Origin of the sequence: Flavobacterium aquariorum (assembly GCF_003254745.1) — a bacterium.
Taxonomy (GTDB): domain Bacteria; phylum Bacteroidota; class Bacteroidia; order Flavobacteriales; family Flavobacteriaceae; genus Flavobacterium; species Flavobacterium aquariorum.
Genome location: NZ_QKXH01000001.1, coordinates 576,717 through 630,378 on the forward strand (window position 1 = coordinate 576,717; position 53,662 = coordinate 630,378).

The window sequence follows — 53,662 nt, forward strand, 5'->3', positions numbered from 1 at the left end:
TTTTGTTTCTTCAGAGACGTAGGCAGGAGTAGCCGTGTCATAGTTAACTGCTACAGAATCTACGAGAACGCCTGTTGTATCCATGCTAGTTAAATCAGCGTATGGTTCTGTTTCAGTATAATTATTTTTATTGGGTCTGGAAAATGTGGCATTCACCAAAACAGCGAACTTTTCATTCCAAGCCAAATGATGTGTTTTTGAAGTAGCAACGCTGTTGTATGTTCCTTGTTTTTTTACTTTAAGACTGTCTCCGTATTTGGCTTGAACCAATTTTTCGAACAATGCAGGATTATTTAGCGGAAGCAACACAACATAACTCATCACAGAGTCTTTGTTAATGTAATATTGATACTGTTTATTTGTTAAGTCAATACCTGTTTGGCTTAAATCTTTTGGTAAAAATTTTAATTCTTTTTCCAATAACTCCTGCATCCATGGATATTCCTGAATGGTTTTGATTGCTACTTTGTCATTTAGATTTTTGCCGTTAAAACACAAGGCAAAGGGAGCGTCGTTTGGAACTTTGTTGGCTAGATCCTGAGAATGTATTGTTGTGGAAAAACAAATAGCTAGGAGTAGGAAATATTTTTTCATATCTATATTTAGTTGAGTGTGATTGTATTTTCGATTTTTTCGTTTCCGTTAATCACATTTATTACGGAACCGTTAAGTTTGATGGCTTTGTTGCTTTTGGATGTGACCGCATTTTTATTAGAAAAGGACTTGATGGTTGAGTCAAATTTGTATACAGAAGTGTATTTGGCGGTTTGAAAAACTTCCTTGTCAGCTTTTTCCAATTTATCGTATAGGGCTTTTATGGGTATTTTTTGGCTGCGAATAAACTTTTTGTCATTGAAAGTGAAATAGTCCGTGGCAATCGTCGGACTTATTTTTTTGCTGTTTTTTAGTTTTAAAAAAACGGCATTGAGATTGGTGATTTTTTGAAAATCTAAATCAATCGCAAAAATGTAATTTGTTAAGTCGATATTGGTTTTTACATTGGAAATTCCGGCTGTATTCTGTGCAAGTGCTTCCAGTTTGGCGGCTTCATTTTTGATTTCCTCTTTGGAAGGAATGACATAGCCATTGATTTTTTGCATCTTTAAAACCGAATTGATTTTAGTTTTGCTTTGGCTAAAATTAATTACAAAATTAAAATGTCCCGATCCGTCGTCTTTTATTTTAACTTCTTCAATCACTTCAAAGCAACTTTGGAACAAAAAGACAAAACACAATAAGGGTATAAAATAAACTTTTTTCATTGTATGTTTTGTTATACCATTTATCATTATACTTTAATTCAATTGTTTTGGTATAATGCCGTTGTATATTTCTTTTGGTCCAATTTTTATTGGACTAATTTGAAATAACAAACGGTATTACAAGGTTTTTTTAAATCAAGACCTGTAATCAATGGATGTACAAAGGAAAGGATAAAATTTCTCTTTCAGATTTATTTAACACGTTTTTTATCCTATTTATTTGATTTTAATCGATTTTATTGGAGCTTTAAAAGTGAATTTTAGCCACAAAAACCCAAATGTTCCAGATAGGAAAGAGGCAATAAGAATGGCTATTTTTGAATAAGTTATGACTTCTTCACCATCGTTTTTAAAAGCCAATAAGGTTATGAAAATAGACATCGTAAATCCTATTCCTCCAAGCATTCCTGCGCCTAAAATGTTTTTCCATTTTAGATCTCTAGGTAATTTACTAATACCTAAACTCACGGCAAGGAAAGAAAACAGCAAAATCCCTAATGGCTTGCCCACCACAAGCCCCAAAATAATTCCGATTGAATTTTCATGACTCAATCCTTCGTACCAGTCTGTGTTAATGGATATACAGGTATTGGCGATAGCAAATAAAGGAAGCACAATGAAAGCAACTGGTTCATGCAAAAAATGTTGCAATTTATAGGAAGCAGTATTTTTTCCGCCATCTCCAAACGGAATGACAAAGGCCAATAGCACACCGGTAATAGTTGCATGTACACCGGAGTTCAGCATAAAATACCACATAAGAACACCTCCAATTAAGTATGGAGCCAAATGATGCACTTTTCGTCGATTGAAGATGAATAAAATTGCCAAGATGATAAAGGCATAGAGTAAGTTGTCAAAAGCAATAGTTTGAGTGTAAAATATGGCAATAACCAGAATTGCGCCTAAATCATCGATGACCGCAAGAGCTGTCAGGAATATTTTTAACGAGGGTGGAATCCGGTTACCCAATAAGGATAAGACTCCTATTGCAAAAGCAATGTCAGTGGCCATCGGAATTCCGGCTCCGTTTTGTGTTTGCGTTCCGTAATTCAATACCAGAAAAATTCCAGCAGGGACAATCATCCCGCCCAGAGCACCAAAAATGGGAAGAATGGCATTTTTGATATTAGCCAATTCGCCATGATAGATTTCTCGTTCCAATTCTAAACCAATCAATAGAAAGAAAATCGTCATCAACCCATCATTGATCCAATGTGTAATGGAATGATGTCCAATTTCAGTGTTCCAAAAAGCGATATATTCATTTTGAATTAATGAATTAGCCAGTAATAAAGAGACTACGGTTACAAAAAGAAGCAATAGACCACTCGCTTTTTCGCTTTGGAAAAATGCAGTAAATGTTTTGGTTAATTTCATCTTTAAATTTCGCTTTAAAAGTAAATGGCTAATTTAAGCATTGTAGGTTAATTATTCTAGCTTCAAACCATAAACCGTGATTTTTTAGTTAATTTTGAGACTCTAATTTAGCAATCCTTTTATATGGACATCAAAATCCTTCATATTGACAGCAATAACCCCATTCTATGGGAACAATTGGAACAGGCAGGTTTTATCAATCACGCCGATTTTACTTCTTCCAAACAAGAAATCGAAGCCAAAATTCAAGACTACCAAGGAATTGTTATTCGAAGCCGTTTCAAAATTGACAAACAGTTTTTGGACAAAGCCACCAATTTGCAATTCATTGCTCGAGTAGGAGCTGGATTGGAAAGCATTGATTGTGATTATGCAACTTCCAAGAATATTGCACTAATTGCCGCGCCCGAAGGTAACTGTAATGCGGTTGCCGAACATACTTTGGGAATGATATTGTCCTTGTTCAACAAGTTAAACATCGCCGATAGCGAGATTCGGTCAGGTGAATGGAACAGGGAGAAAAATCGTGGGTACGAACTCGACGGTAAAACAGTTGGAATTATAGGATACGGAAATATGGGAAAAGCGTTTGCTAAAAAACTCCGCGGTTTTGATGTGGAAGTATTGTGTTATGACATCAAGGAAAATGTGGGTGATGCCAATGCCAGACAAGTTTCACTACAGGAATTGCAGCAAAAAACAGATGTGCTTAGTTTACACGTTCCTTGGACCCCTGAAACCGATAAGATGGTAAATTTGGATTTTATCAATGCTTTCGCAAAAAACATTTGGATTATCAATACCTCAAGAGGAAAAAATATTATAACTGCCGATTTGGTTACTGCCATGCAGTCCGGAAAAGTCCTTGGAGCAGGATTGGATGTTTTGGAATACGAAAAATTATCTTTCGAAACATTATTTCAAGATAAAAACACACCAGACGCTTTTCAGTATTTATTGGATGGCCGAAAAGTGATATTAACCCCACACATTGCAGGTTGGACCTACGAAAGTCATGAAAGGCTGGCACAGGTAATTGTTGATAAAATTAAAGCCCTGTATGGGAAAAATTAAAGTTGTAAGATTTTTAATTGTTTAAAAAATAGTATTTTATGATATTTTTTATAAATTAGACGACTATTAATTAACAAATTTAATTTTCAACTATGGAGAATTCAAAACAAGAAGATTGGAACAACCCACAGCCCATTCCTCAAGAAAATAAAAAAGTTTTAGCTGGAGTTTTAGCTATTGTGTTGGGAGGATTAGGGATTCACAAATTTATTTTAGGATATACGCAAGAAGGAATAATTCAACTCATTTTAGGTGTTGTTACTTGTGGAATTGGTGGCATAATTGGCCTTGTGGAAGGAATTATTTATTTGACTAAAACGGATGAAGAATTTTATCAAACCTATCAGGTCGGCAAGAAAGGTTGGTTTTAAAAAAATAAGGAAATATGAATCCCGTTTTGTCCTAAAAAGACGAGACGGGATTTTTTGTGCTCTGTGCAAATTATAAAAGCAAAATAAATTATTTTAATGATAAGACATTTCTGTTAATATTTATATATTAGCAGAATTATGGAGTATCCGAAAATCCAAAATAGAGTAGGGAATTAACCAAAAACCAAATTATTATAATGGATTCACAAAAAGTTGACATGTTCATGATGATGAACTCTAAGTATTTTGAAGGGCATCATCTAAATACCATCCGAGAAAAATTAATGAGCTTAGACGAAAGCCAATGGCAAAGATTGCAGTTAACCCAATTTAAAGACCCAACTACCGCATTGTTGATTTCGATTTTTGCAGGAGCTTATGGAATTGATCGTTTTTACATTGGCGATACAGGAATGGGTGTTGGAAAGTTACTTACTTGTGGAGGTTTTATGATTTGGGCAATTGTGGATTGGTTTTTGATTCAAGGAGCCACGAAAGAAAAAAATACAATTGCGTTTAATAATGCATTTCTTTAAAATATGTCAAAGAACAAGCTTTATATACTGATTTTATTTGCTTGTTTTTTGGGTTATAGTTGGTTACTCTTTTTGAAATTAACACCCGTGAAAAATTCAGGTTTGGATTTGACTGTCTGCGTGTTTAAAAGAGTAACCAGTTTACCATGTCCATCATGCGGTACGACAAGAGCGGTTTCCTATTTATTTAATGGGGAAATTGTGAAGTCGTTGTTTCTGAATCCTTTTGGAATAATAGTTGCCGGTATTATGGTTGTTTCTCCAGGCTGGATTATTTGGGATACCGTCGCAAAAAAACAGTCTTTTTACAATTTTTACATTAAGACTGAGAAGTTAATTAGGAAGAAAAAAATTGCCATTCCATTGATTGTATTGGTTATTCTCAATTGGGTTTGGAATATATACAAACACTTATGATCGCAAAACAAAAATTTAATTACAAACCTTACGACAGCGAGTTGGAAAGAGCATCCAACAGTTATTTGATGTCGCTCGTTGTGGTGCTTTGCGGATTACCATTGCCTATAATGAATTTGTTGGCATCCGTTTTCTTTTATTTAGGAAATAGAAAAAGCACACCTTTTGTAAAATGGCACTGTACACAGGCGCTACTGTCTCAATTAGGTATGTTTTTCTTTAATACCGTGGGATTTTGGTGGACTATTTCCATCGTATTTGATGGCGCCGAAGTAACGAACCATTATATTGCTTACATAATTACCATTGTAGGTTTTAATCTGCTTGAATTTATTTTCACGCTTTATTTGGCCACACAAACCAGAAAAGGGAATCATATCGAAATGTATTTCTTTTCGGATATTACTAATTTAATCTGCAAAACCAATTATGAAAGCATTATTTAGAGGATTGTCAATAGTGGTTGTCTTCTTTGGGATTTGGTTTTTGTTGTCTCAAATTGATTATATCACTTTTTTTAAGATTGATAAAGCCAAAAGTGCTACCGAAAAAGGAGTTGGCGATATGATTTGGGATCAAATAAAAACGACAGAAGATATAATAGTAAATGACTCGATTACCAAATCGTTGGACAAATTATTAAAACCATTGTGTAAAGAAAACGGAATAGAGCGTGACAGCTTAAAAGTGCATATTATACAAAAAGATGAGGTTAATGCTTTTGCGTTGCCGGATGGACATTTAGTGGTGTATTCCGGATTGATTGAAGCATCGAAGAACGAACAGGCTTTAATTGGTGTTTTGGGTCACGAAATTGCTCACATAGAGAACAATCATGTGATGAAAAAATTATCAAAAGAAGTTGGTTTTTCTGTACTGATGTCAATTACTACGGGTAATAATAATGGTAAGCTTGTTCGCGAGATTATGCATACTTTATCATCGTCGGCCTATGATCGTTCTCTCGAGAAAGAAGCCGATATCGCCAGCGTTGAATACATGCTAAAGGCTAAAATTGATCCAGCACCATTTGCAGATTTTCTATATGAAATGTCTTTTGACAATAAATTAGAAAGTGCATTGTCATGGGTAAATTCTCATCCAGAATCGGAAGAAAGAGCCAAATACATCCTTGAATATATAAAAGGGAAAAAAGCTAGCCAGAAACATTTGTTAACAAAAACAGAATGGGCCGGTTTTAAAAAAGCCGTTAAAGAATACGAAAATTAAAGGCTATTAGTCTCTAAAAAAAAATCCCATCTCGTCTTAAAAAAGATGAAATGGGATTTTTTTATAATGTGTTATCTTAAATCTGCAATCTAAAATTTACTCTTCTTTATCGTTTAGTTTGCGTTCCAATTCAGCCTGGAATTCTTCCATAACAGGTTTCATAGTGCTTTCTGGAATATCCGCAATTCGAATGTACATTAATCCATCGATAGCGTTGTTGAATAAAGGGTCTACATTAAAAGCAACCAGTTTTGCGTTTTGTTTGATGTATTTTTTTATCAATACAGGAAGTCTTAAAATCCCTGGCTCTAATTCGTCAATAAGTTTGTCGAATTTATTCAAATCAGCTTCCGCTTCATCAAAAATAAAATCCTTGTCGGCATCTTTTAGTTTGACTTTGAATTCTTTTTTAGGATGGATATACTGTGCAATATAAGGGTCATAATAGTGCGATTTCATGAATTCAATCATCAATGATTTCGAAAAATCCGAAAATTGATTACTGATACTTACTCCACCCAATAAATATTTATGCTCCGGATAATGTAAAGTGGTATGAATAATTCCTCTCCACAATAAGAACAACGGCATTGGTTTTTGCTGATATTCCTTGATGATAAAAGCTCTACCCATATCGATAGATTTGCTCATCATGTCGTGCAATTCCGGTTCAAAACGAAAAAGTCCATTCAGATAAAATCCTTCAATACCGTATTTAGGGTAAATGTGAGATCCCAATCCCATTCGGTAAGCTCCCGCGATTTGTTTGGTGTCATCATCCCATAAAAAGAGGTGGCGATAGTATTTGTCGTATTTGTCAATGTCAATAGATTCATTCGTCCCTTCACCAACTTCTCTAAAAGTAATCTCACGCAAACGTCCAATTTCATGAAGAATATTTGGAATCTGTTTGGCCTCGGCAAAAAACACTTCGTAATTTTTACTTTGTAAAAGTCGAAGGTCGGCTACTCTCAAAGCTTCCACTTCGGCAATCATTTTGTCGGTACTGGCCGGAGTCACAATTTTTTTAGGGGCTTTGGAAGGCATTAAATTAGCCGTATTCAAAAAATTGTTCTCTTTTTCAAAAGGATTGGCCAGCATATAGGTTTTCTTTCTCAAGAATTCCGTGTAATCCTCAATCGATTCGTATTCGTTTTGTTCGGCAACAGAAATAGGTTTTCCAACGCGTACCTTAATAATTCTGTCTTTCTGAGTCAATAATTCCGATGGTAATTTGGCCGTTCTTAATGTGTCGTTTATTCTGGACAGAAAATAAAACAAGCGGCTGTTTTTGGCGTGAAAATAAATAGGCACCACAGGAACCTGTGCTTTTCTAATTACTTTTATGGCTCCTTCTTCCCAAGCTTTATCAACTACTAATTTTCCATCTTTATAAGTAGAAACTTCACCGGCAGGGAACATTCCCAATGGTTTACCATCTCTAAGGTGGCGCAATGTTTCCTTAATACCTACCACACTTGACTTAGCGTCTTTGTGATTTTCAAAAGGATTGACCGGCATGATATAGGGTTTCATCGGGTCAATTCGATGCAGTAAAAAATTCGCTATGATTTTAAAATTGGGCTCTCTTTCAAGCATTAATTTCAACAACAAAATACCATCAATTCCTCCAAGAGGATGATTTGAAATGGTAATATAGGCGCCATCTTTTGGTAAACGTTTAAAATCTTCTTCCGGAATCTCAAATTTAATTTGAAACTCGTCCAATATAGCATTCAAGAACGGTAGCTCTTTCAAATGTTTGTTGCGGTCGTATATTTTGTTTAATGTCGAAATCTTTAAAACTTTCATCAACAACCAGCCCGAAAAAGTACCGAAAACGCCGTACTTGTCCGTATTTATTGTCTTTGCAACTTCTTTCGCGGTAACTAAACCCATTTATTTTTTCTTTTTTGAGCAAGAGACAAAGATAGCAAAATACTCCATTTTTTATGGTTTTTTTTGAATCAATCTTTCTACTTTTTACTACTTTTGAATTCCACAGAAAAAATAATCTTCCGGATTTGAGATAAAAAAATGGTTTTAAGAACCAGTTTTCGTCAAAATTTACTTCGGATTAAAAAAAATTTATAGTAATGAAAATTATCTCGTACAACGTAAACGGAATTAGAGCCGCTATCACCAAAGGATTTATAGAATGGTTGCAACATGCCAATCCCGATGTTATTTGCCTGCAGGAAATCAAAGCGACCGAAGAGCAAATTCCCGTTTCCGACATTACCGCTGCGGGCTATCCGTATCAATATTATTACCCAGCGACCAAAAAAGGCTACAGTGGCGTTGCCATTCTTTCCAAAATAAAACCGAATAATGTAGTTTATGGAACTGGTATCCAGCATATGGATTTTGAAGGACGTAATCTTCGCGCCGATTTTGACAACTGCTCTGTAATGAGTTTGTATCTGCCTTCGGGAACCAATGGCGATCGTTTAAGTCACAAGTTTATGTATATGGATGATTTTCAAAACTACATAGATGAACTTAAAAAAGGAATCCCTAATCTAATCATTTGCGGAGATTATAACATTTGCCACGAGGCAATCGATATACACGATCCAATCAGAAACAAAAATGTATCAGGATTTTTACCCGAGGAAAGAGCTTGGTTGGATAAATTCATGAAATCTGGATTCGTAGACAGTTTTCGTCATTTCAACAGCGAACCACATCAATATTCATGGTGGAGTTACCGCGCCGGAGCTCGCGGGAATAACAAAGGTTGGCGCATCGATTACAATTTAGTGAGCGACTCCCTAAAACATAAACTCAAAAGGGCCGTTATATTACCAGACGCCATGCATTCTGATCATTGCCCGGTTTTGGTGGAAATAGAATAGGGACAATTCAATATCAATGGCAATGTCAATTGCAAATAAAAAAGAATGAAAGTTATAAGGAGCTAATCCAGCTATCCGCTGCAATCTTGTTTGCAAAAATCATTTTTTGTAAGCCATTGCAGGAGCTTCCGTTGGTCGCTCTGCACTAGCAACAAAAAAATAGATTTTTCACAAACAAGGATTTCCACTGTTATCTGGGCTAGGGCATTCCGTATTTCAAGAACTTTTGACCTCAAATACCACATATAAATAGTAAAACTTAACAAAATGATTAAAAAAATTTCCATCGGACTTTTAATTATGGCATTGTCCACTTCTTGTGTTTCCAAGAAAATCTACAATGATCTTGAAAACCAATTTGCCAATCTAAAAAAGGAAAATAGAGCCATTTCTGATGAAAATGCCGCTTTATTGGCATCCAAAAAACAATTGGAATCAGAGAAAGCCACTTTGCAATCCAAATTGGATGACACCAACGCCAACTTGGCCAAAGTGCAAGCCGATTATGAGGCTGTCAAAAACAAAATGAAAGTGATGCAGGATTCGTATGCTGCTTTAGAAAAAAACAGCAACGAAGCTTTGGAAGCTAACATGAAAAAGAATCGTGAATTATTGGCGCAGCTGGATGCTAAAGCAAAAGCACTAGCATTGGAACAAGAAAAATTGAATGCAAGCAGCCAACGCTTGAAAGAACTGGAAGATTTAATTGCAGCCAAAGAAGCCAGCATGAAAAAACTAAAAGAAACACTTTCTAAGGCTTTAAATGGTTTTGAAGGCAAAGGTTTGACAGTAGAACAAAAAAACGGAAAAGTTTATGTTTCTATGGAAAACAAACTGCTTTTCAATTCGGGAAGTTGGGCTGTAGGAACCGAAGGTAAAAAAGCGGTTGTTGAAGTAGGGAAAGTATTGGGAGATAATCCTGATATTTCGGTATTGATCGAAGGACATACTGATAATGACCCGTACGAAGGTTCTGGACCAATTGCTGATAACTGGGATCTTTCTACCAAAAGAGCTACGGCTATCGTTACTATTTTGGGAGAAAACAAAAAAGTAAACAAACAAAATCTTACGGCAGCCGGAAGAAGTGAATATTCTCCTTTAGCGCCCAATAACACTGCTGAAGGAAAAGCTAAAAACCGTAGAATCGAAATTATTTTGACTCCAAGATTGGACGAAATTTCAAAAATGTTGAATGAGTTTTAGGAAGAAGAAGCTAAGATTCTAAGTCACGAAGAGACTAAGTTTAAAAAAGGTTCGCGTATAAACGTCGAACCTTTTTTTGTTAATATTAGGCAAAGCCGAACTAAAAACGAATAACTAATTTTTATCTTTGCTTTCAAACAAAATTTAACAACTTAGTTTCTTAGAATCTTAGCGACTTTAAAAAAAATGAAATACACTACTTTACCCAATACTGATATAAAAGTCAGTAAAATATGCCTTGGAACAATGACTTTTGGGCAACAAAATAATGAATCTGAAGGACATGCCCAAATGGATTATGCACTCGAAAAGGGAGTCAATTTCTTTGATACCGCCGAGATGTATTCCATTCCAGGAAAAAAAGAGACGTACGGGAGCACCGAGAAAATAATAGGTTCGTGGTTTAAGAAAACCGGAAAAAGAGAAGAAGTAGTACTAGCCTCAAAGATTGCTGGACCAAGTCCGATTTTTGGTTATATGCGTGAAAAATTGGATTTTTCCCCTGCAAGTCTTCAATATGCTTTGGACAACAGTTTACAACGACTTCAAACGGATTATTTGGATCTTTATCAATTGCATTGGCCGGAGCGCAAAACCAATTTTTTTGGACAAAGAGGTTTCAAAGTTCAAGAGGATGCTTGGGAAGATAATATTCACGCTGTTCTTGAAACATTGGATGGTTTTGTTAAAGCTGGAAAAATAAAACATATCGGAGTTTCCAATGAGAATCCTTGGGGAATGATGCGTTTTCTAGAAGAAAGCAAATACAATAATTTACCAAGAATTAAAACCATTCAAAATCCATATTCGTTATTGAATCGTCTTTTCGAAAATGCTTCTGCCGAAGTTTGTCTTCGTGAGAATGTGGGATTGTTGGCTTATTCACCTTTGGCTTTTGGTGTTCTGTCCGGGAAATTCTTAACTGGTGAATCCCATCCGAATGCAAGACTGAGTTTATTTCCGCAGTATTCGAGATACAGCAGTGCAAAATCCACTGAGGCAACAAAACTTTATCAAGAGATTGCACAGAAACACGGATTGACATTGACGCAACTGGCTCTGGCTTTTGTACAACAACAGCCTTTCTTGACGAGTTCCATTATTGGAGCCACTACAATGGAACAACTCAAAGAAAATATAGATACAATTCAGGTAACACTTTCCGATGATATTTTAAAAGAAATAGATGCTGTTCAGGCCATTATTCCTGATCCGGCTCCTTAATAATCATTAAATGAAATAAATTAAAAAACCTGTCAGTTTTTGAATCTGACAGGTTTTTTGCTGTTTACAAATTATCTATAACCTGATCTTTAGGATAACGAACTTTGTAACTTATCCTGATTTTCCTAGTTTCATTCGACTTCATCTGCAATTGCCAGGTTAGAATACCTGTTTCTGGATTTACTTTGGCATGGTCACTTTGAAGCAATTCAATTTCAATATCTTTATTTGAACTCAATGGATATTGATCTTTCAATATCATTTCAATGGCTTCTTTTTTGTTGTTTCTTAAAGTGATATCAAAGGTGAAAATTTGCTCTTTTTTGGAAGACAAAAACTTGGTACCCGATTGATCCACCACTTTTTCTCGCTTGATGGTAACTTTTTTATCACGGCCCATACTCAAACTTAAAGTGTCACTTGTCTGACTTGGTTCAATTAAAGTTTTACCCACATACATGCCTTCAAAAATAATATTGGCTTCGCCTCTCAATAAGTTGTATTTACTATAATCGATAATTTCGGCGAGTAAAAAGGCATCTTTTTCTGCTTTTGGTACTGCATAAAATTTATACGATGCGGGAAGTTTGATTTCTTTTAACGAAACGCTGTGCACTTTTCCATTCGACAAAATATCATATGGAATATCAATATCAAAGGAGATATTCAGTTGGTTTTCTAGTACTGTGGTGTAGTTTGAAATTGATGATTCTGATTGCATAATCGGTTGTGCATCCATTTCTTCGTTAGCAATTTGAACCCCTGCAACTCTTCCTTGCAATTGGGTTGGAACTCCTTTTTTCTTAGAGCCATAACCCGTCATAACTACTTCGTTTAAATTTGGTCTGTAATTTAAAAACCAAGAATTCAATAATGGTGCTTGATTATTTTGGTTGGGAACACCGCTGGACAATGTTAGTTTTACTTTTTTCCAATCGATTCCTGTGTTTTGAACTACCTGCGCTTTGTACATCATATTGATTGGCGCTGTTACACTTTCGGTACGAAGATCATAGAAAGGTGTCCAAGAAGCATTATTCGACAAATAAGTAATATCTAGTGGAACTGCTCCGGCCAAATTATTCATCACTTGAACAATCAATTTACCGGATGAGGTTTTTTCTTCTTTGCTCGTATCTACTTCGAGTTTGTTGTTTAGTTTTTGAAGAATTTCAGTTAGCTTTTGTTCTTTTTCGGTTAGAGTATTTATCGTATTGGCAATTTCAGTCTGTTTGGCTTTATAATAATCGACCATTTTCATTAGTTCCATCACATTCAAACCCGAATTTACTCCTGAAACTTGTTGATTTTTGTCTAAAAGGCTCAGTGTTTTGGTCTCCGCATTTTTTGCATTGCCTACTTTTAAAATCTCTTTTTGTACCAAAACAATACTGTCTTTTACTCTTTTTAAGGCAGGCGATCTTAAATCTATTTCATATTCTGAAACATAATCGTTGGTAAATTGGACAGAAAGAACAGTTACTGTTGCAGGCGCTCCTATTTGAACCGAATTTTCATTTAAGTCTACCGCTACGTTTTTGATAACAATTTCACTCGTACCCAAAGGCAGATTTAGATTGGTGGTTTGCGAAATTTCGGCAGCATTAAAATACACGGTTGCAGCTTTTACTTTGGCAGTGGTGAAAATTGGTTTTTGTGCCAAAGCAATAGTGGTAACCAATAAAAAGGCAGATAATATCGTTTTTTTGAACATAAGTAGGTATTTTAATTTTTATATGATATTCATTACAAATAACGTCTTTTATAAACAGATAAGTTACGTAAGTAAATTTTAAGATTTAAATTGCTGTGAACTTATATGATTTATAGGTTAGAATGTTTTATTTTTCAACTGTATAGCCTTTTACTTTCGCAAAAGCCACAATAGAAGTACTGATTGCATTTCCTAAATCGTCTTGTGATTTTGTTTTTTTGGCTTCGGTATCTATATATTGTTGGCGTTTTTTGCCCAAATCGCTAATTTCTTTTTGGATTGCTTCTCTCTCTTTGGTTTTTTGGGTAACAATCACCTCCAATTCAGCTTCCGATTTGTTTTGAAGTTCAGTTGGTAATTCCTCTTTTTTAATTTTGGCGATGGCTTTTGGATCTTCTTTTACACGGTCAACAAGATCCCAGCTTTCATTTTTATAAACTGCTTTGGATTTACTTACGGCACGTTCGGCATAATTGGCTGCTGAAACTCCTTGTGCATTTTTGTCTTGCACTTCTTGGTTCATTTTTTTAGAAGAACCCTTTGCTCCGTAGCCAATATAGGTGTTATTGATTTTTACATTGCATTTGGATATTTGATCGTCATAAGGCGTTGATAAATATTTAACTGAGAGATTAGAGTCAATGTTGAAGTATTTTCCTTTGCCATAATCAGCGCCGTCTTTCCAAAAGGTGTTGATGCCTTCCATGCTGCTTCCACAGAAAATAGTGTTCACATAAATATCGTTTTTCATAGCGTCGCTTATGGCTTCTTTGTAGTTGATGCCGCCTTGATTGAAAGCTTCGTTTCCTGCAATGTATATGAGTTTCATATTGTTGTTTGCTGCACCCCATTGCAATTTTTGGGTTGCATCTTGGATTACAGCACCACAATATTCGTTACCACCATTTGTTTTTAAAGCAAATAATTTTTCGGAAATCAAGTCCAAATCGGTGGTTAGGGGCGTAACTTGTCTTATGTAATTGGATTGTTGGGCCAATCCGTCGTTGCCGTATTCGTATAATGCAATTTCGATATCGGGAGTTTTACCTGAATATTTTAGCGTAGTCAATGTGTTTACGATATTCCAAAGCCTTGATTTGGCTTGATCGATTAATCCGTCCATACTGTTGGAAGTGTCCAATAAAAGCGCCACTTGAATTTTGGTGTTTTCAGTTGCTTTTGGTTTTTCGTTTATGTCATTTTTGATTGGTTTTGCATTCGAAGAATTGCAGCTTGCAAAAGAAATTGTGGTTGCCAAAAGCGCGGAGATAAATAGAGTCGATTTCATGATTTTTCGTTTTTAAAGGTTGATTACAGACCAAACTTAAAAACTAATAACACTCGTTTTTTGGACAAATGGTGAAACGGCCTTTTGACTTGGTGAAACGAGTTGTAAAAGGAGTTTAAAATACTTTACTTTACACAGTGGAATTTTTTGAAAGTGGCTAAGTTTCTAAGAAGCTAAGATTCTAAGTAACTTGAAAAAACAAAATATTGTCTCTTAGCCCCGATTGCAGTGGAAATCCTTATAAGCCGGGGTTCGGCTTATAAGATTGAAACGGAAAGCGGGACTAGTGCTGATGAAAATGCTAAATCTTTCTGCTCCAAACTATTATTAATTTACTTAGTAACTTAGAGTCTTAGAAACTCAGAAACTTAATAAAATGCGTTTACTAACTATATATATCATATTCCTTCTTATGCTGTTGCTTCCTATAGGAACAATGGCTCAGGATTCTTTGTATAAGAGCAAATCGATGCCAGCTTCTAAGATGAGTAGGGTAAGTAATGATTTAAAAAAGTCTTTGGAGGTAAATGACGAAGCTCAAATTGCTAAAAATTATGAACGGCTGGCAAATGAGTTTTTCAATAAAAGTGACAATACCAAAGCTGAAGAATATTTTAAAAAAGCGATCACAAGTTACACCAAATTAAAGCTTACGGATGATGTAACCCGCGTAACTAGGAGCCTCGCCAAAGTGCAGGAATCACAGAAAGATTATAAATCGGCGATTAAGAGTTACGAAGTCGCAGGGGATATATCTGAGGATAAAAGTCTTGAAAAAATCAATGCCAATGATGCCAATCGCTTGCGTTCTGTGGCGAGCCCGGTGGTTCAGGAAGGATACGTAAATTCGAATATAGAGCTGCTCAAAAAAGAAAACAAGGAAGAAGAAGTATCGGCGGCGTATGTCCAAAAAGCTGAGAATTCTTTGAAACAAAAAAACAAGGAAGTTGCGATAGAAAGTTACAATCAGGCGCTCGCTTACGCAAAAGGAAAACCGGCAGCCATCATCAAAATCAACAATGAGATTGCTAAGGTTTACGCTTCAGATAACCAGTTTGACAAGGCGATTGGGATCAATGAAAAGCTTTTGGCGGATGCCAAAACTAAACAGGATTTCAGTACTCAAATTAAGCAATTGCAGTCATTATCGGTTCTTTATTTCAAAAAAGAGGATCCGAATAAAGCCATCACTGCATTGAAGGAAGCATTTGCTTTGGCCCTGCAGAAAGGAAATTCTGCCGAAGCCAAAAAGTGTTTGATTTCGTTGACTCAGTATTACAATGGAAAAGGGAATAACAAGGAAAGTTTGGCTTTGTACAACCAATTTCTTCAAAATTTTGAACAATTAGTGCAATCGGATACGACTTTGATTGACACAAAAGCGTTTCAGGTGAGCGAAGATAAAATTCGCCAATTGGAAAAGGAAAAATCTTTGAAAGACGAGTTAATCACCAAGACAAATACTTTCAATTACTTTCTTTTGGGTTCGATAGGATTGCTTTTATTGTTATTTCTGTGGATAGTAAAAACGCTTTTTTCGATTAAAACAAAGAACAAAGAAATCGCATTGCAGTCGTTGAGACGCGAAATGAATCCGCATTTTATTTTCAACAGTCTCAATAGCGTTAATCAGTTTATAGCCGAAAATAAAGAACGTGAAGCTAATAAATACTTGACTTCTTATTCGAATTTGATGCGAAATACGATGGAGAATTCCAACAAGGATTTCATTACATTGGATAATGAATTGGAGCAATTGAAAAAGTATTTGGAATTGGAACACCTGCGTTTTCAGGATAAGTTTGATTTCAAGATAAGTGTTGACGCAGAATTAGATCCCGAAAGAACGATGGTTCCCAATATGATTATTCAGCCTCACTTAGAGAATGCCATTTGGCACGGATTACGGTATTTGGATGCCAAAGGATTATTGCTATTGAACGTTCAGTTAGCGAATGCAAAAGTGGTGATTCGTATTGAAGATAATGGCATTGGTTTAACCAAAAGTCAAGAGCTTAAAACGAGCAATCAAAAAGCGCACGAATCGAGAGGAATGAGCAATACGAAAGAGCGGATTGGCCTGCTTAATGAATTGTACAAAAAGAATATAAGGTTTCAGATTTTTGAAAAAACGTTGCCAGAAACAGGAACTATAGTCGAAATTGTTTTTCCATTAATTGATAAAATAGCATGAGTTTTCAAAGGATAAGAAGCGTAATTGTCGAAGATGAATTGGCTGCCCGGGAAGTACTCAAAAATTATTTGAGTAAATATTGTCCGCAAGTGGAGGTGATTGGCGAAGCCCAAAACATAAAAGAAGCTGTTCCGATGCTGCACGAGTTACAGCCACAGTTGGTTTTTCTGGATGTCGAAATGCCTTTTGGAAATGCTTTTGATGTGCTTGAAGCCTGTAAGGATTTGCATTTTGAGACTATTTTTGTAACGGCTTTTTCGGAATATTCGCTGAAGGCCTTAAACCAAAGTGCTGCTTATTATTTGCTAAAACCCATTAGCATTGAAGAATTAATTGTTGCGGTAAACAAAGTGCATCATCAAATCCTGAATCACGAGATTTTCAATAGAAATAAGATAATTGTTGCCAATTTTCAGGAACCCAAACCCGAAAAGCAACAGGTGATTTTACCAACTTTGGAAGGTTTTGAAGTGGTTAAAATGGAAGAAATCGTTCGTCTTCGCGGTAACGGTAATTTCACCGATTTGTATCTCCATAACGGAAACAAGAAAATGGCGTGTCGTTTTTTAAAGCATTTTTCGGAAATCCTGCCTTTACCTTTTATCCGCGTTCATAAATCCCATATTATCAATTTGAACTGCGTGAAATCATACAATAAAGGTGGTATTGTTACCTTGAATGATGGGGCAGAAATTGAAGTTTCACCAACATATAAAGAAGAATTTTTGAGGAATTTTAAATAGTTTAAAAATCAAACTCTTCTTTTACCGCCGTTGAATCGATAACAGTTGTGTCTTTTACTTTGATGTTTAATAAAGAATGAGCACGCCCTGTAAGCGTTATAGGTGATGATAAACCAATCGTGTCGTCAGGAATCAATAAACCACGGCGAAACATTAGATTTCTTAAGAAAGTTTGTTGCTTGGTCGCATAGGCTTTTTGCAAACCTTCCTGGTCAAATTGCCACATGAATTTCTTTGGTTTTGGGATTATTGTAGCCAGAAATAAGCATTCCTGTACATTCAAATCGGCTGGTCTTTTCTGGAAATAAAATTCGGCAGCTTCGCCAATTCCATATACATTTGGCCCCCATTCAATAATATTGAAATAAACCTCAAGCATACGCTGTTTACTTGTGATTCGGTTGTTTTCTATGATGTACACCAAAAGAATTTCTTCCAGTTTTCGGGACAGGGTTTTTTCTCTGGTAAGGAATACATTCTTTACCAATTGCATGCTTATAGTGCTCGCGCCACGAGAGAATTTTTTGGTACGAATGTTTTTCAGAATCGACTGTTTGAAGGCCTCGTTTATAAATCCGTGATGCGACATAAAAGAAGGATCTTCGGAAGTTAAAACACATTTTTGCAAGTAAGGCGAAATTTGTTCCAAAGGAGTGTAATACGGATTGCTTGGGCCTACAAAGATTGCACGTTGTGGAACGCCATTGTCAATGGCTCGATAGGTAAATTCTCCGTTTAATTTGGCTAAGTCTATATTCCCGTACTTGGTTATGTTTAGATTCTGTTTGTTTATGTTACTTTTAAATACAATGGTATTCGGTTTGTTTTTGTTGAACATGAAATCCAATTTATAATCAAAATCTCCAGTGGCTTCCATTCCTTGAAAATGAGTAAACAATCCATCTGGAAGTGAGGTAATAAAATCCTGCGCTTTCATTTTTGGAATAGCCACCTTTAGTTTATAAACCGTATCTTCTTCGGTATTATAGGAAAGGTAAGGATGCAGTTTGATTTTGTTGAATTGAAAAGTTGAACTGCTGTCTATTGAGATAAAATCTGAGCCCAATAAGAAGCGATAATCAAATCTGGCATTTTTGATGTTTACATCTTTATTGGCAATTCGTTTATGGTTCATTTTCAGGTTTGTAATAGAAGTATAACCATCCAAGTGTAATTCACCTCCACTCATATCAATATTTTGAACATTGAATCGAATGGAGTCAAAGCTGGCTTTTAGATTGTAACGTTCATCAAAATAAGGGACTTTGATAGCTCCTGTATCAATATTGAAAAAGTGTAAATCTCCTCTTTTGTTTCTAGGATCTGCTATTCCGTTGATTCTCCAACGTTGCGCAAAAGTGTTGGTTTGCACCGCGATAGACGATTCTAATTTGGTTTGATATAAAGTTAGTTTTTTGAAGTTTACCGTTGCCTTTTTGCCATTGTCGTCCAGTTTGAATACCAAGTTTTCGAGAGTCATATCCGTTGGGACCAAATTGAGTATTTTAGAGATAATGCGATAGGCAAATTCGGCATAATCTCTTTTTTTAGTAGATTTCGGTTCGTTTTTGTCTTTTTTGAGGAAAGCACCAAAGTTTTTGATTTTCCCTTTTTTGGTTAACTGAACATAACCATTTTTTATTTCTAATGTGCCCAATTGTACATCACCTATCAATAATCGCCATAAATTGACGCTGGTTTTTATTTTTTGAATTTTAAAAATAGTGTCCCGGTTTTTTGGAGCCAAGGTGATTTCGTCCAATACAATTCCGGACACACCGTCAAAAGAAGCTTTTTTGATAGCAAACTCACTATTGTATTCCAGTTTCATAGTTGTTGAAACTTTGTCGATTGCTTGATCCAAAAGTTCGTTTCTAAACACAAGAAAGCCTATTAGGAGTACAGCAATAACGATTCCTAGTATTTTGGAAGCTAATAGTAACTTTTGTTTGTTAGTTCTCATGTTTAAAATGGAAAAGAAGTCTTTTTTAAATAGTGTTTTACCCGAACAACTCGCTGGCAACATCTTCGATTTTGGCTACCAATTGAATTTTTATTCCCGTATTTTTTAAGGCGATTTTATTGTATTTGGATACAAAAATAGTCGAAAATCCCAATTTTTCTGCCTCTTGTATGCGTTGATCCACACGGTTCACTGGGCGAATTTCACCCGAAAGGCCAACTTCGCCAGCAAAACAAAAATCTTTGTTGACTGGGATGTCTTCATTTGACGATAAAATGGCGGCCACAACAGCTAAATCTATGGCTGGATCATCCACCGAAATTCCTCCTGTTACGTTCAGGAAAACGTCTTTGGCACCAAGCCTAAAACCGGCCCTTTTTTCCAAAACGGCCAAAATCATATTCAGCCTTTTGGCGTTGTAACCTGTGGTGCTCCTTTGCGGGGTTCCATAAACTGCGGTACTTACCAACGATTGTATTTCAATCATTAAGGGGCGCATACCTTCGAGTGTAGTGGCAATTGCCGTTCCTGATAATTCTTCGTCTTTGTGTGAAATCAATATTTCGGATGGATTGGATACTTCTCGCAATCCGCTGCCCAGCATTTCGTAAATACCAATTTCCGCAGTTGATCCAAAACGGTTTTTCAACGAACGCAAAATGCGATAAACGTGATTACGATCGCCTTCAAATTGCAACACGGTATCAACCATGTGTTCCAATATTTTTGGACCAGCTATTGTTCCGTCTTTGGTAATGTGGCCAATTAAGATGACAGGAATATTAGTTTCTTTTGCAAATTTGATTAGTTCTGCAGTAGTTTCCCGAATTTGCGAAATACTTCCTGCGGTTGATTCAATATAATCGGTATGTAAAGTCTGAATTGAATCGATTATTACAATTTCGGGTTGAATAGCTTCAATCTGTTTGAAAATATTCTGTGTTTTGGTTTCGGTAAGAATATAACAATTGTCTCCGTTTGGAGTGATGCGCTCGGCACGCATCTTAATTTGTTTTTGGCTTTCTTCACCCGAAACGTATAAAGTTTTGTAAGGTAATTTTAATGAAATCTGAAGTAACAGTGTGCTTTTTCCAATTCCGGGTTCACCTCCTAAAAGAATCAAAGAACCAGGGACAATTCCGCCTCCTAAGACTCTGTTCAGCTCGTTGTCAGTTGTGTCGAGACGAATTTCTTCGGCACTGTCAATTTCGTTAATTCGTAACGGTTTTGGTGCTTTACTGGTGGTAGATGATTCACTTTTCCAAGCAACTTTTTCCTGCTTTTGTATAATTTCCTCGGCAATAGTATTCCATTCTTTACAAGAATTGCACTGTCCTTGCCATTTGGCATATTGCGCACCACAATTCTGGCAAAAAAAAGTTGTTTTTACTTTGGTCATTATTATTGTTTTTTTTCTTCTGAAACAGGGATGTCAGATGCGGGAGTTTCTTCAATTACTTCCTGTTTTGCTTCAACATCTTGGCCTACTTTTCCTTTTATTTTTGGTTTTTTAGCAAAAGTTTTTTTCAATTCTTCGGCTTTGGCAAACATCATGTCTTTGGTTAGATCGGCAATTTCTTCTTTGTTGAATCCCGACATATAATAGCGCACGGCTCTTGGATTATCTCCTTTTTTTTCAAACATGGTAGCTAATTCATAATCTCCCAGCATGCTTTTTGGATAACTTTTATCGGCAAGAATCGCTAAAGCATCCAATTCATTATAGTCTTTGTTTTCTATGATAGCTGCTTCTATCGCCTTGAAATCGGTGATTCGAATTGGGTTTTTTATACCAAATGAATTTTCAATGAGATCATACTTATTTTTCAAGTAATCAACATAGCCTTCTTTGAGAGTAACTATTTTTGTGTCATATTCTAGTACGGAAATAGGTTGAGCCGCTGCAAAAATTTGATATAAAGCTGTTGGGATAGAATGTAAAACTAGAGAGTAATGAGACACATCATTAAAATTTTCAAACTTGTAATTCAAATTTGGATTTTTGATGGCTTGAGTTTTGGAATCAAATTTTTTGATTCTTTCTTGCATTTTTTTATTGTCACCATCTGCAGTGGACAGATAGTAAAAAATAGGTTGTTTTATAGAGGTTAGTAAATCCGGTAATTCATCTTCCATATTTACTGGTAGCTCGGGGCTTAAACAAATATAAGCATTGAATAATGGGTTGTCTTTATATAGAAAGAAATTTGAAAAAGCAGCGGTTATATCGTGCCCCGCGATGATTTTAAAATTGGTAGTTCTATAGTCATGCTGTATGAATGGAATTAACTCCAGAGATATAAAATCGAAGAAATCAACACTTTTACCATCTGGCATTCCTGTTACTTCGTCCAAACCACAATCAATTGACCTTTTGTTGTTTTGACCTTGGCTTATTCCTACAACAATTACTTCGGGTAAATCATCCCAATGAGCCCCATAGTTTAAAGTGCCCAAAAACGGGTTTAGTAGATAGTCGCCATCCATTAAAATTAATAGAGGATATCTTTTGGTTGGATTTTTTTCATAAGAAGCTGGTAAAGAAACATAAAGTTCTCTTTTTTCTTGAAGTTTTCCGGAATCTAAGTGAATGATTTTTATTTGTGAGTAACCAGAAATCGAAAAAAAGGCCAGCAATACTATAAATAAATGTTTCATATAATAATGGGGGTTGGTTATTTATGATAAATAGATTAGCAATATAAACAATTATTTTATGTATTCACAAAGTAGGAATGAACATACCTATTATGTCAAAGAATTGTCTTTTTCATTTGGAAAAACAATCCAGGGCTTAAATGTTTTGGCTTCCTCAAATTCCAGAGTGGCATATGAAATGATTATGATGATGTCATCTTTTTGTACTTTTCGTGCTGCTGGCCCATTTAGGGTAATTATTCCAGAATTTTTTTCGCCAACTATGGCATAAGTATCAAAACGTTCTCCATTGTTTATGTTAACAATGGATACTTTTTCACCCTCTATTATGTTTGCTGCTTCTAATAATGCTTCGTCTATAGTAATGCTTCCGATGTAATTTAGGTCGGCTCCTGTGACTCTTACCCGGTGAATTTTTGATTTAACAACTTGAATGTGCATGGTATTTTTTAATTTAATGATATGGTATCTATTAATCTGATGTTGTTGACAAATACAGCTATGAATGCTCTGTATTTTTTGTTTTTACTTTTTCGTTTGCAAGTCGTAAGTGTTTTTTCATCTGCAATTTCAAAGTATTCTAAAGTAAATATTTTATTTTTTTTGAATTGATTTTTAACCCATTGGGTAGTTTTTTCTGCACTGTTATTTGAGAATTTTGCTTTGGCTCCGTTTAGTATTTTATAGATGATTCCAGCTTCTTCTCTTTCGTGCAAAGTTAAGCGTTCATTTCGAGAACTCATAGCTAAGTTGTTGATTTCTCTATGAATAGGGCAGACAACAATTGTTACCTGTAAGTGGTTTTTTTCAACCATCTTTTTGATTATTTGTACTTGCTGAAAATCTTTTTCACCAAAATATGCTCTGGTTGGTTTTACGATTTCAAAAAGACGTTTTACGATAGTTCCCACGCCGTCGAAGTGTCCTGGTCTAAACTTCCCTTCCATTTTATTTTCCAGTCCGTCAAAATCGAAAGGTTGTGATAGGGTTTTTCCTTCATACATGTCGTGAACTGTTGGAGCAAAAGCGATAATGTTTGGATTGATGTTGGAGATTTTTATTATATCAGCATCCAAAGTACGAGGATATTTTTCCAAGTCTTCAGGATTGTTAAATTGCGTCGGATTTACAAAAATACTAACAACAGTTATGTCATTTTCCTTAGTAGATTGTAGCATTAAAGACTGATGTCCCTCATGCAAAGCACCCATTGTCGGAACAAACCCAATTGAAGAATTTGTAGTCTTTAATGTGGATAGATAGTCCATTAAAGCCGCTTTTCCATAGAAAATTTGCATGGCAGTTTTGTTTAAATTAGGTGCAAACTTAATATTTTAGTCCATAACTGCATAAAATTTTGTAATTTTGCGTGGTTTTTATTGCCAATAATTAATCAATTTATACTATGAAAGATAAGAGGATATTATACGTATCATCTGAAGTTGTACCTTATCTCGCTGAAAATGAGGTTTCATTAATGTCTTATGACGTACCAAAAATGATTAATGATCAAGGAGGGCAAATTAGAATTTTTATGCCAAGGTATGGAAATATCAACGAAAGAAGACATCAATTACATGAAGTAATTCGATTGTCTGGAATGAATTTGGTGGTGAACGATTTGGACATGCCCTTAATTATAAAAGTAGCTTCTATTCCAAAAGAAAGAATACAGGTTTATTTTATCGATAATGAAGAGTATTTTAAAAGAAAAGCGACTTTTGCCGACGAGGAGGGAGTTATGTATCCGGATAACGATGAGCGCGCTATCTTTTTTGCCAAAGGTGTTGTAGAAACCGTTAAGAAATTGAATTGGGTGCCGGATATTATTCACGTACACGGGTGGATGGCTGCCATGTTGCCGGTTTATATGAAACATTATTATAAAAATGAAGCATTGTTTTCTGATACTAAAATAGTTACTTCTGTCTATAGCCAGTCTTTTGATGGGACATTAGATGTTGGAATGATCAACAAAGTAAGATTTGACGGTATTCCTTATGAAGCAATTTCCGAACTGGAAGTGCCAAATTATGAAAATATTATAAAAACTACTATTCGTAATTCTGATGCGGTTATTATTGCCTCAGAAGGACTCTCTCCAAGTTTAACAAAATTTATAGAATCTTCAAATAAACCTTTTCTACCTTTGAAACATAAAGAAGAATTCGCAGTGGCTTATACGGAATTCTATAATAATATGTTATTATAAATCAATTTTTTACGAATAAATATGCTTAAAAATTCTTTTTTTAAAACTATTCCTTTCCTTTTGTTTATTGTTCTTTTTAATTCCTGTGATAAAGAATTTAATGTTGTTGGTGAAGATCTTATAGGGGATAATTCTTTTGATATACAAAAGAGTGAATATCCAGTCATAGCATATAATCAAAAGCTTGGGCCTATTCAGTCGAATAATATGGATGTTAATCCTTTAGGGGTATATGATAATCCTTCCTTTGGTACTACTAACGCAAATTTTGTTACTCAAGTGACTTTAGCGACTCTAGATCCTGCTTTTGACGCTTCAGCTACTATAAAAAAAGTAGTGTTGACAATACCTTATTTTTATGATAAGACTAAAACTGTTGTAAATCCCGACGGTAGTAATACTTATGTTTTGGATTCTATTTATGGCCCAGAAAAAGCTAAAATGAAACTTAGTGTTTATGAGTCTGGTTATTTCATGAGAGATTTAGATCCTGAGGAGCAATTTTCTCAGCCTCAAAAATATTATAATGATCAATATTCAGATTTTAATCAGTTAAAAATTGGCGTCCCTTTAAATGACGGCTCGAATACAGCTGAAAATACAACATTCTTTTTTGATCCAGCAGAACATGTTGCAAAGACGACTAACTCAAGTGGTACCGAAGTAACGACAAGAACACCTCCAGGAATGGAATTAAGCTTGAATAAAGAATTCTTTCTAAATAAAATAATTAAGGCGCCAGCTGGACCTTTGATTGATAATAATGCGTTTAAAGATTACTTTAGAGGTTTGTTTTTCAACATAGAAACCGTAGGGGGTAATCCTGGAAACATGGCAATGCTTAATTTTAAGTCTGGGAAGATAACAATTACTTATTCGGAGACTATAAATTCTGTAACTACAGATAAAACATTAGTATTAAATTTATCTGGCAATACCGTTAGTTTGTTGGATCAAAGCAATACAAATATTAATTATACAAATGCGACGAATCCTACTAATATTAACTCAGATAAGGGAGATGCTAATTTGTATCTTAAAGGAGGAGAGGGTTCAATGTCTATTGTGAAATTATTTGACCCAACTGACACTCATGGTTTAGAATTAACTGATGGTCCGAACAAAGTTCCGGATGAGTTGGATGACATGAGAAGAAATAAATATCTTATTAATGAGGCGAGTTTAACATTTCATTTGAATTCAGCTGCTATGGGTACAAGTTATGTGCCGCAAAGAATTTATTTGTATGATTTTAAAAACAACCAAGTATTGATTGATTATAGAGAATCTACTGTTGCTTCTAATACTAAAAATAATAAATATATTTTTGGTGGTATTCTTACCAAGAAATCAGATCTAGAAGGTGGTTCTTATTATAAATTTAGGATCACTAATCATATTAGAAATCTTGTCAAGTACGCTGATTCAACTAATGTTGACTTGGGATTGGTTGTTACAGAAGATATTAATAAGTCCAGTTTTTATTCTTTAAGGGATAAAACCGGTTTTCCTCTAAAAGCGCCAATGACTTCTGTTATGAATCCATTGGGTACTATTGTCTTTGGTAATAATATCCCAACAGATGATAAGGATTATAACAAAAGATTGAAATTCGAAATTTATTATACAAAACCTAATTAAGCGAAAATATGTGTGGAATTGTTGGGTATATAGGTTATAGAGAAGCCTATCCTATAGTTATAAAGGGGTTAAAAAGGTTGGAATACCGTGGATATGATAGCGCTGGTGTGATGTTGTATGATGGTGAAGCTATTAAATTATCTAAAACAAAAGGTAAAGTCTCCGATCTGGAAGCGAAAGCTGAAAAAGAAATATCTACAAATGGTACTATAGGAATAGGGCATACGCGTTGGGCCACTCATGGTGTGCCAAATGATGTCAATTCGCATCCTCATGTTTCTAATTCGGGTGATTTGGTTATTATTCACAATGGAATCATTGAGAATTATGCTCCTTTAAAGGTGGAACTAATTAAAAGAGGTTATACTTTTACTTCGGATACGGATTCTGAGGTTTTGATAAATCTTATTGAAGAGGTACAGAAGAAAGAAAAATTAAAATTAGGAAAAGCGGTTCAAGTGGCTCTAAATCAAGTGGTAGGTGCTTATGCAATTGCTGTTTTTGATAAAAAAAATCCAAATGAAATTGTTGCCGCAAGATTAGGAAGTCCATTGGCAATTGGGATTGGTGAAGGCGAATATTTCATTGCTTCGGATGCTTCGCCATTTATAGAGTATACTTCAAATGCAGTGTATCTTGAGGACGGGGAAATGGCCAATATTAGACTGCATAGACCTATGAAAGTTCGTAAAATTAAAGACGATTCTATCGTTGATCCTTATATTCAAGAGCTTCAGATGAATTTGGAACAAATTGAAAAAGGTGGTTACGATCATTTTATGTTGAAAGAAATCTACGAGCAACCAAGTGTAATTAAAGACACCTATCGTGGAAGGTTACATGCAAATGAAGGAATCGTTCAAATGGCTGGTGTTGAAGACAACCTTGAGAAATTTTTAAATGCGGACCGTATTATAATTGTGGCTTGCGGTACCTCTTGGCATGCCGGTTTAGTAGCTGAATATGTTATTGAAGAGTTTGCCAGAATCCCTGTTGAAGTTGAATACGCTTCTGAATTTAGATATAGAAATCCAATCATAAACAGTAAAGATGTCGTAATTGCCATTTCGCAATCGGGTGAAACTGCCGATACTATGGCGGCTATTAAATTAGCAAAAGAACACGGTGCGTTTGTTTTCGGGGTATGTAATGTAGTAGGGTCATCTATTTCAAGAGAATCTCATGCAGGTGCTTATACACATGCAGGTCCTGAGATTGGTGTTGCATCTACAAAAGCATTTACTACTCAAATTACGGTGTTGACAATGATTGCACTTCGTTTGGCTCAAGCAAAAGGAACGTTGTCTAAGTCTGATTTTCATATGTATTTACAAGAATTGGAATTCATTCCTGAAAAAGTTAAGGAAGCATTAGAAACTAATGATAAAACCAAGGAAATTGCGGCTGTATTTAAAGATGCACCAAATTGTTTGTATCTAGGTCGTGGGTATAACTTCCCGGTAGCGCTTGAAGGAGCGTTAAAGTTAAAAGAAATCTCGTACATACATGCTGAGGGTTATCCTGCGGCTGAAATGAAACACGGGCCAATTGCATTAATTGATGAATTGATGCCGGTTATCGTAATTGCTCCAAAACAAGGGCATTATGATAAAATTGTGAGTAATATTCAAGAAATCAAATCCAGAAGTGGAAAAATTATTGCGGTAGTCACCAAAGGAGATACGCAAGTTCGTGAATTAGCAGATTATGTTATTGAGATACCAGAAACATCAGATGCATTGTCGCCATTGATTACTACCATACCGCTACAACTTTTATCGTATCACATTGCTGTTATGAGGGGTTGTAATGTTGATCAACCTCGAAATTTAGCAAAATCGGTTACTGTTGAATAACGAATTGTTATAGGATTTTAAAAAAGCGAGATTTATTTCTCGCTTTTTTTTGCTTTAGACTTTTTACGAAATCGTTGTAAATTTTGTGATAAATTTAATGGAATTACCAAATTATTATGTATGCATAGTATGTTATGCGATTAACTCATTATTTTATTATTAATTATGCAAAATGTAAAAATATTGAATTGTTATATAATGAACTGTTTTGTTAATAATAATTATAAATATTTTTATATTTTTTACTTATAATTAAAAAATATGTGTAATTTGGCGCCACTAACCAACAAAATTTTACCATATGAGATTGTATTTGCTTTTTTTAACATTATTCTTTTGTAGCATATCTTTTGCGCAAAATTCTATCAAAGGTGTTGTTACTGATGAAAATAATCAACCTATTCCAGGAGCTAGTATTAAAGTGTCTGGATCAAATGAAGGGACGACTTCGGATTATGATGGTTCCTTCGTGTTGGTTACCAAGCAGGCGCCTCCTTTTTCTATTGATATTACAGCTGTAGGACATGCTTCTTCCAGTGTAAATGTAGAGTCAGTATCTCAAAAAATTCAAGTAAAACTAAGTTCAGAAGAGACAAAATTAAATGAAATTGTAGTTTCTGCTTCTAGAGCACCGGAAAGAGTGCTTCAATCGCCTGTTACGATTGAAAGAATGGGAATTGCGCAAGTGAAAAGTACTACGGCTCCAACTTTCTATGATGGTTTAGAAAATTTAAAAGAAGTGCAATTCAATACCAGTAGTATCTCATTCAAAACAGTTAACACTAGAGGGTTTGCTGCTGTTGGGAATACTCGTTTTATGCAGTTGGTAGATGGAATGGATAATTCATCACCTGCGTTGAACTTTGTGCTGGGTAACTTAATTGGTCTTTCGGATATTGATGTGGCTAGTGTGGAGCTTTTACCTGGAGCTTCTTCTGCCTTGTATGGTGCTAATGCATTCAATGGAATTTTATTTATGAATAGTAAAAATCCTTTTACATATCAAGGGATTAGTTCTTATGTGAAATATGGTCAAACTTCTCAAGATGTTGCCGGTACTAATGATTATTTTGATATGGGAATTAGAGCGGCTACAGCTTTTAATAAATATTTTGCTGTAAAAGCTAACTTCAATTATATGAAAGCTACCGAATGGATTGCAGATGACAGAAGAAGTGTTACTGGTGGTTCAATTGGTCATGATGGGAACCAAAACTATGATGGTTTGAATATTTATGGAGATGAGGTAACTACTTTTATCAACAATGTTGGACAAGTAAGTAGAACTGGTTACCGTGAAAAAGATTTGAACGACAATAAAGTGAATAGCGTAAAAGCTGATTTTTCATTGCATATTAGACCTTGGGCAGATGATACCGAAATCATGCTTCAGTATAAATTAGGTTTAGGAAATACGATTTACCAAGGAGCGAATAGATATGCTTTGAACGATTTCTTTATGAGTCAAACGAAAATTGAAATAAAAGGGAAAAACTTTTTTGCAAGAGCTTATCAATCTTCGGAAGATGCTGGTAACTCTTATGATATGCGTTTTGCAGGTTGGAATGTGCAAAGAGCTGCAAAATCAGACACTAACTGGTTTACAGATTATGCTACATCTTTTCAATTGTCTTCTGCTGTTTTAGGGCTTAATGCCGATCAAGCGGCTAATTATGCAAGATCTTTTGCTGATACCAACGTTTCGCCAGGTTTGAACTTAGTGCCTAATACAGATCCAACTAATCCTTCTGCACCAAGAAATGCAAGATTTGAGCCAGGAACTCCTGAGTTTACAAGTGCACTTAATGCTGTTAAAAGTAATCCTGATTTTACGCAAGGAGCTAAATTTACAGATCGATCTAAAATATACCACTCCGATGTTAATTATAACTTTAAAGACTTAATTAAGTTTGCTGAAATTCAAGTGGGAGGTTCTGCTCGTCAATACGAAATGAATTCTAATGGATCTATTTTTACCGATTATGATGGGCCAATTCGTTACAACGAATATGGAGTTTATACTCAAGGGTCTAAACTGTTTATGGAAGATCGTTTGAAAGTGGTTGCTTCTGTGCGTTATGACAAAAGTCAAAATTTTGACGGAAATGTTTCTCCAAGAGTTTCATTTGTTTATTCTGCTGGAGCACAAAAAAATCACAACTTTAGAGCTTCTTACCAAACAGGTTTTAGGAATCCTACTACACAAGATCAATATATCGGACTTGATCTAGGGCCATTTGCTTTAATTGGTTCAGCACCGGAAAATTTAGTTCGTTATTCTGAAATTAGAAATGTGAGTGCCGCAGGACAAGCTGCAGGAGCAGCGGCTACAGTACCAATGAACGGTACCAATGCTTATAATAATTCTTATACATTAACTTCTGTTCAGGCTTTTGGTGCTGCTTTGTCTGCTAATCCTTCTGATGTTGCTGGAGCTGCTGCTTTATTGAAATCTGCAAATGTTAGGTTAGTTCGTCCAGAAGAAGTAAAAGCATATGAGTTAGGGTATCGTGCCGTAATTAATAATGATTTATCGGTTGATTTGAATGGGTATTATAACCAATACAATCATTTCTTGAATACATCAAGAGTGGCTGGGGTTTATTATGGAGATGTTAATACAGCCATAAACTTATCAGACCCGTTAAGTCCTGTGTATGCTTTGGCAAGAAGTGACCGAAGAATTTATCAAGTATATTCTAATACTAGTGCTGATGTTGCTTCTTTAGGTTTTGGTGTTGGGTTGTCTAAAAAAGTGTATAAAAACTTTGAATTAGGAGCAAACTATAATTATTCTCAATTGGATTTCGATCAATCTCAAGATCCAGGATTTGTTACTGGATTTAATACTCCAAAACATAGGGTAAAAGCTTCGTTGGGAAATACAAGATTGTTTAAGAATTTTGGATTTAACACAAACGTAAGATGGAATTCTGAATATTTATGGCAATCTTCTTTTGCTGATGGAATGATTCCTTCTACCACTGTAGTTGATGCTCAAATCAATTATGCTGTTCCAACCTGTAAATTATTGTTCAAAGTTGGAGCTACTAATATTGGAGGTAAAGATTATATTCAAGTAATTGGAGCTGGATCTATCGGTCAACAATGGTTCGCTTCATTGACGATTAATCCTTAATTAAAAAGACAAGACAAAAACTTAAAAATATAGAGTATGATAAAAAATTTCAAATGGCTACTATTGGTTTCTCTAAGCTTTGTAGCATGTAATAATAATGATGATGATACAGTGGAAACAGAAGTTCCGGTTACTAGCGGGTCGGCTTCTTTTGCAAAATATGTTGCGTTAGGGGATTCTTTTGCTGCTGGTTACAGTGATGGTGCTCTTTTTAAGAAAGCTCAGGAAACTTCTTATGTTAATATATTGGCACAGCAATTTATACCAGCAGGAGGCACTGCAGCTACAACGCCTTTTATGGTAGATAATACCGGAGGTTTTTCTAACGGTGGCGTGCAGGTTCCGCAGTTTCCAACCCGATTGTACTTTGATGCTAAAACAAAAGCACCAGTAAACGTCCCTGGAATCTCTGGTACTGCAATTACAGCTCATTTGTCTGGTCAGTTTAGTAATATGGGTGTTCCTGGTGCTAAAAGTTATCACTTAATTGCGCCGGGCTACGGAAACCTAGCGGGAGTATTTGCATCACCTGCTACGGCAAGTCCTTACTTTTCTCGTTTCTCCTCTTCGGCTACTACTACAATTTTGGCAGATGCTTTAGCGCAGTCTCCAACTTTCTTTTCTTTGTTTATTGGAGGAAATGACGTTTTAGGTTTTGCTACTACTGGTGGTGATGGAACTGATCCGATAACACCAACGGCTACTTTTAATTTTGCTTACAATACTTTGGTTACAAGTTTAACGGCAAACGGAGCAAAAGGAGTACTAGCTAATTTGCCTTATATAACTACGCTTCCTCATTTCACTACAGTTCCTTACAATCCGCTTACGTCAAGTGTTCTTGGCCTTGGAAATGTGGCAGCAGGTGAGGCGGCAATTGCTGCTTTAAATGCTCAATTATACGGGCCTTTAAAACAAGCATTAACAGCTTTCAATGCAGGTGATAGAATTAATCTGTTGTCAACCACGGCAGCAAATCCTTTGCTGATTTCGGATGAAAATTTAACGAATTTATCAGCTCAATTAACAGCTGCTTTTACACCTTCTTTAGGCGCTGCAAAAGCAGCTGTTTATGGACAAATTTTTGGGCAGGCAAGACAAGCAACAAAAGCAGACTTAGTTTTGTTATCTACAAAATCAGTAATTGCGGGAGCTTCAGGTTATCCAGCACCATTAGATAAATTTGGAGTTACTTTTCCATTATTGGATAAGCATATTTTAATTCCTTCAGAAATTGAAGCTATCAAAGTCGCGACAGATGCTTATAATGTTACTATTGCGTCAATAGCAGATGCCAAGGGATTAGCTTTTGTAGATACTAAAACAGCAATGACGCAATTGGCTTCTACAGGAGTTCGTTTTGGAAATTACCAAATGACAGCTTCTTATGCAACAGGAGGTGCTTTTTCGTTAGATGGAGTTCATCCTACTCCAAGAGGTTATGCTTTTATTGCTAATCTTTTTATTAATGCAATTAATGCGAAGTATGAATCGACTTTAAGAAATGTAGATTTGGCACAATATCAAACTTTGTTTCCTGCAACAATACAATAAATAAAATTTAACAATAGTGTTTCAAACCACCCGTTAATCAACGTGGTGGTTTTTTTATTTTTTGGCTAAGAACGAGATGTTTTGATAGTTTGAAACTGCTTAATAATCAATTCGATAAAAATTTAGCTTTTTTTATAAAAAAAAATATTGATTTTATATTTTAAAAAATTATCTTTGCACTCTGAAAAAAGTATCCATTCGATGAGATTCGATGGGCTGTATTTCATAAACCTAAATAGCTATTTAATAAATACATAAGTAATGTCAAAAGTAATAGGAAAAGTTGCCCAAATCATTGGACCAGTAGTCGATGTAGTTTTCAACGGAAAAGATGTTGAACTTCCAAAAATTTATGATTCATTAGAAATCACAAAAAAAGACGGAACGTTATTAGTTCTAGAAGTACAATCTCACATCGGTGAAAACACTGTTCGTACCATTTCGATGGATTCAACAGATGGTTTGAGCAGAGGTTATGAAGTAGTTGGAACAGGAAATCCTATCCAAATGCCAATCGGTGCGGATGTTTACGGTCGTTTGTTTAACGTAATTGGTGATGCTATTGACGGTTTGCCAGCTTTACCTAAAACAGGTGAAAACGGAACTTCAATTCACAAACAAGCTCCGAAATTCGAAGATTTATCTACATCTTCTGAAGTTTTATTTACAGGTATTAAAGTAATCGATTTGATTGAGCCTTACTCAAAAGGAGGTAAAATTGGATTGTTTGGTGGTGCTGGAGTAGGTAAAACAGTATTGATTCAGGAGTTGATCAACAATATTGCAAAAGGGCACGGTGGACTTTCTGTATTCGCAGGAGTAGGAGAAAGAACACGTGAAGGGAATGACTTACTTCGTGAGATGTTGGAGTCAGGAATTATAAAATACGGTGAGGAATTCATGCACTCTATGGAAAATGGAGGATGGGATTTATCTAAAGTAGATTTACCTGGAATGAGAGAGTCTAAAGCTACTTTCGTTTTTGGACAAATGAATGAACCTCCAGGAGCTCGTGCTCGTGTGGCACTTTCTGGATTATCTATCGCTGAATATTTCCGTGATGGAGCAGGTTCTGATCAAGGAAAAGATGTATTGTTCTTCGTTGATAATATCTTCCGTTTTACACAAGCAGGTTCTGAGGTTTCGGCTCTTTTAGGTCGTATGCCTTCTGCGGTAGGTTACCAACCAACATTGGCAACAGAAATGGGTGCGATGCAAGAGCGTATTACATCTACAAACAAAGGTTCTATTACATCTGTACAAGCGGTTTACGTTCCTGCGGATGACTTAACTGACCCGGCGCCAGCAACAACGTTTGCTCACCTTGATGCTACTACTGTATTGTCTCGTAAAATTGCTGAGTTAGGTATTTATCCTGCGGTGGATCCATTGGATTCTACTTCAAGAATCTTGGCACCTCACATTATCGGTAACGAGCATTATGACTGTGCACAAAGAGTAAAAGAAATTCTTCAAAAATACAAACAATTGCAAGATATTATCGCGATTCTAGGTATGGAAGAGTTGTCTGAAGATGATAAATTAGCGGTTTCAAGAGCTAGACGTGTACAACGTTTCTTGTCTCAACCTTTCCACGTTGCTGAGCAATTTACAGGATTAAAAGGTGTATTAGTTGATATCAAAGATACTATCAAAGGATTTAACATGATTATTGATGGTGAATTAGATCACTTGCCAGAATCAGCTTTCAACCTTAAAGGGACTATTGAAGAAGCTATCGAGGCTGGAGAAAAAATGTTGGCGGAAGCTTAAAATCAGTTTGTAGTTTACAGTTAAGCAGTATTCAGTTTTACTCATAACTCATAACTCATAACTTATAACTAAAAAAATATGTTATTAGAAATAGTATCACCAGAAGCGAAATTATTTTCAGGAGAAATCACTTCTATTTCTGTTCCAGGAGTAGATGGTCGTTTTCAAATGTTGAATAACCACGCGCCAATAGTTTCATTGTTGCAGAAAGGAACAATTAATATTACTGCTCCTGCCTTTGATTTAAACGAAGAAACTGCCAGTTTATTTACCAAAGTAAATGATCAAAATTATACTTTAGAAATTGCCTCAGGTACTCTTGAGTTAAAGGATAATAAAGTAATTGTTTTAACAGATTAAGACAATTCAGCTCTTAAAATGAAAATGCCTGACGAAAGTCGGGCATTTTTTTGTTTAAAATATTTTTGAAAACAGTTGATTTAATTTATCATTTTGAATAAATCATTCAAGGGTTATATCCATATGGTATAATTTCAGAAATAAAGTATTAGATTTATTTTTTAGCTGCTCCGGGAGGGAAACCTGCCATAATGCTTTTTACGGAACTATTAATAAATTCTTCAGGATTGTCTGGTTTGTTGTCAATTTCGGCATTACCAATACCCTGCCAAACTAGTTTGTCGGTTTTTGTGGATATAATATCAATAACCAAGGAGCCGTCAACATAATTATAAGTGTTAAATGTTGTCGAGCCTCCTCCCATCACTGCACCTCCACCCCAATATCCGTAAGGGCGATACATACCACCATAACCATAGTAATTTGAATTGGCAGTAACCTGTGTTTTGTTTTTTAAAATCGCTACTGCATTTACTTTTAAATCCGGATTATCACTTGTTTCTTTAAAACCTTTGGCAGTCATTTCTGCGCGAATTGCTTTTGTAACTCGATCTACGTTTAATTGGTTTACCTGGCCTTTCTGTGCACTCAAATCAAAAGTTGCAAAAGTTTTGAATTCGCTAAAATTAACTGCGCGGTCATAATCCTGAGTAACGGTTACGGTTGGGCCACAGCTAAAAAACAATCCCAAAAACAGCATTGGGATTATACCTAATGTTCTTTTTTTAATGTTCATTTTATTAAATTTTAAAATTGATTTAATTGTTAATAGTCTATAGATTGTTATTTTGGATGTCTGTTGCAATAGGTAGACGACTTTCTTTAATTGCGTCCTACATTTTAACATAATCCGGATCATTTTAATCTGCATCCAAAACTGAAAAATGCGATAATGTATCGGCGAATTCATCATTTTTTCCATATAACCAAACAATCCAATTTTACTCCTTTTTTAGTAAGGCTCAATCAAATTGATTATCTTTTTTATCTAAGAATTTATCATACATAGATTCAGTTTAATTGAAATTTATCCTCTTTTTAAAATCCAAATAAACGTACTAACGTATTGATTATTAGTGTTAAATTTACTAAAATTTAAAACACCATAAAAGGGATTTTGATTTAAAAATACTTAGTTTTATGAATTAACTCTCAATTCGTATCAGTCGAATTGTTTTAATTTCTGACGAAGCTTAAATTATTTGCCTAAGATTACGTTTTTCGAGTCTTCTTTCATGTTAATTATACGCCGTCTGGTTTTTGAAGCTGGACGTAAAAAAGTGTGTCTTTTTCCTGATGGCTGTATTCTCTAACAGAATCATTCTGGTTTATTAAATTAGTTTGAATTGTGAAGTGCTGAAAAGGAAAATTATTTTTAAAACAGATGTTTGTCTCCTCTCTTTTTATAAAACATTTCAAAGGTGTAGGATTAGTTTGCTGTATATTTATCTGGCTTTTTTGCAACTTACAGTTTAGGAGTCAATTAAATGTATTGTCTGTAGAGGTTTGACCAATTATTTTTTTAACTTTACGTTATGAGTTTTTAAAGTGTCAGGTAATTTAAATTTTTAGAAAATGAAAAATAATAAATTTTTAGTATTTCTTTTTTTATTAATAAGTGCTATAGGTTTTTCTCAGGTATACACCAATAAAGTGGTGGGTAAAAAAAACGCAGCACTGCTTGACAGTCTTAAAGTAGTGGAGTATCCGTATGCTTTGCCTATATGGGGTGAAAAGGCAACACAAAAAGGTTATCAATTACCATATTCTGCGGGTCTTTCGGTTAATTACTTTTGGCAAGAATCAGATTTAACGATAAAGAATTTGGAAGTTGGGTTCAATAATGGGCCTATGTACAATCTGGATCAAATCATACGTTTTAATAGTGCCGTAGCATCTGGATATGCAGTCAATGTTAGGCCTGATGTTTGGTTGTTTCCTTTTTTGAATGTATACGGTATTTTTGGAAAAACTAGAATGTCTACTACGATAGATGCAGGTGTTTGGGTTCCAGATGCCGACAATAATTGGTCACAAGTAACTTCTTTTAAGTCCAAAGCTGATTTCGAAGGTACTACATTTGGATTAGGTATAACGCCAACAATTGGTGTCGGAGGGGGCTGGTTTGCCTTGGATATGAATGTGGCATGGACTGATATTAATTCACTTGATAAACCTGCTATGAGTTTTGTTTTTGGTCCGAGGTTGGGAAAAACATTTAAACTTAATAAACAAGATAGTAACATTGCTGTTTGGGCTGGTGGATTTAGGGTGCATCTAAAAAGCGGAACAAATGGTTCATTGGCTTTGTCAGATGTTTTGCCACTCGATGGAGCGCAAGCAAAAGTCGATCAAGGTTTGGCTACTGTAAATGATAAACAAGCCCAAGTGGACAATTGGTGGAGTGGGTTATCCAATGCTGAACAGGCGAAACCGTCCAACAAAGCAAAATACGAAACGGCGAATAGAGCATTAGAGACAGCCGGAAACCTTTTGAACGGTATTGACGGGGCGTTAAGCACGGCCGAAACTTCTACGGTACAATATTCTCTTGAAAAAGCGCCAAAAGATATGTGGAACTTTGTTTTAGGGTCCCAATATCAATTTAACAGGCATTTTATGCTACGTGCTGAATGTGGATTTTTAGCAAGTCGTACCCAGTTCATGACAAGCCTTCAATATCGATTTGGGTTGTAATTTAACGATTCACAAAAAAGTGAATTGGGAATCAGCAAAATTAATCAATAACAACACATGAAAAAAAGTATCTTCTTCATTGCATTATTTTTTAGTTTTCATACTGCTGAATCCCAAGTGATAATGTCCTTAATCTTTGGAGATAAATTGAATTCTCCTAATATTGAATTTGGTTTGGAAGGAGGTGTCAATTTTTCGGCTATTTCAAATCTGGATTCGGATTATAGGAGGGATTTCAATTTGGGTTTTTATTTCGATTTTAATCTAAAGAACCCTTCCTGGATGTTCAACACGGGAGTAATCGTAAAATCGACAATGGGTGCCAAAGACATAGCGGTTTATTCGTTGAATGACGAGAAATTAGATGCTGTATTTGCTGAAGGTTCTGTCAAAAGAAATATAAACTATTTTAATGTTCCTTTGATGATTAAATATAAGTTTGACAATAACATTTATGTAAAGGCAGGTACGCAATTGGGGCTTTTGTCCACGGCTAATGATTTGTTCCGTCAAAATTATAATGGGGAGGATGTCGAGTATAAAAACAATATACGCGACAAGATTCATGTTGTCGATGCCGGTTTGGTAATTGGCGCTGGGTATCGAATAAAAACCAAGTACGGTATGAATGTTGGTTTGCAGTATTATTATGGATTGGTTCCGCTTCTAAAAGGGGATGACAGTCCAACCCAATACAATCGCTCCCTTTATATAACTGCGGGATTGCCTATAGGAAAAGGCAAAGCAGGAAAAAGGGCTGCCGAAAAGACAGCCGCCGAAAAGAAAGCATCGGAAGAAGGAACCTCTTTTCCTAAAAATTAAGTAGGTTTTTTTATAACTTTGCAGTTATGAATTTTCCAAAAAAACTGTCCGATAAACTAGAGTCACGAAGACAAAACAAATCATTACGTATTCTTCCGCAACCTAATGATTTAATTGATTTTACTTCGAATGATTATATCGGTTTTTCAAAATCGGAGGTGATTTTCAATGCCACCCATCAATTTTTATTGGATCATAACATAAAGAACAACGGTGCAACGGGTTCGCGATTAATTTCCGGCAATCACACTTTATATACCGTAACCGAAAATTATATTGCCCAATTCCATCAATCGGAATCAGCATTGCTGTTCAATTCGGGTTATGATGCCAATGTGGGTTTCTTTAGCTCTGTTCCCCAAAAGGGCGATTTAATTTTGTACGATGAATTGTGTCATGCTTCCATTCGGGATGGGATACAATTGTCGAATGCTAAGTCCTATAAATTCAAGCACAATGATTTTGAGGACTTGGAATCGTTGATAAATAGGAATCCTAATATTTTAATTTACATCGTAACGGAAACTGTTTTTTCGATGGATGGCGACTGCCCAAATTTGGAAGAATTAGTTGCCGTTTCGGAAAAACAGAACTGTTATTTAGTGGTTGATGAAGCGCATGCTTTGGGCGTTTTTGGAGAAAAAGGAGAAGGATTGATCCAGCATTTGCATTTGCAGGATAAAATATTTGCCCGAATTATGACTTTTGGTAAAGGTTTAGGATGTCACGGTGCAGTGGTTTTGGGTTCCAATGAATTGAAATCGTATCTCGTTAACTTCGCACGAAGTTTTATTTATACCACAGGACTTTCTCCCCATTCGGTAGCTACTATTTTAATGGGATACCATTATTTGGAAAAAGATAAAAATACACTGGAGGCACTTCGGGATAATATTGTTTTTTTTAATCAGGTAAAAAAAATGTTGTACTTGAGTCCGCTTTTTATTCGAAGTAAATCGGCTATTCAAAGTGTTATTATTCCAGGAAACGAAAAGGTTAAAAGTATTGCTGCTACTTTACAACAAAATGGTTTTGATGTTAAAGCGATACTGTCGCCAACTGTTCCCGAAGGACAGGAGAGACTGCGTTTTTGTTTGCACAGCTTTAATAGCAAAGAAGAAATAACCAAAGTATTGACGTTGTTGAGTAGCTTTGTATATTAAAGATGAATGTCTGAAATTATTACACAAAGGTTCACAAAGAGAAAGCGCAAAGAGAAAGCGCAAAGACACACAAAGAAATTATTAAACAAAAATCTTTGTGAATCTTAGCTAAACTAAAAAAAAATGAAACTATTTATTACAGGAATTTCTACCGATGTAGGCAAAACGATTGCCTCTGCCATTATTGTCGAAGCTTTAGAAGCGGATTATTGGAAACCCATTCAAGCGGGTGATGTTGACCATTCCGACAGTCATAAAGTCAAATCTTTCATATCTAATAAAAAAACAATAATCCATCCGAACAGCTATTTGCTAAATACTCCAGCAAGTCCGCACCTTGCAGCTGCAATTGACGGAGTCACTATTGATTTGAAGCAAATAAAAGAGCCAATAATCCAAAACCATTTGGTTGTAGAAGGAGCAGGAGGAGTTTTCGTGCCTTTGAATGATACAGATTGCGTTATCGATTTAATCCAACGCGATTATAAAGTGATTGTGGTCTCAAGGCATTATCTGGGAAGTATCAATCATACCTTGCTTACGGTCGAATCCTTGCTTAATCGTAAAATAGTGATTGGAGGAATTATTTTTTCAGGTGATGAAAATCCGTCAACCGAATCTATAATTCGGAAAAAGACTGGAATTAAATGTATTGGTAGAATAGAGCAAGAGCCTTATTTTGATCAAAATGTAATCAAAGAATACGCTGATCGATTTAGAGAGAATTTGTTAAAACTTCAATAGCAATAGCAATAGCAAAAATCAATTTCAATCTGGAATTTAATATCAAGAATCTAATGACTTTAATCGAACGAGATAGCCAACATCTTTGGCATCCTTATACACAGCATAAAACGGCTGCACTTCCAATTGCTATCACCAAAGGAGAAGGCGCTTTGCTTTGGGATGAAAACAATAAACAATATATAGACGCCATCGCTTCGTGGTGGGTGAATCCATATGGGCATTCCAATAAGTTCATTGCCGATGCGATTTATAAACAGTTGACAACATTGGAACATGTTTTGTTTGGAGGATTTACTCACGAACCTGCAATTATTTTGGCCGAAAAACTATTGGCTATTTTGCCAAATAATCAAAAGAAAGTGTTTTTCTCGGATAATGGATCTACATCTGTTGAAGTGGCAATCAAAGTGGCTTTACAGTATTTTTATAATAAAGGCGAAAAGAGAAAAACGATTATAGCTTTCGAAAATGCCTTTCATGGTGATACTTTTGCCGCTATGGCCGCTAGTGGAATTTCGTTTTATACGCAGGCATTTCAAGGAATGTTTATTGATGTGGTTCGGATTCCCGTGCCTGTGAACGGGCAGGAGCAATTCAGTTTTGATGCCTTGCATGAAGTAATCAAGAATAATGATTGTGCAGGATTTATATTTGAACCCTTAGTGCAGGGAGCTGCGGGTATGGTGATGTATCAACCCGAAGCATTGGACAAATTGCTTCAAATTTGCCAAGAAAATAATGTCCTTACGATTGCCGATGAGGTAATGACGGGTTTCGGGAAAACAGGAAAAACTTTTGCCTGTGATTATTTGACCCAAAAACCCGATATGATGTGTTTGTCTAAAGCCTTGACGGGTGGAACGATCCCGATGGCAATCACGACTTTTACTTCAGCTCTTTTTGATGCGTTTTATGACGAAGATATCAACAAGGCATTATTTCACGGACATACTTTTACCGCAAATCCGACGGGTTGCGCTGCAGCTCTGGCAAGTCTTTCTTTGTTGGAAACCGTAGAAATGCAACAAAATTTGATCCGAATCAATAAAGGCCATTTGGATTTCAAAAAGCGGGTTGAAAACCATCCCATGGTTACGGCAAGTAGAGTGCTGGGCGTTATTTTTGCATTGGAAATAAAAACAGAAACTTCGGCAAGCTATTACGGAACGCTACGCAATAGGCTCTATGATTTTTTTATTGAAAATGGGGTGATTCTTCGTCCTGTTGGGAACATCGTTTATATTTTGCCACCTTATGTGATTACAGATTCACAATTGCAAAGAGTGTATGAAGTGGTCGAAAGTGCTTTGGAAATAGTTTAGAAATTAATCACTAAGACTACTAAGAAGGCACAAGGCTCATAAAGTTTTTATTTGAAATAAATTTAATGCAATGCCCTAATAGATTTTCAATAGTGTCCTTAGTGACTTCTTAGTGGATTTCGTGTTTAAATAGTTCTCATTTTTAAGAAAAACTTTGCGACCTTTGCGGTTAAATCAGAATAGAATATTTTGTCACAAATTATCTCCATAACAGCAATAGCTTCCATTTCGTCATTAGGAAATTCATCGGAAACGATTTGGAAAAATTATCTATCGGACAATCCTTGTTTCTCGACACAATTTTTGGATCATCAAAACACGGCCGTTGCTGCACTAGATGAAGATTCCAAGACAGAAGTCGAAGTGTTACGGCAATCGGATATAAAATACAAATCCTTAGATAAATCGGTATTGTTTGCGATGGTGGCTTCCCGCAAAGCCATGGAAAAAGCAGGCTGGACAAAAGGAGCTGAATTTGGAATTAACATTGGATCTTCTCGCGGTGCAACCGACTTATTTGAAAAGCATTTTCAAGAATATTTAGAAACAGGAAAAGCTCAAACTTTGGCTTCGCCAACGACCACTTTGGGAAATATTTCCTCCTGGGTGGCACACGATTTACAAAGTGAAGGCCCTGAGATTTCGCATTCCATTACATGTTCTACAGCTTTGCATGCCGTACTCAACGGTGTGGCTTGGTTAAGGGCGGGTATGTCCGATAAATTTTTGGTTGGTGGAAGCGAAGCTCCTTTGACGGATTTTACAATTGGTCAAATGCGAGCCTTGAAAATTTACTCCAAGAGCGAAGAACAATATCCCAATAGAGCTTTCGATTTGGACAAAAAGCAAAATACCATGATTTTGGGTGAAGGTGCTGGAGTATGCTGTCTTGAAATCGGAAAAAAAGAAAATGCCATCGCATTTATTGAAGGTATTGGTTATGCGACCGAGATTTTGGAACATAATATTTCGATTTCTGCGGAAGCAACTTGTTTTCAGAAATCGATGAAAATGGCACTGGAAAGAATTGATATTTCTGAAGTGGATGCTATTGTCATGCATGCTCCCGGAACGATAAAAGGAGATTTGACTGAGTACAAAGCAATTGAGAAAGTCTTTGGCGAAAGCCTGCCTTTGTTAACTACTAATAAATGGAAAATCGGGCATACTTTTGGTGCTTCTGGTATTTTGAGTATGGAAATGGCCATTTTGATGATGCAACACAATCAGTTCATCGGAGTGCCTTTTGCGGAAGCGCAAAAACAAACGAAATCCATAAAGAAAGTTTTGGTTAATGCTGTTGGTTTTGGAGGGAATGCGGTGAGTGTGCTTTTGAGTTTGTAAAAAAGGTTAACCATGTAAGTCATATAAGTAAATAGAAGTTTTTTTAATATTGGTTGTGACTTATAGCTTTAAAAATTAACCGATTATTAACGAAAGAAAAAATATAACCATATAAGGATATAAGTTCATGGAAGTTTTCGAATATCAGTTATATGAACTTATATGGCCTATATGGTTGAAAAAAAGGGTTAAAGATTAATTTTCATTCTCCAGTTCTTTCACCTTGTCATAAATCAAATTGCTTTCAAATCCTCGACGAAGCATATAATCGCAAAATTTCTTTCTTTTTTTGAGAGCATTGGTTTCTGTAATGGATTTCCAATTTCTTTCGGCGAGTTCCTCAAACGTGGCAATATATTCTTCGGGTTCAATTTCTTTTAGGGCAAGATTGATCAAGGTTTGATTAATTTTTCTAATTTTCAGTTCGTTCGTAATTCGGATTTTTCCCCAATGCTTGATGCGATGTTTTCCTCGGGCAAAACTACAAGCAAACCGAGCCTCGTTGAGAAAATTGTGCTCAATAAGATGCACGATGACTTCGTCTATTTCGTTTGGATCTAGTTTCATACTCCACAATTTCGATACCACTTCTTCGTGACAGCGCTCTTGATAGGCACAAAAATGTTCAATTTTTAATTTGGCTTCTTTGAGGGAATAGACTTCTTTCATCGTAAAATATCAATTTTGCATTGGTTTTGCTAAAGCAAAAGTAGAACATTCCTTTTGGATGGAGAACTTGTTTTTTAATGTGTTTCAGATTCAATATCCAAAATTAAATACGATTAATGTAGTTGACAAAGAACTGTATTCTGTCACACAGATTGAGAGTCATAACTTCTAAATCAATAAATTTTTATTATCGATGAAAATTTATTGTAGTTGCATTAACCCTATTTCGGATTCTACTTCTTTGTTTCGAATATTGTTGGAACTCATTCATGTCATTGATGTGTCTTATTATAATATTTAGAAAGTTAAATACTATAATATTAAAAAAATAATGTATTTAATCGATAAAATATGCTTTTATTCGATTTATTCGGTTTCGTTCACTAGATTTGGTACGGTTAAGAATATTATATTTTAAATACTTAAAATCAGTCAATTAACTTTTGTTGGTGAAGTTGTATAATCTTGTTTTTTTAGCCATTTTTTAGATTGTTACAATTTGTTATTATACAGTTGGTTGTTTCAAATTTTTTATTAGTTCTGTCTATTAGAGGGACTAAATTAAATATATGATAGCATTATATGTATAACCGTTTTAGCTAAATTGGAATGAATGGGATTATATAGAAACAGTGATAAATTTCAATCCTCTTTCTCTTTTTTACCTCAAAATTATCTTGTTTAATAAATCAATTCGATATTGAATGTAGATTTTAACACCCATAACTGAAATGAAAAAACTATTACTTTTAATTATTACACTCTTTTTGATTTCGCAAATATCCTTTGGGCAGGCGGCAAGCAGTTATTATTTTACTGCTGTATCAGGGAGTTATATTCCGCTTTCTGGAGTTTCTGGGGTTGTTGATACGTCACTTGGAGCAACGGCTGATGCGGGAGTGTCTACGAGTATTACCTTACCATTTGCATTTACTTTTGCAGGTACAGCTTATTCCGCTATAAAAGTATCGCCCAATGGCTGGCTTAGCTTTGGTGCTGCTACGGTAACCGATGCTCAAAACAATACAAATTCACTTGTGAATGCGGGTGTTGCTAAGCCTGTTTTATTTCCCTTGTGGGATGATTTGATGTGTACCGCAAAGCCTAGATACATAACGACGGGGATTTTTCCTCATAGAAGATTTAAAGTAGAATGGAGTCAGCAAAAATGGAATGCTCAATCTCCAGGAGATGTAATTTCTTTTCAAATTTGGTTTTTTGAGACTACAAATGTTATAGAGTTTTTATATAATCAAGGAGCTACAGCAGTAACGAATAATTCAAGTGGTGCTTCAATAGGAATTTGTGATGCAAACGGTAAATATTTAACACTTACTAATTCCGGAACAACCCCAACAGCAGAATATAATACATTTACAACAAGCATTAGCACCAAGCCGGCAACAGGACAAATTTATAGATTTACACCACCACCTGTCACCGGTCTTGAAGCCAGTAAATATTGCTTTAGTACAAAAACAGTAACCTATGGGATTTTAACTGGAACCACAGATGTTGTAGGGATAACGGCATCAGAAGATGATGCGGTTTCCAATGCCGTTACCTTGCAATTTCCATTTACTTTTGGAGGGGCCGTTTATACAGACGTGAGGGTTTCCAGTAATGGATGGCTTAGTTTTGGAGCGGCGGCAGTTTCAGCTAGTCAGAATTATACAAATACTGCTGCTAATGCAGCTTTATCCAAACCTATTTTGATGCCTCTTTGGGATGATTTGAGGGGTACAACAATTCCTAGATATGTAACAACGGGAGTGGCTCCCAATCGAATTTTTAAATTAGAGTGGTATAAACAAAAGTGGGATTATCAAAATACAGGAGATGTAATATCGTTTCAAGTATGGCTTTATGAAGGATCTAATAGGATTGAATATATTTATAATCAAGGAGCAGCTGCGGTAACTAATGCTTCGGCTACTATTGGTATTTATGATGCAAATAGTAATTATTTGACATTAAGTAATTCGGGAACAAGTCCAACTGCCCAAACTGGAATATTTACTGCGGCTATTGCAACAAAACCAGCTTCAGGACAAGTGTATCAATTTACGCCACCTCCTATAATAGCTTATCCGGGTAACGCTTATATTGCCATTGGGAAAGTTGGGGTAACGCAAACTGGAGCTACAGGAGGTATTTATACATCCTCGCCTACCGGATTGAGTTTGAATTCTTCAACAGGAGAAGTGAATTTAGCGGCAAGTGCTGGAGGAACTTATACAATAGTTTATACAGTGAGTGGTTGTTCTAATGCAACTGCGGTTATGACTATTTTTCCTTTGTTGCCAATTCCTACCGCTACGGTGATAGAGGCTTCTTGCTCAACAGGTACTGATGGCACCATCACCATAACAAATATGAAGAACGCCGTAAAATTTATTGCAGCCGATAATGATTATATAGATTTGGGAAGTCCTTTACTTTCTAATAAAAGTGCTTTCACTATTGAAGGTTGGATAAAATTTAACATAGCTGATGTTACAGGAAGGATGAGTTTGTTTGGGCAAAATGATGCCATCGAGTTTGGTTTTGCAAATTCAACAACCATAGAATTATGGACTGCAGCAACTGGTTCAGTAACCGCTGCACTTCCGCCTTCTTTGGGAGATGGAGCGTGGCATCACGTAGCGGCGGTAGGAAACGGATCCACAGTCAAAATTTATTTGAATGGAGCTAGTGTTGCTGTAACTGGGGGAGTAGTTACGACTGCAAACTATGGTAGCTCAAGTTCGAATGCAAAAATAGGAAGTGGCGTTTTTAATGCTTCGGGTGATTCTTTTACGGGGCAGGTAATGAAATTAGGACTTTATAATACTGCACTTTCTGCTATTGGTATAACCTATATGGCTATTGGGCCTACTACTTATTCGGGTTTTGAAACGGGCATTATTTCTGGTTATAATTTTTTCGTAGGATCTGGAACTACTTTGTTTTCCTATCCTTCTGGAAACAATGGAACTTTTCAAAATACTCCTGATTGGGTAGATCCATATACCTATAACTGGCAAAAAACTGGTGATGTAAGTTTTTCGGCTAATACAAAAAATTTAACGAATTTATCTCCCGGTGAATATAAAGTTACTGTTTCGCTAATAGGAGTGAGTAGTCCGAATGCTGCCAGTTTTACGGTTGGATCTGCACCTATAGTAGTTGCATTGGCTGGTACAGGGGCAAATTGCAGCAATAGCATTACTGCAAACTGGACGGCATCTGCTGGTACAATAAGTTATTCCTTAGATGTTTCCACAGATAGTGGTTTTACAACTTTTGTTTCTGGGTTTAATGATTTTAATGTTGGCAATGTAACCAGTTATGTGGTAACAGGATTGCCTCCGGGGAATATTTATTACAGGGTTCACAAACACAGTAGTTGCGGAGAGAGTTCTTATTCTAATGTAATTACTTATGCAACTTTACAAATAAATGCGCCAACTGCTATAGATGCAAGTGACGTTTTGTGCAACGGATTTACTGCCAATTGGAATCCCGTTTCAGGAGCTACAGCTTATTATTTGGATATATCCACAAATTCGTCGTTTAGTACTTTTGTGTCGGGGTATAATAATCTGAGTGTAGGAAATGTTAGCTCTCTTGTTGTTACACCATTAGCGTCGGGATTTACTTATTACTATAGAGTACGATCTTCAAACGCAACTTGTGGCACGGTTGCCACATCTTCAAATGTAGTTCAAGTTATAATTAATACAGGTCCAACGGCACCAATCGTGGGATTAATACAACAAATCTCGTGTGCTGTGCCTGGAGGTAGTGTAGCTTTAAGCGGATTGCCATCAGGGAGTTGGATTTTGAACTTCAATACTGGAGAATCATATTCAGGTAGTGGGACAACTATAACCATTCCTGGGTTAGCAGCTGGGACTTATACTTGTGCAGTTTCTGAAGGGGTATGTTTTTCTCCTAATTCTTCTAATATTGTTATCAATGCATCTCCAATTTCCTTAACATCCTGGAATGGAACTTTATGGTCTAATGGGACTCCAACAGCTTTAAAACGTGTTGTTTTTAATGGAGGAGTAAGTGATGTTTTTACAGTTGGTACCGATTTGAGTATGTGCTCTTGTCAAGTTAATTCGGGTTCAATCATTGTTAATTCGGGAGTTGTACTGTCAGTACAGGAAAGTCTTGATGTTTTGGCTTCGGCCAGTTTTATTTTTGAAAATAAAGCGAGTTTAATTCAAGTGGATGATGCCGCAGTAAATACCGGAAAAATTGTCTACAAGCGAGAAACTACGCCGATGAAGAATTTTGATTATACGTATTGGTCGTCGCCCGTGCAGGATCAAATGCTAAATGTTTTATCTCCTAATACTTTATCGGATAAATACATGAGTTATTCGATGAATAAATGGGTGATTGAGCCGGCAGCAAACACCATGAATCCTCCAGGAAAAGGATTTATTATTCGTGTTCCGAAGCCGCAATTTTGGCCAAATCCAGTGGCAGCTACTTATATTCAGCCGGTACAGTTTGAAGGGATTCCTAACAATGGAGCTTACACCTTGCCGATTGATCCAACAGGGTATAGTAATCTGATTGGGAATCCATATCCTTCTGCTATAAGTGCCGATGCTTTTTTATTGGAAAACAGCATCAATAATCCTAGGCTAGAGGGAACGATTCGTTTTTGGACACACAATACAGCTGTTACTAATTTGAAATATTCGGGAACGGATTATGCTTCTTATAATTATCTAGGAGGAGTGGGAACCAGCGGTAATTTTGTGGATGCAAACGGGAACGGTATTATGGATGCCGGAGAAGAACAAATTGTTAATAAGCCTTTAGGATATATAGCTGCAGGACAATCTTTCTTTGTGAAAAGTGCTACTGCAGTGGGGCCTGTTGTTTTTAACAATGGCATGCGTGTAGGGACTTCAGGTAAAAACGCTCAATTTTTTAAAGGGACTAGTTCCAAAACTGCTGCCATTGAGAAACATCGAGTTTGGTTGAATCTAACCAATACAGAAGGGGCTTTCAAGCAAATGTTAGTGGGTTATGCCACAGGGGCAACCAATGGTTTTGATAGTGTCTTTGACGGAAAGTCACAAGACAGCAACAAATTCATTGATTTTTACAGTATCAATGAAAATACCAATTTTGTGATTCAGGGGCGTGCGGTTCCATTTGACAAAACGGATAAAGTGCCATTGGGTTATAAAACGACTATCGAAGGAGCTTTTACGATAAGCATTGACGAAGTAGACGGGCTTTTGGCTACACAGCCTGTTTTTGTTGAAGATAAAGTGACTAATGTCATTCATAATTTAAAGGACGGACCTTATTCATTCACTACAGCGGTAGGGGTTTTTAATGATCGTTTTGTGTTGCGTTACAAAGACAATACGCCAGTTGTAATTCCTCCTGTGGTAGTTGAGCCTCCAGTTGTTGTCGAACCACCAGTGGCTGTAGATCCTCCGGTTGTGGTTGTGACTCCTGTGGTAGTTGAGCCACCAGTAGTTGAGCCACCAGTAGTTGTAGGGCCAGCCGTTGTTGTAACACTACCAGTGGCTGTAGATCCTCCGGTTGTGGTTGTGCCTCCTGTTGTAGTTGAGCCACCAGTAGTTGTAGGGCCAGCCGTTGTTGTAACACCACCAGTGGTTGTAGCTCCTCTGGTTGTGGTTGTGTCTCCTGTTGTAGTTGAGCCACCAGTAGTTGTAGAGTCACCCGTTGTTGTAACACCACCAGTGGTTTTAGATCCTCTGGTTGTGGTTGCACCACCGATTATTGTAATACCTCCCGTAGTTGTAGAACCACCGATTGTTGTAACACCGCCTGTGATAGTAATTCCTCCGGTAAGTGGTTTGGATCCAACATTGGAAAATCCATCTTTCGGCAAAAAAGATAAATCAGTTATTGTATCAGTAAATGATCATCAAATAAAAGTCAACTCTTTTGATGAGGCAATTGCCGAGTTGATCGTTTATGACCTGAGAGGAAGATTGCTTTATGAGAACGGTAATGTGAATAAAAACGAGTTTATTATTCAGAATTTAACCTCAAGTGATCAATTTTTAATTGTTGTAACTCAATTGGTAAATGGTAAAATGGTTACTCAAGGAATTATTTTTTAGGAAGAATTAATGTAAGATCATTTTATTTTTAGGCTGCTCGAATTGCATTTTCGAGCAGTCATTTATGTTCTCGATATTTAATTTTGTATCTTCTGGTTATCACGGACTACCATCATTTATTGTAGTTGTAAATATTTATTTTTTCTTTAAATTTTTTCAGTCTGCCCGTATCGATTCAGCATTTTTGATAGCCTATTTTTTGGTATGTTCAAATATGGGCCAAATGATTTTTTAATATTAAAAGCACGAATGAATTGTGACAATCGATAAATATTTCAGTTGAATTAGTAATTGGAATTCTGCTCCTCCTTTTTCCATTGTCAGAGCATTTTATCTCAGAATTGTTATGCAAGAATTTCAGCTCCCTCTTGAATTGTCGAGGCATCGTCTCTGACTTTATTGTTTCTATGTATCTATCTTATTTTATTTAAATTGTTTTTATATTTTAAGTAAGTTAAATACTATATATATTAATATTTGATGTATTTAATCGATAAAATGTGCATTTATTCGATTTATTTGATTTCTTTTTTTAATTTTGATATAGTTACTAAGAATTAGTTTAGTCTTCAAAACCAGTCGATTAATTTTATTTAAAAAAGGCTTGGTAAATTAATTTAAGAGGATTTTTTTGAAAGGCTAATTCTCTTTTAATTGTCATTTATTTCTAATCAGACTAATTTATTTATTAATAATGGGGATAGCTAATTTGACTGCAAGAGATTAATAATCGACAAGGTCAGCAGATCATAAAGGTTTGAACGTTTATTAAAGCGCAACAAAAAGCTCCCTATTTTCTATTAGATACATCACTATTGAATAACATATAAAACATAATAAAATGAAAAAAACTCTACTTTTAATTATCGGATTCTTTTTGATTTCGTTAATGTCATTTGGAAAATCAGCTAGTAGTGATGATTCTAAAGTGCTACATGGGGGTTATATTTCACTTCCAAGGAATTTCGGTGCCGAGGGCTCTTTTTTTAAAGAAACAAAATCAAATGCTGTTGCCATAGAGAGACATCGCGTTTGGTTGAATTTAACAAATGATGAAGGAGCTTTCAAGCAGGTATTAGTTGGATACATTACAGGAGCAACTAATGGTGTTGATACTGCATATGATGGTTTGAGTATAGACAGTAATAAATATATTGATTTTTATAGTAGAATTGATAATCAGAATTATGTGATTCAAGGACGTGCCTTGCCATTTAATGAAACAGATAAAGTGCCATTAGGTTATAAAACGGCTATCGAGGGAACTTTTGAGATAAGCATTGCTAAAGTGGATGGTCTTTTTGCGACTCAAAATGTTTTTGTAGAAGATAAAGTGACTCATATTATACATAATTTAAAGAACGGATCTTTTTCATTTACCACTGGTATAGGTGTTTTCAATGATCGTTTTGTGTTGCGATATACAGATGATGCTCCGGTAATGCCGCCGGTTGTGCTTGAGCCACCTGTTGTTGTAGTACCTCCTGTTATAGTGGATCTGCCAGTAGTCACAGTCGACCCTCCTGTTATCATGCCTCCTGCAGTAGTTGAGTCACCCGTTGTTGTAACACCACCTATTGTTACTGAGCCTCCAGTTGTGGTTGATTCGCCTATAGTTGTTGAACCAGTTGAGGTAGTAATACCTCCTATTGTTGCTGAGCTTCCAATTGTTGTTGAGTCTCCGGTTGTAGTTGAACTTCCTGTAGTTGTAGAACCAGTAGTTTCTGTAGCTGAGCCAATTGCATTTGAGCCTTCAGTAGTGGTTGATTCACCAGTTAATGTAGCAACAGAGGTTGTTGTTGAGTCTCCGGTTGTTGCTGTAACAGAGCCAATAGTTGCCGAGCCTTCAGTAGTGGTTGATTCATCAGTTATTGTAGCACCAGAGGTTGTTGTTGAGTCTCCAGTTGTTGTTGAACTTCCTTTAGTTGTAGAACCAGTTGTTGCTGTAGCAGAGCCAATTGCAGTTGAGTCTACAGTAGTAGTTGATGCACCAGTTATTGTAGCACCAGAGGTTGTTGTTGAATCTCCAGTTGTAGTTGAACTTCCTGTAGTTGTAGAACCAGTAGTTTCTGTAGCTGAGCCAATTGCAGTTGAGTCTACAGTAGTAGTTGATTCACCAGTTATTGTAGCATCAGAGGTTGTTGTTGAGTCTCCAGTTGTTGTTGAACTTCCTGTAGTTGTAGAGCCAGTAGTTTCTGTAGCTGAGCCAATTGCAGTTGAGTCTACAGTAGTAGTTGATTCACCAGTTAATGTAGCACCAGAGGTTGTTGTACAACTTCCAGTAATTGCAGTACCTCCGGTGATTGTTTTGGATTCGACTTCAAAGAATCCATTATTAGATAGAAAAGAAAAATCAGTTGTAGTATCAGTAAGAGATCATCAAATTAAAATAAACTCCTTGAATGAGATTATGTCTACGGTTGTGGTTTATGACTTGAAAGGAAGAATGCTTTATGAAAATGGCCATATCAACGATAATGAGTTTATCATACAAGAATTGAATTCCAGTGATCAATTTTTAATTGTTGTAACTGAATTGGCTAATAAAAATAGAATTACTAAAAAGATTGTTTTATAAAGAATAAGTGAATTAAAATTATTTTATTTTTAAGCTGCTCGAATAGTACTATTCGAGCAGCTTTTTTATGTTGTACTATTCTTACTTTATTTGTTTTTTAAAACTATTTCAATTTAATATAGTTTTACTTAAAAAAACTGTAAGATTAAAACATACAAAAGCGTTAAATAACAGCATTTTAACTAAATATTTTCAGTTTTATCGGCAACTTTTTTTACCGCTAATTTTTAATGCTTAATTTTACCGCGTATAAATACGTGTTTTGGCTTTGATATGCAAAAATATCACGTAAAAAAGTGCTACATTCGTTATTAAAAATATATAAAGGATGGCCTCTTTTTGAAGAAATGTATTATGCCCCAAATACCCCCAAATCCTATGAATAGAATTTTACTTTTATTTACTGCCGTTTTTTTATTGTCTATAGGTTCTTATGGGCAGTCCCAAATTTTTATTGCTTCTGGAACTTTTATTGCACCCGCTGGTGTTACAACTGTTAAAGTTGAATGTTGGGGAGCAGGTGGAGGTGGAGGTGGTGCTACTAGTGGTTGGGCTATCTCGGCTGCAGGTGGGGGGAGTGGTGGTGCTTATACTAGAAATAATGCAATTTCGGTTGTGTCAGGTAATAATTATACTGTAAATGTTGGTATCGGCGGTGCTGGAGGTACAACTTCGCCAACTGTAAATGGATTTTCAGGAGGGTCAAGCTGGTTTAATACAACAGCAACCTTACTAGCAGTTGGAGGTAATGGTGGGCAATCAATATCTGGTAGTGGTAGCGGAACAGGTGCCGCCGCCGTATCAAGCGGAAATTCAGGAGGCACAACCAATTGGTATGGTGGAGCCGGTGCTAATGGTAATGCTGGATCTCTATATTCTGGGGGTGGCGGTGGCGGTGCCAATTCTACTAGTACAGGTAATTCAGCTAATCAAGATAATGGAGGTGCTCCTAATATAGATGGAGGTACTGGAGGTGATGGATTAAATGGCGCTACTGGTGTAGGTGGCTCAGGATCCATTCCTGGTGGTGGTGGTGGTGGTGCAGGAAGTTTTCTTAGTACTTTCGCTGGTGGTAAAGGTGGTGATGGACAAGTTAGAGTTTCTTGGACTTGCCCAACTTATAGTTTAACAAGTATTTCGGTTTCTCCAACGACACTGTGTATAGGAAGTACCACTGTAGTTACTTTGAATGGTTCAGCCGTAGGATTGCCAAAAGGTATTTATACGGTTACCTATGATGCTGGTTTAATCACTGGTTTAACAGCAACTATGACAGTGTCAACTGCGGGATCTGGCAATTTTACTTCAGCAGCTTTAAATACGGCCGGTTCTATAACTATAAAAATCACAAAATTAGAATCTGGTCCAGTAGGGGGGTCGTGTCCTTCTTCTATTTCTTCGGGTAATACGGCTGTGGTTACCGTAAATCGAGCTCCGGCAGGATTGAGTTATACCGTTGCTTCACCAAGTTATTGTGTTGGAACAGCAATCACTGCTAATAATGCATCGCTAACAACAGCAGGAAGTCCAGCAGCTACTTATGCGGTTAGTCCAGCT

General features: G+C 35.9%; 40 protein-coding genes (1 of these 40 running past the window's edge). 27 read left to right on the top strand and 13 right to left on the bottom strand.

Annotated features, from left to right (window positions below):
* From DOS84_RS02435 to nhaA, 3 genes are all read right to left on the bottom strand, one after another.
* Positions 1–594: the start of a hypothetical protein gene (locus tag DOS84_RS02435; RefSeq protein WP_111408509.1), read on the bottom strand. The gene continues 1,425 nt to the left of window position 1, outside the view; only the first 594 of its 2,019 coding nucleotides appear in the window; its start codon is at positions 592–594; its stop codon lies off the left edge, out of view.
* 8 nt (positions 595–602) lie between these two features.
* The gene (locus tag DOS84_RS02440) at positions 603–1,262 is read right to left on the bottom strand and encodes a hypothetical protein (protein WP_124020613.1); all 660 of its coding nucleotides are present in this window, start codon (positions 1,260–1,262) and stop codon (positions 603–605) included.
* 216 nt (positions 1,263–1,478) lie between these two features.
* Positions 1,479–2,642 carry a Na+/H+ antiporter NhaA gene (nhaA, locus tag DOS84_RS02445; protein WP_111408511.1) on the bottom strand — a complete coding sequence of 388 codons (1,164 nt, stop codon included), beginning with the start codon at positions 2,640–2,642 and terminating at the stop codon, positions 1,479–1,481.
* Positions 2,643–2,765: 123 nt separating this feature from the next.
* Here nhaA and DOS84_RS02450 point away from each other — a divergent pair, with 123 nt between their 5' ends.
* From DOS84_RS02450 to DOS84_RS02475, 6 genes are all read left to right on the top strand, one after another.
* Positions 2,766–3,716 carry a 2-hydroxyacid dehydrogenase gene (locus DOS84_RS02450; RefSeq protein ID WP_111408512.1) on the top strand — a complete coding sequence of 317 codons (951 nt, stop codon included), beginning with the start codon at positions 2,766–2,768 and terminating at the stop codon, positions 3,714–3,716.
* 92 nt (positions 3,717–3,808) lie between these two features.
* Positions 3,809–4,087: a TM2 domain-containing protein gene (locus tag DOS84_RS02455; RefSeq protein WP_111408513.1), complete on the top strand. Its 279-nt coding sequence runs from the start codon at positions 3,809–3,811 to the stop codon at positions 4,085–4,087.
* Positions 4,088–4,284: 197 nt separating this feature from the next.
* A complete protein-coding gene (locus tag DOS84_RS02460; RefSeq protein ID WP_111408514.1) occupies positions 4,285–4,623 on the top strand; it encodes a TM2 domain-containing protein in 339 nt (112 codons plus the stop codon).
* A 3-nt stretch (positions 4,624–4,626) separates the two neighbouring features.
* Positions 4,627–5,040, top strand: coding sequence for a DUF2752 domain-containing protein (locus DOS84_RS02465; protein WP_111408515.1), 414 nt, complete (start codon positions 4,627–4,629; stop codon positions 5,038–5,040).
* Entirely contained in the window at positions 5,037–5,486 is a 450-nt protein-coding gene (locus tag DOS84_RS02470; RefSeq protein ID WP_111408516.1) for a magnetosome magnetite crystal formation protein family, read from the top strand. Before DOS84_RS02465 ends, DOS84_RS02470 begins: the two co-directional genes overlap by 4 nt.
* Entirely contained in the window at positions 5,470–6,270 is an 801-nt protein-coding gene (locus tag DOS84_RS02475) for a M48 family metallopeptidase (RefSeq protein ID WP_111408517.1), read from the top strand. Before DOS84_RS02470 ends, DOS84_RS02475 begins: the two co-directional genes overlap by 17 nt.
* 96 nt (positions 6,271–6,366) lie before the next feature.
* Here DOS84_RS02475 and DOS84_RS02480 read toward each other — a convergent pair whose 3' ends face one another.
* Positions 6,367–8,169, bottom strand: coding sequence for a GNAT family N-acyltransferase (locus tag DOS84_RS02480; RefSeq protein WP_111408518.1), 1,803 nt, complete (start codon positions 8,167–8,169; stop codon positions 6,367–6,369).
* 197 nt (positions 8,170–8,366) lie between these two features.
* On the opposite strand from DOS84_RS02480, the gene DOS84_RS02485 reads away from it, so the two are divergent.
* From DOS84_RS02485 to DOS84_RS02495, 3 genes are all read left to right on the top strand, one after another.
* Entirely contained in the window at positions 8,367–9,128 is a 762-nt protein-coding gene (locus tag DOS84_RS02485; RefSeq protein ID WP_111408519.1) for an exodeoxyribonuclease III, read from the top strand.
* Between the two features lie 267 nt (positions 9,129–9,395).
* Entirely contained in the window at positions 9,396–10,334 is a 939-nt protein-coding gene (locus tag DOS84_RS02490; RefSeq protein ID WP_111408520.1) for an OmpA/MotB family protein, read from the top strand.
* Between the two features lie 186 nt (positions 10,335–10,520).
* Positions 10,521–11,558: an aldo/keto reductase gene (locus tag DOS84_RS02495; protein WP_111408521.1), complete on the top strand. Its 1,038-nt coding sequence runs from the start codon at positions 10,521–10,523 to the stop codon at positions 11,556–11,558.
* A gap of 64 nt (positions 11,559–11,622) precedes the next feature.
* Here the strand turns inward: DOS84_RS02495 and DOS84_RS02500 are convergent, their stop codons facing one another.
* Positions 11,623–13,272 (bottom strand): DUF4139 domain-containing protein, encoded by a 1,650-nt coding sequence (locus DOS84_RS02500; protein WP_111408522.1) that lies wholly within the window; start codon positions 13,270–13,272, stop codon positions 11,623–11,625.
* Positions 13,273–13,399: 127 nt separating this feature from the next.
* Positions 13,400–14,560 carry a vWA domain-containing protein gene (locus DOS84_RS02505; RefSeq protein WP_111408523.1) on the bottom strand — a complete coding sequence of 387 codons (1,161 nt, stop codon included), beginning with the start codon at positions 14,558–14,560 and terminating at the stop codon, positions 13,400–13,402.
* Positions 14,561–14,936: 376 nt separating this feature from the next.
* Between DOS84_RS02505 and DOS84_RS02510 the strand changes: the two genes are divergently transcribed.
* Both DOS84_RS02510 and DOS84_RS02515 read left to right on the top strand, forming a co-directional pair.
* On the top strand, positions 14,937–16,754 hold the full coding sequence (locus tag DOS84_RS02510; RefSeq protein ID WP_111408524.1) for a tetratricopeptide repeat-containing sensor histidine kinase: 1,818 nt from the start codon (positions 14,937–14,939) through the stop codon (positions 16,752–16,754).
* Positions 16,751–17,497 carry a LytR/AlgR family response regulator transcription factor gene (locus DOS84_RS02515; protein WP_111408525.1) on the top strand — a complete coding sequence of 249 codons (747 nt, stop codon included), beginning with the start codon at positions 16,751–16,753 and terminating at the stop codon, positions 17,495–17,497. The genes DOS84_RS02510 and DOS84_RS02515 overlap by 4 nt, the downstream gene beginning before the upstream one ends.
* A 1-nt stretch (position 17,498) precedes the next feature.
* On the opposite strand, the gene DOS84_RS02520 is transcribed toward DOS84_RS02515, so the two are convergent.
* The 5 genes from DOS84_RS02520 to panC form a co-directional block, all read right to left on the bottom strand.
* On the bottom strand, positions 17,499–19,460 hold the full coding sequence (locus DOS84_RS02520; protein WP_111408526.1) for a transglycosylase domain-containing protein: 1,962 nt from the start codon (positions 19,458–19,460) through the stop codon (positions 17,499–17,501).
* A gap of 37 nt (positions 19,461–19,497) precedes the next feature.
* Positions 19,498–20,859: a DNA repair protein RadA gene (gene radA, locus DOS84_RS02525; RefSeq protein ID WP_111408527.1), complete on the bottom strand. Its 1,362-nt coding sequence runs from the start codon at positions 20,857–20,859 to the stop codon at positions 19,498–19,500.
* A gap of 2 nt (positions 20,860–20,861) precedes the next feature.
* Positions 20,862–22,118 (bottom strand): alpha/beta hydrolase, encoded by a 1,257-nt coding sequence (locus tag DOS84_RS02530; RefSeq protein WP_111408528.1) that lies wholly within the window; start codon positions 22,116–22,118, stop codon positions 20,862–20,864.
* Positions 22,119–22,208: 90 nt separating this feature from the next.
* Positions 22,209–22,559 carry an aspartate 1-decarboxylase gene (gene panD / locus DOS84_RS02535; RefSeq protein ID WP_077378752.1) on the bottom strand — a complete coding sequence of 117 codons (351 nt, stop codon included), beginning with the start codon at positions 22,557–22,559 and terminating at the stop codon, positions 22,209–22,211.
* Between the two features lie 8 nt (positions 22,560–22,567).
* Positions 22,568–23,416, bottom strand: coding sequence for a pantoate--beta-alanine ligase (panC, locus tag DOS84_RS02540; RefSeq protein WP_111408529.1), 849 nt, complete (start codon positions 23,414–23,416; stop codon positions 22,568–22,570).
* A 107-nt stretch (positions 23,417–23,523) separates the two neighbouring features.
* On the opposite strand from panC, the gene DOS84_RS02545 reads away from it, so the two are divergent.
* The 7 genes from DOS84_RS02545 (at position 23,524) to DOS84_RS02575 (ending at position 34,653) form a co-directional block, all read left to right on the top strand.
* Positions 23,524–24,330 carry a glycogen/starch synthase gene (locus tag DOS84_RS02545; RefSeq protein ID WP_111408530.1) on the top strand — a complete coding sequence of 269 codons (807 nt, stop codon included), beginning with the start codon at positions 23,524–23,526 and terminating at the stop codon, positions 24,328–24,330.
* Between the two features lie 21 nt (positions 24,331–24,351).
* Complete coding sequence (gene bamH / locus DOS84_RS02550) at positions 24,352–25,971, top strand: BamH family beta-barrel-assembly machinery protein (protein WP_111408531.1); 1,620 nt, start codon at positions 24,352–24,354, stop codon at positions 25,969–25,971.
* 8 nt (positions 25,972–25,979) lie between these two features.
* Positions 25,980–27,827, top strand: coding sequence for a glutamine--fructose-6-phosphate transaminase (isomerizing) (glmS, locus tag DOS84_RS02555; RefSeq protein WP_111408532.1), 1,848 nt, complete (start codon positions 25,980–25,982; stop codon positions 27,825–27,827).
* Positions 27,828–28,128: 301 nt separating this feature from the next.
* Entirely contained in the window at positions 28,129–30,966 is a 2,838-nt protein-coding gene (locus DOS84_RS02560; protein WP_111408533.1) for a TonB-dependent receptor domain-containing protein, read from the top strand.
* Between the two features lie 36 nt (positions 30,967–31,002).
* The gene (locus DOS84_RS02565; protein WP_111408534.1) at positions 31,003–32,520 is read left to right on the top strand and encodes an SGNH/GDSL hydrolase family protein; all 1,518 of its coding nucleotides are present in this window, start codon (positions 31,003–31,005) and stop codon (positions 32,518–32,520) included.
* A 261-nt stretch (positions 32,521–32,781) separates the two neighbouring features.
* A complete protein-coding gene (gene atpD, locus DOS84_RS02570) occupies positions 32,782–34,293 on the top strand; it encodes a F0F1 ATP synthase subunit beta (RefSeq protein ID WP_111408535.1) in 1,512 nt (503 codons plus the stop codon).
* Positions 34,294–34,371: 78 nt separating this feature from the next.
* Complete coding sequence (locus DOS84_RS02575; RefSeq protein WP_111408536.1) at positions 34,372–34,653, top strand: FoF1 ATP synthase subunit delta/epsilon; 282 nt, start codon at positions 34,372–34,374, stop codon at positions 34,651–34,653.
* A 154-nt stretch (positions 34,654–34,807) separates the two neighbouring features.
* On the opposite strand, the gene DOS84_RS02580 is transcribed toward DOS84_RS02575, so the two are convergent.
* On the bottom strand, positions 34,808–35,389 hold the full coding sequence (locus DOS84_RS02580) for a DUF4136 domain-containing protein (RefSeq protein ID WP_111408537.1): 582 nt from the start codon (positions 35,387–35,389) through the stop codon (positions 34,808–34,810).
* Positions 35,390–36,228: 839 nt separating this feature from the next.
* Between DOS84_RS02580 and DOS84_RS02585 the strand changes: the two genes are divergently transcribed.
* The 6 genes from DOS84_RS02585 to DOS84_RS02610 all read left to right on the top strand — a co-directional run bounded on the left by DOS84_RS02585 (position 36,229) and on the right by DOS84_RS02610 (position 42,748).
* A complete protein-coding gene (locus DOS84_RS02585) occupies positions 36,229–37,350 on the top strand; it encodes a hypothetical protein (protein ID WP_111408538.1) in 1,122 nt (373 codons plus the stop codon).
* Positions 37,351–37,407: 57 nt separating this feature from the next.
* A complete protein-coding gene (locus tag DOS84_RS02590; protein ID WP_111408539.1) occupies positions 37,408–38,172 on the top strand; it encodes a porin family protein in 765 nt (254 codons plus the stop codon).
* A gap of 26 nt (positions 38,173–38,198) precedes the next feature.
* Positions 38,199–39,335 carry an aminotransferase class I/II-fold pyridoxal phosphate-dependent enzyme gene (locus DOS84_RS02595; RefSeq protein ID WP_111408540.1) on the top strand — a complete coding sequence of 379 codons (1,137 nt, stop codon included), beginning with the start codon at positions 38,199–38,201 and terminating at the stop codon, positions 39,333–39,335.
* A 123-nt stretch (positions 39,336–39,458) separates the two neighbouring features.
* A complete protein-coding gene (gene bioD, locus DOS84_RS02600; protein ID WP_111408541.1) occupies positions 39,459–40,079 on the top strand; it encodes a dethiobiotin synthase in 621 nt (206 codons plus the stop codon).
* Between the two features lie 53 nt (positions 40,080–40,132).
* Positions 40,133–41,404, top strand: a complete 1,272-nt coding sequence (bioA, locus tag DOS84_RS02605; RefSeq protein ID WP_111408542.1) for an adenosylmethionine--8-amino-7-oxononanoate transaminase — start codon at positions 40,133–40,135, stop codon at positions 41,402–41,404.
* A gap of 189 nt (positions 41,405–41,593) precedes the next feature.
* On the top strand, positions 41,594–42,748 hold the full coding sequence (locus DOS84_RS02610) for a beta-ketoacyl synthase N-terminal-like domain-containing protein (RefSeq protein WP_111408543.1): 1,155 nt from the start codon (positions 41,594–41,596) through the stop codon (positions 42,746–42,748).
* A gap of 195 nt (positions 42,749–42,943) precedes the next feature.
* Here DOS84_RS02610 and DOS84_RS02615 read toward each other — a convergent pair whose 3' ends face one another.
* Entirely contained in the window at positions 42,944–43,417 is a 474-nt protein-coding gene (locus tag DOS84_RS02615) for a regulatory protein RecX (protein WP_111408544.1), read from the bottom strand.
* Positions 43,418–44,148: 731 nt separating this feature from the next.
* Between DOS84_RS02615 and DOS84_RS02620 the strand changes: the two genes are divergently transcribed.
* The 3 genes from DOS84_RS02620 to DOS84_RS02630 all read left to right on the top strand — a co-directional run.
* Positions 44,149–49,527 carry a LamG-like jellyroll fold domain-containing protein gene (locus DOS84_RS02620; RefSeq protein WP_111408545.1) on the top strand — a complete coding sequence of 1,793 codons (5,379 nt, stop codon included), beginning with the start codon at positions 44,149–44,151 and terminating at the stop codon, positions 49,525–49,527.
* An 841-nt stretch (positions 49,528–50,368) separates the two neighbouring features.
* Entirely contained in the window at positions 50,369–52,105 is a 1,737-nt protein-coding gene (locus DOS84_RS02625) for a T9SS sorting signal type C domain-containing protein (RefSeq protein WP_111408546.1), read from the top strand.
* A gap of 378 nt (positions 52,106–52,483) precedes the next feature.
* On the top strand, positions 52,484–53,662 hold a 1,179-nt coding region (locus DOS84_RS02630; protein ID WP_341537923.1), incomplete at its 3' end, for a glycine-rich domain-containing protein.

Excerpts from the sequence above, each read along its gene's own strand:
- bioD (WP_111408541.1), top strand. The coding sequence starts at position 39,459 with ATGAAACTATTTATTACAGGAATTTCTACCGATGTAGGCAAAACGATT.
- DOS84_RS02440 (WP_124020613.1), bottom strand. The coding sequence starts at position 1,262 with ATGAAAAAAGTTTATTTTATACCCTTATTGTGTTTTGTCTTTTTGTTC.
- DOS84_RS02560 (WP_111408533.1), top strand. The coding sequence starts at position 28,129 with ATGAGATTGTATTTGCTTTTTTTAACATTATTCTTTTGTAGCATATCT.
- DOS84_RS02505 (WP_111408523.1), bottom strand. The coding sequence starts at position 14,560 with ATGAAATCGACTCTATTTATCTCCGCGCTTTTGGCAACCACAATTTCT.
- DOS84_RS02585 (WP_111408538.1), top strand. The coding sequence starts at position 36,229 with ATGAAAAATAATAAATTTTTAGTATTTCTTTTTTTATTAATAAGTGCT.
- panC (WP_111408529.1), bottom strand. The coding sequence starts at position 23,416 with ATGCAAATTTTCTATGGAAAAGCGGCTTTAATGGACTATCTATCCACA.
- DOS84_RS02460 (WP_111408514.1), top strand. The coding sequence starts at position 4,285 with ATGGATTCACAAAAAGTTGACATGTTCATGATGATGAACTCTAAGTAT.
- DOS84_RS02545 (WP_111408530.1), top strand. The coding sequence starts at position 23,524 with ATGAAAGATAAGAGGATATTATACGTATCATCTGAAGTTGTACCTTAT.
- DOS84_RS02575 (WP_111408536.1), top strand. The coding sequence starts at position 34,372 with ATGTTATTAGAAATAGTATCACCAGAAGCGAAATTATTTTCAGGAGAA.
- bioA (WP_111408542.1), top strand. The coding sequence starts at position 40,133 with ATGACTTTAATCGAACGAGATAGCCAACATCTTTGGCATCCTTATACA.
- DOS84_RS02530 (WP_111408528.1), bottom strand. The coding sequence starts at position 22,118 with ATGAAACATTTATTTATAGTATTGCTGGCCTTTTTTTCGATTTCTGGT.
- radA (WP_111408527.1), bottom strand. The coding sequence starts at position 20,859 with ATGACCAAAGTAAAAACAACTTTTTTTTGCCAGAATTGTGGTGCGCAA.
- DOS84_RS02490 (WP_111408520.1), top strand. The coding sequence starts at position 9,396 with ATGATTAAAAAAATTTCCATCGGACTTTTAATTATGGCATTGTCCACT.
- DOS84_RS02565 (WP_111408534.1), top strand. The coding sequence starts at position 31,003 with ATGATAAAAAATTTCAAATGGCTACTATTGGTTTCTCTAAGCTTTGTA.
- atpD (WP_111408535.1), top strand. The coding sequence starts at position 32,782 with ATGTCAAAAGTAATAGGAAAAGTTGCCCAAATCATTGGACCAGTAGTC.
- DOS84_RS02470 (WP_111408516.1), top strand. The coding sequence starts at position 5,037 with ATGATCGCAAAACAAAAATTTAATTACAAACCTTACGACAGCGAGTTG.
- panD (WP_077378752.1), bottom strand. The coding sequence starts at position 22,559 with ATGCACATTCAAGTTGTTAAATCAAAAATTCACCGGGTAAGAGTCACA.
- DOS84_RS02485 (WP_111408519.1), top strand. The coding sequence starts at position 8,367 with ATGAAAATTATCTCGTACAACGTAAACGGAATTAGAGCCGCTATCACC.
- DOS84_RS02595 (WP_111408540.1), top strand. The coding sequence starts at position 38,199 with ATGAATTTTCCAAAAAAACTGTCCGATAAACTAGAGTCACGAAGACAA.
- DOS84_RS02465 (WP_111408515.1), top strand. The coding sequence starts at position 4,627 with ATGTCAAAGAACAAGCTTTATATACTGATTTTATTTGCTTGTTTTTTG.
- DOS84_RS02455 (WP_111408513.1), top strand. The coding sequence starts at position 3,809 with ATGGAGAATTCAAAACAAGAAGATTGGAACAACCCACAGCCCATTCCT.
- DOS84_RS02500 (WP_111408522.1), bottom strand. The coding sequence starts at position 13,272 with ATGTTCAAAAAAACGATATTATCTGCCTTTTTATTGGTTACCACTATT.
- DOS84_RS02515 (WP_111408525.1), top strand. The coding sequence starts at position 16,751 with ATGAGTTTTCAAAGGATAAGAAGCGTAATTGTCGAAGATGAATTGGCT.
- DOS84_RS02520 (WP_111408526.1), bottom strand. The coding sequence starts at position 19,460 with ATGAGAACTAACAAACAAAAGTTACTATTAGCTTCCAAAATACTAGGA.
- DOS84_RS02620 (WP_111408545.1), top strand. The coding sequence starts at position 44,149 with ATGAAAAAACTATTACTTTTAATTATTACACTCTTTTTGATTTCGCAA.
- glmS (WP_111408532.1), top strand. The coding sequence starts at position 25,980 with ATGTGTGGAATTGTTGGGTATATAGGTTATAGAGAAGCCTATCCTATA.
- nhaA (WP_111408511.1), bottom strand. The coding sequence starts at position 2,642 with ATGAAATTAACCAAAACATTTACTGCATTTTTCCAAAGCGAAAAAGCG.
- bamH (WP_111408531.1), top strand. The coding sequence starts at position 24,352 with ATGCTTAAAAATTCTTTTTTTAAAACTATTCCTTTCCTTTTGTTTATT.
- DOS84_RS02580 (WP_111408537.1), bottom strand. The coding sequence starts at position 35,389 with ATGAACATTAAAAAAAGAACATTAGGTATAATCCCAATGCTGTTTTTG.
- DOS84_RS02590 (WP_111408539.1), top strand. The coding sequence starts at position 37,408 with ATGAAAAAAAGTATCTTCTTCATTGCATTATTTTTTAGTTTTCATACT.
- DOS84_RS02615 (WP_111408544.1), bottom strand. The coding sequence starts at position 43,417 with ATGAAAGAAGTCTATTCCCTCAAAGAAGCCAAATTAAAAATTGAACAT.
- DOS84_RS02510 (WP_111408524.1), top strand. The coding sequence starts at position 14,937 with ATGCGTTTACTAACTATATATATCATATTCCTTCTTATGCTGTTGCTT.
- DOS84_RS02480 (WP_111408518.1), bottom strand. The coding sequence starts at position 8,169 with ATGGGTTTAGTTACCGCGAAAGAAGTTGCAAAGACAATAAATACGGAC.
- DOS84_RS02475 (WP_111408517.1), top strand. The coding sequence starts at position 5,470 with ATGAAAGCATTATTTAGAGGATTGTCAATAGTGGTTGTCTTCTTTGGG.
- DOS84_RS02495 (WP_111408521.1), top strand. The coding sequence starts at position 10,521 with ATGAAATACACTACTTTACCCAATACTGATATAAAAGTCAGTAAAATA.
- DOS84_RS02625 (WP_111408546.1), top strand. The coding sequence starts at position 50,369 with ATGAAAAAAACTCTACTTTTAATTATCGGATTCTTTTTGATTTCGTTA.
- DOS84_RS02450 (WP_111408512.1), top strand. The coding sequence starts at position 2,766 with ATGGACATCAAAATCCTTCATATTGACAGCAATAACCCCATTCTATGG.